Annotated in this window: 48 protein-coding genes and 8 pseudogenes (1 of these 56 running past the window's edge); 23 read left to right on the top strand and 33 right to left on the bottom strand. The window is 64.1% G+C overall.

What is annotated here, in order from left to right:
• Positions 1–114 precede the first annotated feature (114 nt).
• Genes H1B27_RS10150 through H1B27_RS10140 form a run of 3 tightly spaced genes read right to left on the bottom strand, consistent with a single transcriptional unit; the run spans position 115 to position 3214 of the window.
• Entirely contained in the window at positions 115–876 is a 762-nt protein-coding gene (locus tag H1B27_RS10150; RefSeq protein ID WP_197965974.1) for an HpcH/HpaI aldolase family protein, read from the bottom strand.
• Between the two features lie 15 nt (positions 877–891).
• Positions 892–1674, bottom strand: a complete 783-nt coding sequence (gene hpaH / locus H1B27_RS10145) for a 2-oxo-hept-4-ene-1,7-dioate hydratase (RefSeq protein ID WP_197965946.1) — start codon at positions 1672–1674, stop codon at positions 892–894.
• Positions 1675–1723: 49 nt separating this feature from the next.
• Positions 1724–3214 (bottom strand): 2-hydroxymuconic semialdehyde dehydrogenase, encoded by a 1491-nt coding sequence (locus H1B27_RS10140; RefSeq protein ID WP_197965945.1) that lies wholly within the window; start codon positions 3212–3214, stop codon positions 1724–1726.
• A gap of 846 nt (positions 3215–4060) precedes the next feature.
• Between H1B27_RS10140 and H1B27_RS10135 the strand changes: the two genes are divergently transcribed.
• Positions 4061–4789, top strand: coding sequence for a LuxR family transcriptional regulator (locus tag H1B27_RS10135; protein ID WP_197965944.1), 729 nt, complete (start codon positions 4061–4063; stop codon positions 4787–4789).
• Positions 4790–4872: 83 nt separating this feature from the next.
• Positions 4873–5412, top strand: a complete 540-nt coding sequence (locus H1B27_RS10130; protein ID WP_197965943.1) for an acyl-homoserine-lactone synthase — start codon at positions 4873–4875, stop codon at positions 5410–5412.
• Positions 5413–5455: 43 nt separating this feature from the next.
• Here H1B27_RS10130 and trbK-alt read toward each other — a convergent pair whose 3' ends face one another.
• Positions 5456–5776: a putative entry exclusion protein TrbK-alt gene (gene trbK-alt, locus H1B27_RS10125; RefSeq protein WP_311976941.1), complete on the bottom strand. Its 321-nt coding sequence runs from the start codon at positions 5774–5776 to the stop codon at positions 5456–5458.
• A 16-nt stretch (positions 5777–5792) separates the two neighbouring features.
• Between trbK-alt and H1B27_RS10120 the strand changes: the two are divergent.
• The 4 genes and pseudogenes from H1B27_RS10120 to H1B27_RS40020 all read left to right on the top strand — a co-directional run.
• A pseudogene (locus H1B27_RS10120) lies at positions 5793–6026 on the top strand (DUF3363 domain-containing protein); the annotation flags it as partial.
• A 119-nt stretch (positions 6027–6145) separates the two neighbouring features.
• Positions 6146–6493 (top strand): annotated as a pseudogene (gene trbF, locus H1B27_RS10115) (conjugal transfer protein TrbF); the annotation flags it as partial.
• On the top strand, positions 6490–7524 hold the full coding sequence (trbG, locus tag H1B27_RS10110) for a P-type conjugative transfer protein TrbG (RefSeq protein ID WP_197965941.1): 1035 nt from the start codon (positions 6490–6492) through the stop codon (positions 7522–7524). The pseudogene trbF and the gene trbG, both read left to right, overlap by 4 nt.
• A pseudogene (locus H1B27_RS40020) lies at positions 7521–7724 on the top strand (TrbI/VirB10 family protein); the annotation flags it as partial. The gene trbG and the pseudogene H1B27_RS40020, both read left to right, overlap by 4 nt.
• On the opposite strand, the pseudogene H1B27_RS10105 reads toward H1B27_RS40020, so the two are convergent.
• The 3 genes and pseudogenes from H1B27_RS10105 to H1B27_RS40015 all read right to left on the bottom strand — a co-directional run.
• A pseudogene (locus H1B27_RS10105) lies at positions 7704–8060 on the bottom strand (Arm DNA-binding domain-containing protein); the annotation flags it as partial. The pseudogenes H1B27_RS40020 and H1B27_RS10105 overlap by 21 nt on opposite strands.
• Positions 8061–8352: 292 nt before the next feature.
• Complete coding sequence (gene guaA / locus H1B27_RS10100; RefSeq protein ID WP_197965939.1) at positions 8353–9951, bottom strand: glutamine-hydrolyzing GMP synthase; 1599 nt, start codon at positions 9949–9951, stop codon at positions 8353–8355.
• A 322-nt stretch (positions 9952–10273) separates the two neighbouring features.
• Positions 10274–10552: a hypothetical protein gene (locus tag H1B27_RS40015; protein WP_246515325.1), complete on the bottom strand. Its 279-nt coding sequence runs from the start codon at positions 10550–10552 to the stop codon at positions 10274–10276.
• A gap of 206 nt (positions 10553–10758) precedes the next feature.
• On the opposite strand from H1B27_RS40015, the gene H1B27_RS40010 reads away from it, so the two are divergent.
• The 3 genes from H1B27_RS40010 to H1B27_RS10085 all read left to right on the top strand — a co-directional run bounded on the left by H1B27_RS40010 (position 10759) and on the right by H1B27_RS10085 (position 12177).
• Entirely contained in the window at positions 10759–11271 is a 513-nt protein-coding gene (locus tag H1B27_RS40010; protein ID WP_246515323.1) for an endonuclease/exonuclease/phosphatase family protein, read from the top strand.
• Positions 11272–11373: 102 nt separating this feature from the next.
• Positions 11374–11706, top strand: a complete 333-nt coding sequence (locus tag H1B27_RS10090; protein WP_197965938.1) for a DHCW motif cupin fold protein — start codon at positions 11374–11376, stop codon at positions 11704–11706.
• A 261-nt stretch (positions 11707–11967) separates the two neighbouring features.
• Entirely contained in the window at positions 11968–12177 is a 210-nt protein-coding gene (locus H1B27_RS10085) for a cold-shock protein (RefSeq protein WP_015686739.1), read from the top strand.
• Between the two features lie 215 nt (positions 12178–12392).
• Here the strand turns inward: H1B27_RS10085 and H1B27_RS10080 are convergent, their stop codons facing one another.
• Both H1B27_RS10080 and H1B27_RS10075 read right to left on the bottom strand, forming a co-directional pair.
• Positions 12393–13694, bottom strand: coding sequence for an RsmB/NOP family class I SAM-dependent RNA methyltransferase (locus H1B27_RS10080; RefSeq protein WP_197965937.1), 1302 nt, complete (start codon positions 13692–13694; stop codon positions 12393–12395).
• Between the two features lie 29 nt (positions 13695–13723).
• Positions 13724–14146, bottom strand: coding sequence for an MAPEG family protein (locus tag H1B27_RS10075; protein ID WP_197965936.1), 423 nt, complete (start codon positions 14144–14146; stop codon positions 13724–13726).
• A gap of 122 nt (positions 14147–14268) precedes the next feature.
• Between H1B27_RS10075 and H1B27_RS40980 the strand changes: the two are divergent.
• Both H1B27_RS40980 and H1B27_RS10070 read left to right on the top strand, forming a co-directional pair.
• Positions 14269–14364 (top strand): annotated as a pseudogene (locus tag H1B27_RS40980) (acriflavin resistance protein); the annotation flags it as partial.
• Positions 14365–14433: 69 nt separating this feature from the next.
• Complete coding sequence (locus H1B27_RS10070; RefSeq protein ID WP_197965935.1) at positions 14434–15276, top strand: metallophosphoesterase family protein; 843 nt, start codon at positions 14434–14436, stop codon at positions 15274–15276.
• 14 nt (positions 15277–15290) lie between these two features.
• Here the strand turns inward: H1B27_RS10070 and H1B27_RS10065 are convergent, their stop codons facing one another.
• From H1B27_RS10065 to guaB, 3 genes are all read right to left on the bottom strand, one after another.
• Positions 15291–15590, bottom strand: a complete 300-nt coding sequence (locus H1B27_RS10065) for a hypothetical protein (protein ID WP_197965934.1) — start codon at positions 15588–15590, stop codon at positions 15291–15293.
• Positions 15591–15740: 150 nt separating this feature from the next.
• A complete protein-coding gene (curA, locus tag H1B27_RS10060; protein ID WP_197965933.1) occupies positions 15741–16763 on the bottom strand; it encodes an NADPH-dependent curcumin/dihydrocurcumin reductase in 1023 nt (340 codons plus the stop codon).
• 268 nt (positions 16764–17031) lie between these two features.
• Positions 17032–18525 (bottom strand): IMP dehydrogenase, encoded by a 1494-nt coding sequence (gene guaB / locus H1B27_RS10055; protein ID WP_061876760.1) that lies wholly within the window; start codon positions 18523–18525, stop codon positions 17032–17034.
• A gap of 510 nt (positions 18526–19035) precedes the next feature.
• Between guaB and H1B27_RS10050 the strand changes: the two genes are divergently transcribed.
• A complete protein-coding gene (locus H1B27_RS10050) occupies positions 19036–20526 on the top strand; it encodes an MFS transporter (RefSeq protein WP_197965932.1) in 1491 nt (496 codons plus the stop codon).
• Positions 20527–20631: 105 nt separating this feature from the next.
• Here the strand turns inward: H1B27_RS10050 and H1B27_RS10045 are convergent, their stop codons facing one another.
• Positions 20632–21318 (bottom strand): RlmE family RNA methyltransferase, encoded by a 687-nt coding sequence (locus H1B27_RS10045; RefSeq protein ID WP_197965931.1) that lies wholly within the window; start codon positions 21316–21318, stop codon positions 20632–20634.
• A 2-nt stretch (positions 21319–21320) separates the two neighbouring features.
• Positions 21321–22406, bottom strand: a complete 1086-nt coding sequence (locus H1B27_RS10040; protein WP_197965930.1) for a Ppx/GppA phosphatase family protein — start codon at positions 22404–22406, stop codon at positions 21321–21323.
• 209 nt (positions 22407–22615) lie between these two features.
• Between H1B27_RS10040 and H1B27_RS10035 the strand changes: the two are divergent.
• Positions 22616–24711, top strand: a pseudogene (locus H1B27_RS10035) (xanthine dehydrogenase family protein molybdopterin-binding subunit).
• 170 nt (positions 24712–24881) lie between these two features.
• Here the strand turns inward: H1B27_RS10035 and H1B27_RS10030 are convergent.
• Positions 24882–25682 carry a hypothetical protein gene (locus H1B27_RS10030; RefSeq protein WP_197965929.1) on the bottom strand — a complete coding sequence of 267 codons (801 nt, stop codon included), beginning with the start codon at positions 25680–25682 and terminating at the stop codon, positions 24882–24884.
• 105 nt (positions 25683–25787) lie between these two features.
• Between H1B27_RS10030 and H1B27_RS10025 the strand changes: the two genes are divergently transcribed.
• Genes H1B27_RS10025 through H1B27_RS10015 form a run of 3 tightly spaced genes read left to right on the top strand, consistent with a single transcriptional unit; the run spans position 25788 to position 29176 of the window.
• Complete coding sequence (locus H1B27_RS10025; RefSeq protein WP_061876767.1) at positions 25788–26279, top strand: YaiI/YqxD family protein; 492 nt, start codon at positions 25788–25790, stop codon at positions 26277–26279.
• 2 nt (positions 26280–26281) lie between these two features.
• Positions 26282–28093, top strand: coding sequence for an ABC-F family ATP-binding cassette domain-containing protein (locus H1B27_RS10020; RefSeq protein ID WP_197965973.1), 1812 nt, complete (start codon positions 26282–26284; stop codon positions 28091–28093).
• Between the two features lie 3 nt (positions 28094–28096).
• The gene (locus tag H1B27_RS10015) at positions 28097–29176 is read left to right on the top strand and encodes a D-TA family PLP-dependent enzyme (RefSeq protein WP_197965928.1); all 1080 of its coding nucleotides are present in this window, start codon (positions 28097–28099) and stop codon (positions 29174–29176) included.
• A gap of 186 nt (positions 29177–29362) precedes the next feature.
• Here the strand turns inward: H1B27_RS10015 and H1B27_RS10010 are convergent, their stop codons facing one another.
• The 8 genes and pseudogenes from H1B27_RS10010 to H1B27_RS09975 all read right to left on the bottom strand — a co-directional run bounded on the left by H1B27_RS10010 (position 29363) and on the right by H1B27_RS09975 (position 39018).
• Positions 29363–30595, bottom strand: a complete 1233-nt coding sequence (locus H1B27_RS10010; RefSeq protein WP_197965927.1) for a BaiN/RdsA family NAD(P)/FAD-dependent oxidoreductase — start codon at positions 30593–30595, stop codon at positions 29363–29365.
• 153 nt (positions 30596–30748) lie between these two features.
• On the bottom strand, positions 30749–31666 hold the full coding sequence (locus tag H1B27_RS10005) for an SDR family NAD(P)-dependent oxidoreductase (RefSeq protein WP_197965926.1): 918 nt from the start codon (positions 31664–31666) through the stop codon (positions 30749–30751).
• A 220-nt stretch (positions 31667–31886) separates the two neighbouring features.
• Entirely contained in the window at positions 31887–32366 is a 480-nt protein-coding gene (locus H1B27_RS10000) for a MaoC family dehydratase (protein ID WP_197965925.1), read from the bottom strand.
• Positions 32367–32517: 151 nt separating this feature from the next.
• Positions 32518–34236, bottom strand: coding sequence for an AMP-binding protein (locus H1B27_RS09995; RefSeq protein WP_197965924.1), 1719 nt, complete (start codon positions 34234–34236; stop codon positions 32518–32520).
• Positions 34236–35138, bottom strand: a pseudogene (gene mmsB, locus H1B27_RS09990) (3-hydroxyisobutyrate dehydrogenase); the annotation flags it as partial. The gene H1B27_RS09995 and the pseudogene mmsB, both read right to left, overlap by 1 nt.
• A gap of 13 nt (positions 35139–35151) precedes the next feature.
• The gene (locus tag H1B27_RS09985) at positions 35152–36219 is read right to left on the bottom strand and encodes an enoyl-CoA hydratase/isomerase family protein (RefSeq protein WP_197965922.1); all 1068 of its coding nucleotides are present in this window, start codon (positions 36217–36219) and stop codon (positions 35152–35154) included.
• A complete protein-coding gene (locus tag H1B27_RS09980; protein ID WP_197965921.1) occupies positions 36216–37361 on the bottom strand; it encodes an isobutyryl-CoA dehydrogenase in 1146 nt (381 codons plus the stop codon). Before H1B27_RS09980 ends, H1B27_RS09985 begins: the two co-directional genes overlap by 4 nt.
• A gap of 160 nt (positions 37362–37521) precedes the next feature.
• Entirely contained in the window at positions 37522–39018 is a 1497-nt protein-coding gene (locus tag H1B27_RS09975) for a CoA-acylating methylmalonate-semialdehyde dehydrogenase (RefSeq protein WP_061026429.1), read from the bottom strand.
• Between the two features lie 101 nt (positions 39019–39119).
• Between H1B27_RS09975 and H1B27_RS09970 the strand changes: the two genes are divergently transcribed.
• Positions 39120–40028 carry a LysR family transcriptional regulator gene (locus H1B27_RS09970; protein WP_061876777.1) on the top strand — a complete coding sequence of 303 codons (909 nt, stop codon included), beginning with the start codon at positions 39120–39122 and terminating at the stop codon, positions 40026–40028.
• A gap of 112 nt (positions 40029–40140) precedes the next feature.
• On the opposite strand, the gene H1B27_RS09965 is transcribed toward H1B27_RS09970, so the two are convergent.
• Together H1B27_RS09965 and H1B27_RS09960 are read right to left on the bottom strand one after the other, a co-directional pair.
• Positions 40141–40761: a TetR/AcrR family transcriptional regulator gene (locus H1B27_RS09965; RefSeq protein ID WP_061876778.1), complete on the bottom strand. Its 621-nt coding sequence runs from the start codon at positions 40759–40761 to the stop codon at positions 40141–40143.
• 69 nt (positions 40762–40830) lie between these two features.
• A pseudogene (locus H1B27_RS09960) lies at positions 40831–41357 on the bottom strand (PaaI family thioesterase).
• A 157-nt stretch (positions 41358–41514) separates the two neighbouring features.
• On the opposite strand from H1B27_RS09960, the gene H1B27_RS09955 reads away from it, so the two are divergent.
• From H1B27_RS09955 to H1B27_RS09945, 3 genes are all read left to right on the top strand, one after another.
• Positions 41515–42285, top strand: a complete 771-nt coding sequence (locus H1B27_RS09955) for an enoyl-CoA hydratase (protein ID WP_061876780.1) — start codon at positions 41515–41517, stop codon at positions 42283–42285.
• Positions 42286–42548: 263 nt separating this feature from the next.
• Positions 42549–43745 (top strand): acetyl-CoA C-acyltransferase, encoded by a 1197-nt coding sequence (locus H1B27_RS09950; protein WP_197965920.1) that lies wholly within the window; start codon positions 42549–42551, stop codon positions 43743–43745.
• A 115-nt stretch (positions 43746–43860) separates the two neighbouring features.
• On the top strand, positions 43861–45150 hold the full coding sequence (locus H1B27_RS09945) for an MFS transporter (RefSeq protein ID WP_061876782.1): 1290 nt from the start codon (positions 43861–43863) through the stop codon (positions 45148–45150).
• A gap of 132 nt (positions 45151–45282) precedes the next feature.
• Here the strand turns inward: H1B27_RS09945 and H1B27_RS09940 are convergent, their stop codons facing one another.
• Positions 45283–45777: a hypothetical protein gene (locus tag H1B27_RS09940; protein WP_197965919.1), complete on the bottom strand. Its 495-nt coding sequence runs from the start codon at positions 45775–45777 to the stop codon at positions 45283–45285.
• A 155-nt stretch (positions 45778–45932) separates the two neighbouring features.
• Here H1B27_RS09940 and H1B27_RS09935 point away from each other — a divergent pair, with 155 nt between their 5' ends.
• The gene (locus H1B27_RS09935) at positions 45933–47402 is read left to right on the top strand and encodes an FAD-binding oxidoreductase (protein WP_197965918.1); all 1470 of its coding nucleotides are present in this window, start codon (positions 45933–45935) and stop codon (positions 47400–47402) included.
• Positions 47403–47409: 7 nt separating this feature from the next.
• On the opposite strand, the gene H1B27_RS09930 is transcribed toward H1B27_RS09935, so the two are convergent.
• From H1B27_RS09930 to H1B27_RS09900, 7 genes are all read right to left on the bottom strand, one after another.
• Positions 47410–48063, bottom strand: coding sequence for a TadE/TadG family type IV pilus assembly protein (locus H1B27_RS09930; protein WP_197965972.1), 654 nt, complete (start codon positions 48061–48063; stop codon positions 47410–47412).
• Complete coding sequence (locus tag H1B27_RS09925; RefSeq protein ID WP_197965917.1) at positions 48060–48620, bottom strand: TadE/TadG family type IV pilus assembly protein; 561 nt, start codon at positions 48618–48620, stop codon at positions 48060–48062. Before H1B27_RS09925 ends, H1B27_RS09930 begins: the two co-directional genes overlap by 4 nt.
• A gap of 10 nt (positions 48621–48630) precedes the next feature.
• Complete coding sequence (locus H1B27_RS09920) at positions 48631–50040, bottom strand: TadE/TadG family type IV pilus assembly protein (protein WP_197965916.1); 1410 nt, start codon at positions 50038–50040, stop codon at positions 48631–48633.
• 546 nt (positions 50041–50586) lie between these two features.
• Positions 50587–51180, bottom strand: a complete 594-nt coding sequence (locus H1B27_RS09915) for a hypothetical protein (RefSeq protein WP_082821892.1) — start codon at positions 51178–51180, stop codon at positions 50587–50589.
• A 250-nt stretch (positions 51181–51430) separates the two neighbouring features.
• Positions 51431–53128, bottom strand: a complete 1698-nt coding sequence (locus tag H1B27_RS09910; protein ID WP_197965915.1) for a GMC family oxidoreductase — start codon at positions 53126–53128, stop codon at positions 51431–51433.
• Between the two features lie 251 nt (positions 53129–53379).
• On the bottom strand, positions 53380–54939 hold the full coding sequence (locus tag H1B27_RS09905; RefSeq protein ID WP_061876789.1) for an acyl-CoA carboxylase subunit beta: 1560 nt from the start codon (positions 54937–54939) through the stop codon (positions 53380–53382).
• Positions 54869–55843 carry an IclR family transcriptional regulator gene (locus H1B27_RS09900; protein WP_197965914.1) on the bottom strand — a complete coding sequence of 325 codons (975 nt, stop codon included), beginning with the start codon at positions 55841–55843 and terminating at the stop codon, positions 54869–54871. The genes H1B27_RS09905 and H1B27_RS09900 overlap by 71 nt, the downstream gene beginning before the upstream one ends.
• A 95-nt stretch (positions 55844–55938) precedes the next feature.
• Between H1B27_RS09900 and H1B27_RS09895 the strand changes: the two genes are divergently transcribed.
• Together H1B27_RS09895 and H1B27_RS09890 are read left to right on the top strand one after the other, a co-directional pair.
• Positions 55939–56160: an acyl-CoA carboxylase biotin carboxyl carrier protein subunit gene (locus H1B27_RS09895; RefSeq protein ID WP_028181345.1), complete on the top strand. Its 222-nt coding sequence runs from the start codon at positions 55939–55941 to the stop codon at positions 56158–56160.
• A 166-nt stretch (positions 56161–56326) separates the two neighbouring features.
• On the top strand, positions 56327–56698 hold the 5' end (the start) of the coding sequence (locus H1B27_RS09890) for a TAXI family TRAP transporter solute-binding subunit (RefSeq protein ID WP_197965913.1). It continues 795 nt past the right edge of the window; only the first 372 of its 1167 coding nucleotides appear in the window; it begins with the start codon at positions 56327–56329; its stop codon lies beyond the right edge, outside the window.

The raw sequence follows: 56698 nt of genomic DNA, 5'->3' as shown, positions 1-56698 counted from the left end.
CACCGCGTCGCTGGAAGCCGGCAAATGATGATCAACGGGCAACCTCAACCAGCATCGGGCTGGGTTTCGTCATACGGCCGCTCGGCCTGACAGCCGGCTCCAGCTTCGACGCCGTTACTTGAACGAACGCGCCAGGTTATCGGCCCCCTTCGACAGCAGGTGCAGGTCTGATCCGACAGCAACGAAATTATAACCCCAATCAATGTACCGGCGCGCGTCGGCGTCAACGCTGGCAAGTATCCCGGCAGCTTTTCCCGCAGAGGCAATCCGTTCAACTGCGGTTTTGATCAAATGCTGCACGTCCGGATGCTGCGGATTGCCGATGTGCCCCACCGAGGCACTCAGATCCGAAGGACCGATAAAGACGCCGTCGACCCCGTCCACTGCCGCGATTTCGTCAATCTCGCTGAGCGCGACCAACGTTTCAACCTGCACCAGCACGCAGATCTGCTCGTTTGCTTCCTGCAAGTAGTTGGTGACCCGCCCGTATCGGCTCGCCCGCGCGCTTCCCGTTATTCCGCGGATTCCTGAGGGCGGATAGCGGCACGAAGCGACGGCTCGCTCTGCTTCGGCCGCATTCTGTACGAACGGGATCAGGAGAGTTTGCGCTCCGATATCAAGCAACCGCTTAATGAGAACCGCGTCGTTCCAGGCCGGCCTCACGATTGGCGTTGCAGTTCCAGGACTCATCGACCGGAGCTGATCGAGAATCCCGGGCACTTCATTTGGCGCGTGCTCGGTGTCCAGCAGCATCCAGTCATAGCCGCAGTCAGACACGACTTCCGTTGCCACGCTGCTGCAGAGACTGCACCAGAGTCCAATCTGGAGCCTTCGGGCCCCGATCGCCGCCTTGAACGCATTCTTGCCAAGGTCCATCATCTGGGCATCCCGCTATACAAACTGGACTGCGACGCCGCCAAGCGGACCGAAGTCTGCGAGAAGCGTGTCTCCCCGGTTGGCCCAGACCGGACGCGTGAACGAACCCGAGAGTACAATGTGGCCCGGCTCAAGCCCTGTCCCGAACCGGCCGAGCTTGTTGGCCAGCCACGCGATACCCATCGCAGGGTGACCGAGCACTCCGGCCGCCAACCCCGTCTCTTCGATTTCGCAATTGCGGTAGAATACCGCGCCGATCCACCGCAAATCGACATCATGAGGCCTTACCGGTCGGCCGCCCAGAACAATGCCGGCAGCGGCCCCGTTGTCCGCTACGGTGTCCGTTATCTTTCGCGGGTTCTGGACGCGCGCATCGATGACCTCAATTGCAGGTATGACGTACTCGGTCGCTCGAAGAACGTCAGGCAAACCGACACCTGGACCCTTGAGAGGACTTCCGAGAACAAATGCCAGCTCCGGTTCAACGCGCGGGACACAATAGTCCTCGTGGCTGAGCTTTGTGCCATCGGCAATCATCATATTATCCAGCAAATGGCCATAGTCCGGCTCGTCAATCTGGGATGACTGTTGCATTGCCCTGGAGGTCAGCCCGACCTTATGTCCGATGATCCGACGTCCGCTCGAGACCTTCCGACGCGTCACCTCGCTCTGAATGGCATAGGAGTCTTCGACTTCTATGCCTGGAAACGTCTTCGACAACTGGACGGCAGGTGTTCGACTTCGCTCAGCCTCGAGAAGGATATCAGCCGCTACCGCACGTTCTTGATCCGTCAACATCGTATTCTGCTCTCCTGTTACCGGTAATCCGGATCTGCTTGATCCGCTCTTATAGTTTGACACACACGTTGCGGAGCTCCGTGTAGAACTCCATCGAATGAACACCACCCTCCCGACCGATGCCGGACTGCTTGGATCCTCCAAACGGCGTTCGGAGATCCCGCAAGAACCAGCAATTCACCCAGGCGATGCCCACCTCAATTCCGGCCGCAACGCGGTGGGCTCGCGCGAGGTTCTCAGTCCAGATCGACGTCGCCAACCCGTATGGGCCGCTATTGGCCGCCGCAACGACTGCGTCCTCATGGTCGAACGGTGAAATATGGCAGCAGGGACCAAAAATCTCTTCGCGCAGCACGACGGAATCTTCCCGCAGCCCTGTCCAGATCGTTGGCTCGATGAAGAAGCCGGTGGCGAAGCGCGATGACAGGTTCGGCGTGCCACCGCCCAGGATCACGCTTGCTCCCTCGGCTTTCGCGCGCTGGTAATAAGACAAGACCTTCTCGCGGTGCGATTTGCTGATGAGCGGCCCCATCGTCGTGGTATTGTCGAATGGATCACCCATCTTGAGAGCTGCGCCAGCACTCGCAAGTCTGGCGACAAATTGATCGAAGATCGGCCGCTCGACATACACGCGCTCCGTCCCGAGGCACACCTGTCCGCAGTTCGCAAACACGGACCGGGTAACGCCCTCGACAGCACGATCCAGATTGCAATCCGCGAATACGACTGCAGCGTTCTTTCCGCCGAGTTCAAGCGACACCGGCCGAACGCCCTCTGCCGCCGCCTTCATAATCGCAACCCCCGTCTTGGTTTCCCCCGTGAAGGTAATTCCGTTAACTTCGGGGTGACGGGTCAGGTATTCACCCGCGCTATCGGGCCCGAGCCCATGGATGACATTGTAGACCCCCGGCGGCACTCCCGCTTCTTGCATCACCTCGCCGAGCAATGTAGCCGTCGTTGGCGTTTCCTCAGATGGCTTGACCACAACGGTATTTCCGCATGCAAGCGCGGGGGCGACCTTCCAGGTAAGCAGCAGGAGAGGCAGGTTCCATGGGCAGACAACAGCGATGACCCCTCTCGGTACACGGATCGAATAGTTCAGCGCGCCCGCACCATCCGGCGTCGCAGTACCGAATGACTCCGTCGACAACGTCAGAACCTGATCGGCAAAGCTGTTGAAGTTCGCCGCGCTCCGCGGAATGTCGATATGGGAGGCCAGGCTCGCCGGCTTGCCAGTGTCGAGCACTTCAGCTCTTACGAATTCGTCAAAGCGACGCAGAATGCCGTCGGCCACCTTCCGCAGGATCGATGCGCGCTCGTGATCGCTCATTCTGCGCCACGGGCCCTCAAGGGCCCGCCTCGCCGCTTTCACCGCTTCGTCCACGACACCAGCATCGGCGACGGGAACGACATTCACCAGTTCGCCGGTTGCCGGGTTGATGTTCTCCAGCGTGTGACCATCCCCCTCAACAAACCGACCGCCTATGAAATGCGAGAGCCGCCGCGTGGTGAGGACACGCCCGGAGGTTATTGTCGTCATATCACTTCCCCTCACTTACCGGTCTCCGAAGCTATGCTAATGCAAAAACGCACTTCCGTCCGCCGCGCATATTTGTCGATATATCTCATAATTTCGAAATAACAAGCTTATTCCTCTATTCCGCTTTGACCACCCGGTCCCACCATCCGATATGTCTTTTGACAATGCCGACTGGCTGACGCGATTCAGGACCCTGCGGCTGCCGGGCACGTATCGGGACCGAACGCATTGACGATCGTGATGTATTCTTCAACGATCGCGGAAAGCAGGACGGAAATGCAACACGCCGCGCGTATGGGCAGGCAGATTTCAGGATCGACCGCATTCCCATGGCCCGCGCGACGGGACGAGTCCGACCCCGATCCGCAGCCACTCCGTACATCTTCGGGCCCCAGCGCGTGAGCGGTGGGGAAACTTGAGTATTCGGCCCGTTGGGTCCCGAAGCCTCGCACAACAGAAAAGTCCCCGTCGCTCAAGTGCGAGCGACGGGGTTGGCGTACGTGCCAAGTCAGGGAGGAAACCCCAAACGGGGATAGAGCGACTGACCTCAGTCAGCCACGCGAGCCGCCCCTGAATCAGCCCCGGACTCCAGGGCGGCCAGCAGTTTCGCTATAATCAATAATTTCGAAATTATCAAGTACTTATTGTCTGGCACGGAATCGGCACCCAATAGACAAGTTTCAGAAGGACGTGCAAGGAGAAGCGAGCTACAGTTTATGTTCAGTCGATTTAACCGGGTGCTCTTACTCGCCACTCCCGCTACGCGCCTGAGACCAGTTCTGGATCTCCGGTGGTCTGAGCAGGATCGATCTGGCCCCCTGCTCCGGTCAAGCGCGCGAAGCCAACATGCATCGGACCATTAGCACGTTCATTGACCAGCTCTGGAATGCACGGACAGACGAGGATTTCGCCAACGCTATGGCTACGACGTCAAATGCTCTCGAGTTGCCATGCTTTGCCTATCTCGCCTTGCAAAAGACCCCTGACGTCAAACCACGTCTCATTTCGACATATCCGGCAAGGTGGACCGCGCACTACCTCGAGCAGAACTACGGACTGGTCGATCCGGTCGTGCTGAGAGCTCTGCAGCGATCGGAGCCGTTCCATTGGGGGATCGACGTGGCGCCAGCTTGCCGCACACCGAGGGTGCATCGGCTTTTTGAAGAGGCCGAACATTACGGGATCCGTGTCGGCTACACCGTTCCGATCCATGAACGACACCGGCCCGTCGCGGCGCTAACATTCGCTTGCGACCGGCATAGCACCCGCTTCGCCAGCCGCATCAGCTCCTGTTCTGCGGTCCTTCTGCTCATTGCCTATTACTTTCACGCTCACATCCATCGCAACATTGTCAGTGAACGATCGTTTGACGGCGTGATCTTGTCCAGAAGGGAAATCGAATGCCTGGAGTGGGCTTCGCTGGGCAAGAGCGCGTGGGAAGTCGGTGCGATCCTTGGACTGTCCCGAAACACCGTCGCCTCATATCTGGATAGTGCCAAGCGAAAATTGAAGGTGCGCACCGTGACGCAAGCAGCACTCCGCCTCGCCGCTGCAAAATCAGAAAAGCAAAATTGAGGCGATATCGCTCCTGCAACTACAGGTAATGCCTGCGCGGGCTTGTTTGCCTATGGAGGTGTTGTCACTGTCTGGAGGAGAAGATGATCCAGCTCATCACACAGCCGTGCTACGCGCAGTTTGGTCATACACTGAATTCCATGCACCGATTGCGTCATCGCGTCTTTAAAGAGCGGATGGACTGGGCGGTCGAGACGAGCGCCGGTCTCGAGATTGACCAGTTCGACGCACTCCAGCCTGCCTATCTTGCCCAACTGTCAGATCGGGGTGAAGTGCAGGGCTCGGTACGATTCCTGCCTACGCTCGGGCCCAACATGCTTCGCGACGCATTCCCAGCTCTTCTTGGCGATACCGCTGCACCCGAGAATCCATATTTGTGGGAGAGCAGCCGCTTTGCGGTCGATATACAGCCGGACGCTCCGAAAGGAAAACACGGGATCGCGCGTGCGACTTACGAGCTGTTTGCGGGCATGATCGAATTCGGCCTTTCGCGTCGTCTGACCGATATTGTTACGGTCACGGACGTCCGGATGGAGAGGATCTTGCGTCGCGCAGGCTGGCCACTCCGTCGCATTGGCATCTCGCAACGCATCGGAAAAAGCCCGAATCCGTTATCGATGTAACGGGTAAACGTCTCCAGGAATTGATCAATGATCCCGGTACCGGTCATGGTTTGCTCGCTTCAGGTGGCGCCAAGGATGGGTAGCCCTGCGGCATCCGGCTCTCGTCCTTTGGCGCAGGTGTTGGGCCGGGTACGGCATCCGGGCGGTGAGACGCAGCTGCACCGTCCTTCCTGCCAAAAAAGCGACGCCGGTTTTCGGTCCAAATCTTCTGGCAGTGCTGATAGGTTGCCGTCTCTTCCGGAGTGACCGTGCGGCAGCGGGCGAGATCAGAACGATCGACGTTCGCAGTCTGCTCCGCCTTTGGCGGCGAGGAAGTATCCTCTCCACCACGAAGCTGGATCGTGCAGGCCGCGACAGCGAACACACCGATCGACACCGCCACCGGCCTGCCTTATGTGAAGGCCGCCCCCGGGGAGCATGTAGCGGGTACGTATCGCGAGCGCCTGACGCTCGCCTCCGGACGCTTCGCCATGATCGACGACGGTCTTGGCTTCCAGCTCGTGCCCTGGTCGCGCGAGCTCGAGAAGAAGCTCGGCCAACACGTCACCGGCATCGTGAAAGACAGCGGTGGCATCGAGTGGGGCTTTGGTCGCAAGCGCGACCTGGGCCTCTAACCATCTCACCAATGCAGTTGCGGAAGGGCGTTCGGGATGTCCGGAACCAAGATCCTCTGGGGCCAGGTGATCGTTGTCGGCTTGATCGTTCTGCTGGCGATCTGGGGAGCAACCGAATGGACGGCGTGGCGGCTCTGCGCCAGAACTGGCTGCGGGCCTATGACTTTACCACCGATCGCGGGGCGGCTGCGCTCAACGATTTTGCGCGCAACAATGATCCGTTCGCCAGGCTGGGCAAGGCACAAATCTCCGTAGACGTCTCGAGCGTCATCCGCGCGTCCCCGGACAGCTTTCGGATCGCATGGGTCCAACGAACCTACGACAACGGTTCGTTGAGCTCGACCGAGCGCTGGACCGCCATTCTGACAATCGCGATTGAGACGCCGCGCGATGCCGAACGCCTGCGCAAGAACCCCCTTGGCGTCTACGTCCGCGCCATCAACTGGTCAAAGGAGTTGAGTCAATGACCAAGACGACGCACGACGCTCATCCGAAGCGTTCCATTTCGCTTCGCATCCTCGATTCAACCTGGTCAGAATTCGTGACTTCGAAGCGAGCTTTCCTGTCCGCTCTTCTGCTTTACTCGTCGGCGCTTGGTGGGTGCGCGACCTACATTCCGCCGGAGATCAGCTACGACGCCGAGGTCCCCACATTGCCCGCGCCTCCGGTGGCTCTCGACGATAGAGCGCAGTCGCTTCACGTTCCGCCACTCTGGAAACCGGCTCTCGGCGGAAAGTCGGGAGGGAAGGAAGAGCCCGAGCCGATAAGCCGGGTTGAGACGGCAAACAGCGCGGCCCGCGTCGAGCCGCGCAAGCGGGGGTATTTCAACGCGGCGCAGATCTACGCCTACAGCCCCGGGGCGCTCTATCAAGTTTACGCCGCGCCCGGTCAGATCACCGATATTGCTCTTGAGGAAGGCGAGCAATTGACGGGATCGGGTCCCGTCGCGGCCGGAGACACTGTGCGCTGGGTCGTGGGAGATACCGAGAGTGGCAATGGCGACACGCGACGGGTCCATATCCTGGTGAAGCCGACCCGCGCATCGATCGAGACGAACCTTGTCGTCAATACCGACCGGCGGACCTACCTGATCGAGCTCCGCTCCCGCGAGCGGCCCTATATGCCATCCGTCGCCTGGTACTATCCCGAGACGGTGCGCGAAAAATCGCGTTCTGTTTCTCTGAGACCGGTCATTCCGGACCCATCGCAGCGCGTCTTCCGCTACGCGATTGAGGGTGACAGCCCGCCCTGGCGGCCGGTTAACGCATATGACGACGGCAGAAAGGTCTATGTCGAATTTCCGCAAGGAATTGTTCAAGGCGAAATGCCACCACTCTTTGTCATCGGCTCAGACGGCAAGACCGGGCTCGTCAACTACCGCGCTTACGGCAATGTGTTGATCGTGGATCGACTGTTTGCAGCCGCTGAACTTCGGCTCGGTGGTGAGCATCAGCAGAAGGTCAGAATTGTCAGGACTGACGGGAGGCCTTCGTCATGACTGCCGGGAATGGAAGTGATCGAGAGCAGGCGATTCTGCCGCAGACACAGGACGAACAGTCCAGCAAGTTCCGGCTGAGAGCGGAGCAACCGCGCGTGACGCGGTTGTCGCGGAAGGTCCTGGCTGGAGGGAGTGCGGTTGCCCTGCTTGTCATCGGGGGGACCGTCTTGTGGTCGTTACAGAGCAATCGACCGCGAAGCCATCGGAGCCGCCACGAGCCACTTCTCCCCCAGCTCGCCGAAACTCCTGGCTTCAAGGAGACGCCGCTTCTCGCGCTGTTTCTCGATCGCAGGTGAACGGCCTTCACCGATGGCGCGCCTCGCATCGATGCATTTCTCACGAGCGCGAGCGAGCGACAGGCCCGTCGGGCCGTACTTCCCAAGAACCACAGTCTCGCGTCGACCATGCAGACGGTAGTCGAGCCTGAACGACAGCGTCCCGGCGGGCGAGACGACAACGTACATGCCGTCACGGTCGGTCACCTTGTACGATTTTTCCTTTGGTCTCAGTGCCTTAAGCGCAGCGTCTGTCAGCAAGGACTTCCCCTCCGGGCAAAATACCGTCAGCGATTTTTGAGCCGCGTTTGACCGGAGATTTCCTCGTTTTGCAGATACTTAGACAAAGAAAAATACCGTCAGACGCAGCATCGCGTGTGACGGTATTGATCAGGATCGATAGTTTCAATGGACGGCGACACCGTCAGGCGCCCCGTCTGTCCGGATTTATGCGTGTCGATAGTTCTCGAATGTCGATGACGAATTCGATCGTAAAATCAGTCTGTTAATTCGTGCAATTGGATAGAACGGGATAGCGCCGGCTGGGCCCGAATTATTCCCACTCAATCGTCCCGGGCGGCTTGCTGGTCACATCATAGACCACCCGGTTCACGCCCTTCACCTCGTTGATGATCCGCGTCGCGGTCTCGCCCAGAAACTTCATGTCGAACTGGTAGAAATCCGCGGTCATGCCGTCGGTCGAGGTGACGGCGCGGAGCCCAACCACGTAGTCGTAAGTGCGGCCGTCGCCCATGACGCCGACGGTCTTGACCGGGAGCAGCACGGCGAAGGCCTGCCAGATCTCGTCGTAGAGGCCGTGCTTGCGGATCTGGTCGATGTAGACGGCGTCCGCCTTGCGCAGAATGTCGAGCTTGTCCTTGGTGATGTCGCCGGGGCAGCGGATGGCGAGGCCGGGGCCCGGGAAGGGGTGACGGCCGACGAAGATTTCGGGCAGGCCCAGTTCACGGCCGAGCTTGCGCACCTCGTCCTTGAACAGCTCGCGCAGGGGCTCGACGAGCTTCATGTTCATGCGCTCGGGCAGGCCGCCGACATTGTGGTGCGACTTGATGGTGACGGAAGGTCCGCCGGTGAAGGAGACGCTCTCGATCACATCGGGATAGAGCGTGCCTTGCGCGAGGAAATCGGCGCCGCCGATCTTCTTGGCCTCAGCCTCGAACACCTCGATGAAGAGGCGGCCGATGGTCTTGCGCTTTGCTTCCGGGTCGGTGACGCCTTCGAGTTCGCCGAGGAATTGCTTGGACGCGTCCACGTGCACGAGCGGGATGTTGTAGTGGTGGCGGAACAGGTCGACCACCTGCTCGGCCTCGTTGAGGCGCATCAAGCCATGATCGACGAACACACACGTCAGCTGGTCGCCGATGGCCTCGTGAATCAGCACGGCCGCGACGGCCGAATCGACGCCGCCGGAGAGGCCACAGATCACCCTGCCCTTGCCGACCTGGGCGCGGATCTTGGCGATCTCTTCCTCGCGGAAGGCGCGCATGGTCCAGTCGCCGGTAAGGCCGGCGATCTTGCGCACGAAGTTGCGGATGAGCTTGGCGCCGTCGGGCGTGTGCACCACTTCGGGGTGGAACATCAGGCCGTAATATTTGCGCGTCTCGTCCTGGATGATCGCGAACGGCGCGTTCGGCGAGGTGCCGGCGACGGAGAAGCCGGGCGGCATCCTGGTGATGCGGTCGCCATGGCTCATCCAGACCTGGTTTTTGCTGCCTGACGACCAGACGTCCTCGAACAGCTTGCTCTCGGCCTTGACCTCGACATCGGCGCGGCCGAATTCGCGGTGATGGCCGCCCTCGACCTCGCCGCCCAGCTGCGCCGCCATGGTCATCTGGCCGTAGCAGATGCCCATCACGGGCACGCCGGAGGCGAAGATCAATTGCGGCGCGCGGGGCGAGCCGGCCTCGTGTACGGACTCTGGGCCGCCGGAGAGGATCACCGCCCTCGGCTTCATCTCCTTGAAGGCCTCTTCGGCCTTGTTGAACGGCACGATCTCGCAATAGACGCCGTCCTCGCGCACGCGGCGCGCAATCAGCTGCGTCACCTGGCTGCCGAAGTCGACGATGAGAATCTTGTCGTGCGCCGAGGCCACCGAGGGCGTCGACGCGGAGCGGTCGTTCTGTGCTGCTGTCATGGCCAGCAGATACGCTGGCAGCGGGCGCGCCGCAACCGCGCACGCCGCGCGCCCACATGCTTCTTTGGGCATGGACGAGCGGATATATGTCAGTAATATTGACCTATTATCGACCCGCTCTGACAAAGGGTCGATCAGGGAGATGCCATCTCCTGCGCGGGTGAACGAAGCGGTGCTGATCGTGCGGGGATCGGCGAACTATTTCATGGGATAACAGTCCTACGGACTCCATTGTGACAATAGGACGAAGGCCGGCGCTCCCCGGTGCCGGCTGCGACGATCCGCGCGCCTCGACCGGATGCGAGCCGTCTGGTAATCTCTACTACTGATTGAAATTCATTTTCATCCCTGGGAGATTTTCATGAAGCTTGCATCCTTCAACGTGGAAAACCTTTTCATGCGCGCGCGTGCGCTCAGTGGCCCCGGCTTTTCGGAGGAAGGCAAGACCGTCCTGAAGGCGGAGGCAGACATCAACGCCATCCTCGGCAAGCACAGGTACACCGCGAACGACAAGAAGAAGATCGTCGAACTGCTCGATACTCTCGGCCTCAAGAAATCGGACGAGAGCAAATACGCGATCCTGCGGCAGAATCGCGGCCATCTCGTCAAGCGGCCACAAGGCAAGCCGATTGACGTCGTGGCCAACGGCCGAGACGACTGGATCGGCTGGGTCGACCTCCAGCTGGAGCAGGTCAACGAAGAGGCAACACGCAATACCGCCCGGGTCATGAAGGCGATCGATGCGGACGTGCTCGGCGTCGTCGAGGCGGAAAGCCGGCCCGCCCTCGTCCGGTTCTGCAAGGACTCGTGTTCAGCCGGGATTGCGCGCAATTCGAGATTCAGACCGCAGCGGGAAGTTCGCTCGTCGTGCTCGCCAATCACTTCAAGAGCAAGGGATTCGGCTCCCCGGCGACCTCGAACGCGAAGCGGAAACGCCAGGCCGCGCGCACCGCAACCATCTATCGGCAGCTTCGCCAGAAGCACGACTTCATCGCGGTGATCGGCGACTTGAACGACACACCGGACAGCGATCCCCTCAGCCCCCTGTTTCATCAGACCGGACTGAAGGACATCAGCGAGCTCGAAGGGTTCGACGACGGCGGGCGCCCCGGCACGTTCAAGAACGGTACCGCCTCGAACAAGATCGACTACATCCTGCTATCACCGGCCCTGTTCGACAAGGCGACCGCCGGCGGCATCTTCCGCATGGGGGTCTGGGGCGGCAAGAACGGCGACCTATTCCCGCATTTTCCGGAGATCACCAGAGAGGTCGAGGCCGCGTCCGATCATGCGGCGATCTGGGCCGAACTCGACGTCTAGTCGACCGCCGCCGTGGGCGCCGGCCGGCGCCAACGGCTTGCGACCGTCGCGTTTGCGGCTATGAGGAGATCGCAACAAACCGCATCGACCGGATTCTCTCCCATGAAACTCCCCACCTCCCCCTTTACCGTCACCGACTGGAGCCGGATCGAGGCGACCACGCATCCCGGCGAGAGCGGTGAGGCCAAGTGGCGCACGCTCAATATCGGCGATCTCCGGGTGCGGATGGTGGAATATTCGCCGGGCTATCTCGCCGATCATTGGTGCGATCGCGGCCACGTGCTCTACGTGCTGCAGGGCGAGCTCGACTCCGAGCTGCGCGACGGGCGCAAATTCAAGCTGACCGCAGGCATGAGCTACCAGGTCTCGGACTTCGGCGACGCCGCACACCGGTCCTCGACGGCCACCGGCGCCACACTTTTCATCGTCGATTGAGGCGCCCCGTGACGGTTAATTTGCACCGCAAAATAGCAAAGACGGGCGACATCCCGAGCCGCGGGTGGTGCCTTGAAGTAGCCCCAAATTCTCGCTATATTGTGATCATCGATACTTGGCCGAACGACTGGGCCGCTTCGCTTCGTTACAGACGGGCGCGCACGCTTCAGATGACTTCTCCAAACATCGACTGAACAGGATCAAGGGCGCAGCGACGCGTACCGGTCCGCGTGCGTACCCTCTCTAACAAAGGAAATTCCCATGGCTATGGGCACCGTGAAGTGGTTCAACACCCAAAAGGGTTATGGTTTCATCCAGCCGGACGACGGCCAGAAGGACGTGTTCGTGCACATCAGCGCGGTCGAGCGCGCCGGCCTCTCCACCCTCAACGAGGGCCAGAAGGTCTCGTTCGACATCGTCGCCGACCGCCGCAGCGGCAAGTCCTCGGCTGACAATCTCCGCGTCGGCTAACGCCCGCGCAACGTTCTGACCACGGACGTACCGGCAGAACGCTAGAACAAGAACGCCCCGCGACCGGGATCCGGTCCGCGGGGCTTTTGTTTTGGCCCCCTGTCATTCCGGGGCGCCCGGAGGGCGAACCCGGAATCCATCGCACGGCGATTCTCTGCGGCTCCATGGATTCCGGGTGCTCGCATCGCGAGCCCCGGAATGACGGCGGGGTGCGGTCAGCCCGCCTTCCGCAGCACTGACACGAAGAACCCGTCCGTTCCCGTGCGGAGCGGCGTCATCAGCCAGCCCTCGCCCGACTGCAGCGCGGCCTCGCCAAAAGCTTCCGCCTTGTCCCAGAGCACGCTCGCGGTCTGCTCGGGCGGCACCACGCCGAACTCGGGATGGCGCGCGACGAATGCCCTCACCTGCTCGCCGTTCTCCTCCGCCAGCACCGAGCAGGTGATGTAGGCGATGCGGCCACCTGGCTTCACCAGCGGCACGGCGCGCGCGAGCACCTCGGCCTGGTCGCGCAGGCGGATCTCCAGCGCGCCGGGGCGCATGCGCCATTTGGCATCGGGGTTGCGGCGCCAAGTGCCGGTTCCTGTGCAGGGGGCGTCGATCACGACGAGGTCGGCCGAGGCGCGAATGTCCGCCAGCGGATCGGTCTCGCCCTTGGGCGTGCGAACGTCGGCATTGTGGACGCCGGCGCGCGACAGCCGCTCATGGATCGGGGCGAGCTGGCGCTTGTCGCGGTCGGTCGCGATCAGGCGACCCTTCCCCTGCATCAGGGCGGCGAGCGCCAGCGTCTTGCCGCCGGCGCCGGCGCAGAGATCGATCACCTGCTCGCCGGGCTTTGCCGCGGTAAGCTGGGCCGCCAGCTGCGATCCTTCATCCTGCACTTCAATGGCGCCCTTGATGAAATCCTCTTCCGCCTGGACGCCCGGGTTGCGCGCATCGGCTGAAAGCTCGATGCGTAGGCCCGTTGCCGACCACGGCGTCGGTTTCGCATGAAGATGAGCAAGTGCACGCAGCACCTTGTCGCGATTGGACTTTAGCGTGTTGACGCGCAAGTCCAGCGGCGCCCGGCTCGCCATCGCGGCGGCTTCCGCAGCACGGTCGTCGCCGAAGACTTTTTCAAGATGCGGATCCAGCCATTCGGGATAGTCGCCGGCCACGGCGGCAGGCGCGTCCTTCAGGGAGCGCGAGGCGAGCGCGGCCTGCTCGGCCTCGGTCAGCGGCGCCGGCGCGAACCGGCTGCCGTCGAACATCGCGGCCATGGTGGCGGTGTCCATATTGCGCTCAAGGCGGAGCATGCCGATCAGGCGCGCCCGCGCGGTATCGGAATCCATCAGGAACGCGCTCGAGGCGTAGCGGCGCAGCACGTCCCAGACGAGACCGGCGATCGCGGCGCGGTCGCCCGAGCCGGCAAAGCGGTGCGCGGTGCCCCACTCCTTCAGCGCCTTGGCCGCGGGCACGCGGTCCCTCTCGATGGTGTCGATCAGTTCGATGGCTGCGGACAGCCGGGCAGCGGGGGTCATTTGAATTCTTTCAAGCGGCGCGCAAGCGCCTAGATCAGCAGCAAGAGTTTCAGCGCGAAGTAGATCCACATCGCCAGCAGCACCAGCACGCCGGCAAGCCAGACGGTGGAGCGCCGGCCCAGATCGTTCGAGGACACGAAGATCCCGGCATGGGCAAAGCGCGCCACGACGAACACCCAGGACATCAGCACGATGAAGAGATCGGCGCGGCGCAAAGGCAATGCCAGCGCGATCAGGACGTAGAACAGCACCGGCAGCTCGAACTGGTTGCGGTAGCAATTGGCGATTTGTGTGGCGCCCTGCGGCCAGTTCGGCTCGCCCAGCGCAATGTCGCGAATCCTGGTTTCGCCGGAGACCAGCGTCTTGCGGCGCGCGACGACCATGCCGATCAGAAGCGCGAAGGTGAGAGCGACCTGCACGAACACCGGCAGCAAAACCATTTGAACGGACATCGGAACTTTCCCGAGAGGCGAAATGCCGCCGACCGTCATTAGCCGCGACTTCTGCCGCTGACAATGAACGACTTGAACCGGCGTTCCCGGCCTTGCGACCAATCATCGACAGCTAAAGCGATTTCGGCCCCTGGCATCTCGCCGATCGCATCGCCTCGCCGCTCGCCGGCCCTGTCGCCCTGCAGGACGGCTACACCATCCGCTACCGCGTGCTTTAAACTTTGTTCGTTGCGATCCATGCCCGCGCCGTCATCGTTCCGACGCGCGACGACGGGTAGGATGATCGCATGCCCGAATTTCGCCTGACCCAGATTTCCGACACCCATCTCGGCCGGCGCTTTCCCGGCCTGATCGCCAACTTCCACCGCGTCAGCGAGCACATCGACGCCGACAGGCCCGATCTCGTCGTCAACACCGGCGACGTCTCGTTCGACGGGCCGGCCGGCCACGACGACGCCGAATTCGCGAAGGGCCTGCACGACGCCCTACCCGTCGCCTGCCGCTACCTGCCCGGCAATCACGACATCGGCGACAATCCGACCGCGATCGGGCCGGCGCCGAAGCCGCCGGTCAGCCCGGTTCACCGCCGGCAATTTTGCGACATCATCGGCGAAGACCATTGGTCGTTCGACGCCGCGGGCTGGCGCTTCATCGGCCTCAACTCGCTGGTGATGAATTCGGGACTCGCCTTCGAGGCCGAGCAGTTCGACTGGCTCGCCTCCGAGCTATCGCGCGCGAACGGCAGGCCGGTCGCGCTGTTCCTGCACAAGCCGCTGTTTCTCAACCTGCCCGACGACCCCGAGACGCCGGAGACCTCGATCCGCTATGTGCCGCAGCCGGCGCGGGCGCGGCTGATCGAGATGTTCGGGACTATCGACCTGCGTCTCATCGCCAGCGGTCACGTGCACCAGCGCCGCGACTTCACCTGGCGCCGCACCCGCCACGTCTGGGCGCCGTCGGCCGGTTTCGTCATCAACGATCAGCGCCAGGACCGGATCGCGATCAAGGAAGTCGGGCTCGTCGAATACCGCTTCCAGCCCGACAGTCTCGAGGTTCGTCACGTCCGCGCAGCGGGCCAGGTGGACGTCGACATCGAGGAGCTGCTCGTCCAGATGGGCGGCGAGCATTAGCTCGCGACCGGTTCTCAGGCGACGCTCTTGAGATCCTGCTGGATCGCTGCGAGCAGGGATTGCAGAGCCTCGCTGTTCACCGGTTTGGCCGCCAGATCATTGGCGGGCGGTGGCCCTGGAGCTTGCGCAACCTTGACCGGACGCTTCGGGAATGGCGGCGGCGGCACCGGCATCGCGGCCTGCGTGAAATCGCCCTCGTCGTCGACGTGGACGAACTTGCCATGGATGACGTCGTCGCGACGGCCCATGACGAACATGGTCGCCCAATAGGCGGCGGCCAGCACAATGACGCAGAAAATACCAATCTCTAACATCGCAACACCTGAAATATGCGCGATGATTCAATGCCTTCGTCGGCCCGTCAATCGACCGGCACACCCACCTGCGGTTTTTGCGAGCAGGTGTGGCCGATCGGTGACTCTTTCTTAACCATTCCCGGCCCTTCCGGGGCCGGAAGCGGCGGCTCAGGCCTTGTCCGGCCCGACCCGCACCAGCTGCTTGCCGAAATTGGCGCCCTTCAGGAGGCCCATGAAGGCAGCCGGCGCGCTCTCCAGGCCCTCGGTCACGAACTCCTTGTACTTGACCTTGCCCTCGCGGACCCAAGTCGACATGTCGCGAAGGAAGTCGCCATGGCGGGCAGCAAAGTCGGAGACGATGAAGCCGCGGAAGGTCAGCCGCTTGGTGAGGATGTTGCGCATCATTGCGCCGGCCCATTTCGGCGGCTTGGCCTCGGTGTCGTTGTAATGGGCGATCAGGCCACAGACCGGCACGCGCGCGAACGGATTGAGCAGCGGGAACACCGCCTCGAACACGGCGCCGCCGACATTCTCGAAATAGACGTCGATGCCCTTCGGGCAGGCGAACTTCAGCTTGGCCGGAAAATCGGTTTCGCGGTGATCGAGACACTCGTCGAAGCCGAGCTCCTTCACCACATAGTCGCACTTGTCCTTGCCGCCGGCGATGCCGACCGCGCGTGCGCCCTTGATCCTGGCGATCTGGCCGACGGCCGAGCCGACCGCGCCGGAAGCACCGGCAACGACGACGGTCTCGCCGGGTTGCGGCTTGCCGATGTCGAGCAGGCCCGTGTAGGCCGTCATGCCGGGCATGCCGAGCACGCCGATCGAGGTCGAGATCGGCCCGAGCTTGGGATCGACCTTGATCAGGCCCTTGCCGTTCGAGATCGCATGCGTCTGCCAACCGGAGCGGATGCGCACGATGTCGCCGACCGCGAAATCGGGATTGTTGGAGGCCGCAACCTCGCTGACCGCCTCACCTTCCATCACCCCGCCGATTGGCACCGGTGCAGCGTAGGACGGCCCCTCGCTCATGCGCCCGCGCATATAGGGATCGAGCGACAGCCAGATCGTGCGCAACAGGACTTCGCTCGGTCCGGGCGTCGGAACGGCAAATTCCTCCAGGCGAAAATCAGACGGCTTGGGTTCGCCGGCGGGACGCGCGGCGAGAACGATGCGTTTGGCTTGGACCATGGCTTCCTCCGGATTGCTTGTCGGCGCGAGCGAAGCGGAGGGAGAGAAGCGCGTCAATATAAAAGCGATGGAGTTTGATGGCGTTTCGTCACGCGCATCCCTCCTGTCCCGGACGCGCTGCAGCGCTCTTGCGCTGCTGCGCAGAGCCGGGACCCAGATCGCGAAACGCGACCAAGCCTCGCGATGGGCCCCGGCTCTGCAGCGCACCGCTGAAGAAGCGCTGCGCTGCGTCCGGGGCACGAGCGCGGCGTCAAAGGTGAGAGTAGAACTAACCCCCGCCCGGATAGTTCGGGCTCTCGCGCGTGATCGTCACGTCGTGGACGTGGCTTTCGCGCAAGCCCGCGCCGGTGATGCGGACGAACTGGGCCTTGTCGTGCAGCTCCTTCATGTCGCGGGCGCCGACATAGCCCATCGCAGCGCGCAGGCCGCCGGCGAGCTGGTGCATGACGTGGCCGACCGCGCCCTTGTAGGGCACCTGGCCCTCGATTCCTTCAGGCACGAGCTTGAGCGTGTCCTTGATGTCCTGCTGGAAATAGCGGTCGGCCGATCCGCGCGCCATCGCGCCGACCGAGCCCATGCCGCGATAGGCCTTGTAGGAGCGGCCCTGCCACAAGAACACTTCTCCGGGCGTCTCGTCGGTGCCGGCGAGCAGCGAGCCCACCATGGCGATGTCGGCACCGGCGGCAAGCGCTTTCGCAAGGTCGCCGGAATATTTGATGCCGCCGTCGGCGATGACGGGAATGTCGGCCTTCTTCGCCGCTTCGACCGCATCCATGATCGCGGTGAGCTGGGGAACGCCGACGCCGGCGACGATGCGGGTGGTGCAGATCGAGCCCGGGCCGATGCCGACCTTGATGCAATCCGCGCCCGCGTCGATCAGCGCCTGCGCGCCTTCGGTGGTGGCGACGTTGCCGGCGACGACCTGCACCGAGTTGGACAGACGCTTGATGCGGTTCACCGCGTGCAGCACGTGACGGGAATGGCCATGCGCGGTGTCGACGACGACGAGGTCGACGCCGGCATCGATCAGGCGCTCGGTGCGCTCGAAGCCGGTGTCGCCGACGGTGGTAGCCGCGGCGACGCGCAGGCGCCCTTGCGCGTCCTTGCAGGCGAGCGGATGGGCGACCGCCTTCTCCATGTCCTTCACGGTGATGAGACCGACGCAGCGATATTGCTCGTCGACGACGAGCAGCTTCTCGATGCGGTGCTGGTGCAGCATCCGCCGGGCCTCGTCCTGGCTGACATTCTCACGGACCGTGACGAGGTTTTCGTGCGTCATCAGCTCGGAGATTTTTTGCTGGCGATTGGTCGCAAACCGCACGTCACGGTTGGTGAGAATGCCGACCAGCTTGCCGGGCGTGGACTTGCCCGCGCCGGTGACGACGGGAATGCCGGAGATGCCGTGATCGCTCATCAGCTTCAGCGCGTCGTCGAGCGTGGCGTCGGGGCTGATGGTGAGCGGGTTCACCACCATGCCGGACTCGTAGCGTTTGACCTGCCGCACCTGGGCGGCCTGCCCTTCGGGATCGAAATTGCGGTGGATGACGCCAAGGCCGCCGGCCTGCGCCATGGCGATCGCCATGCGGGCCTCGGTGACCGTGTCCATGGCGGAGGCCATGATCGGAATATTGAGCGGAATGGCGCGGGTGACGCGGGAACGGATGTCGACCTCGCCCGGCATGACATCGGACAGGCCCGGCTTCAACAGCACGTCGTCGAACGTAAGGGCTTCGCGGATGCCTTGAAGTTGCACCGTGGCCATCTGCCAACTCCTTCCTGCGGCCCTGCCGCAAATGCTTATGGATGAGCGCCGCCCTCGGCGTACCTTGCGGCATCGCCGGAGAATCGGAGCCCATCGGTGGGGTTGACGCGGGTCGATAGCACGGCCGCGTGACGAATCAAAGCAATTCGGGCCGCCGGCCAGCCATGCACAGGGGTTTTTTGGCCGATTCAGCTGGGTGGGGTCGGTACGCCGCCCCCTCCGCCGTGATTCCGGGGCGCGACGAAGTCGCGAACCCGGAATCCATCTCGCAGCGGATCTTGCGGTCCGATGGATTCTCGGGTGCGCAATTGCGCACCATAGCTCGCGCCACGGGGCGCGCCCCGGAATGACGGCGGAGCGAGAAGCGACGCCCCGAAATGACGGAGACGCAGGGTCACACCGTTGTTACGCGGGACTTAGGTGCCATGCGCCGATCCACAATGGTCTCCGCCTGGTGGCAATGATAAGCCGCAGCTCCGCCCTTCCTTCCGATTTCATTACCAATCCGTCATGGTCGACAAGCAACGCGTCATCCCGCTGATCGTGGCCACTGCTCTCTTCATGGAGAACATGGACTCGACGGTGATCGCCACCTCGCTGCCGGCGATCGCGGCCGACATCGGCACCAGCCCGCTGACGCTGAAGCTCGCGATCACCTCCTATCTGCTGTCGCTGGCGGTGTTCATTCCAGCGAGCGGCTGGACCGCCGACCGGTTCGGCGCACGCATGGTGTTCGCGATCGCGGTCGGGGTGTTCATGGTCGGCTCGGTGGGCTGCGCGCTCTCGACCTCGGTCACCGACTTCGTCTTCGCACGCATCCTGCAAGGCATGGGCGGCGCGATGATGACGCCGGTCGGGCGCCTCGTGCTGCTGCGCTCGGTCGACAAGAGTGCGCTGGTCAATGCCATGGCCTGGGTGACGGTCCCTGCCCTCATAGGCCCCGTGATCGGCCCGCCGCTCGGTGGCTTCATCACCACCTACGCGTCCTGGCACTGGATCTTCCTGATCAACATCCCGATCGGGCTGCTCGGCATCTTCATGGCGCTGCGCTTCATCGACCCGATCAAGAGCGAGGAACGCGAGCCGTTCGATCTCTACGGCATGGTGCTCGCTGGGCTGGGGCTCGCAGGCATCGCCTTCGGCCTGTCGGTTGCCGGCCTCAATCTGCTGCCGTGGAGCACCGTTGCCGCGCTGGTCGCGGGCGGCGCGATCTCGATGACGCTCTACGTCATGCATGCCCGGCGCACGGGATCGCCGGTGCTGGATTTCTCACTTCTGAAGCTGCCGACGCTGCGCGCGGCCGTGTTCGGCGGCTTCCTGTTCCGCCTCGGCATCGGCGCGCTGCCGTTCCTGCTGCCGCTCTTGATGCAAATCGGCTTCGGGCTGACGCCGTTCCATTCCGGCCTCGTCACCTTCGCCTCCTCGCTCGGCGCGATGGGCATGAAGACACTGGCCGCCCGCATCATCCGCACCTTCGGCTTCCGCAATCTGATGACGGTGAACGCGATCGTCAGCGCGTTCTTCCTCGGCGTCTGCGCGCTGTTCACGGTGGCGACGCCGCTGCTGATCATCATGGTCATCCTGGTGGTCGGCGGCTTCTTCCGCTCGCTCGAGTTCACCGCGATCAACACGGTCGCCTATGCCGAGGTCGAGACCGCGCAGATGAGCCGTGCTACCACCCTCGTCAGCGTCAACCAGCAGCTCGCGGTCTCGGCCGGCGTCGCCGTCGGCGCGGCGAGCGTGGAAACCACGATGTGGCTGCACCATGTCAGCGAGCTCAATGCCACCGTGTTCGCGCCGGCCTTCGTCGTTGTAGCGCTGACCTCTGCGGCGTCGAGCTGGTTCTTCTGGCAGATGCCCGCGGATGCCGGCCACGAGATCTCCGGCCGCAAGGCGGCGGAGATCGCGAGCCGCAAGGGCGCCGGCAAGGGCGCGGAGAAGGCTGCCGTCAAGGCGGCGAGCGAGGATACGCAGGACGTGCGGGACCAACGGCTGGGGTAGTTTCTCGCTCGTCATTGCGAGCGCAGCGAAGCAATCCAGAATGCCTCCGCGGCAACAGCCTGGATTGCTTCGTCGCTACGCTCCTCGCAATGACGGATGATGTGGCTACTGCTGTGTCCCCCCGCGAAATCCCGTCGCGAGCACGTAGCGCTCCGAGGAATCCTGCCGGCTCGCGGCGGGCTTCACATGGCGCACCGTGGCAAAGTCGCGCTTGAGCTGGGTGAGCAGCTCGGCGTCGGCGCCGCTCTGGAACGTCTTCGCGAGGAACGTGCCGCCGGGCTTGAGCACGTCGCAGGCAAACGCAGCGGCCGTCTCGACCAGGCCGACGATGCGGAGCTGGTCGGTCTTGCGGTGGCCGGTCGTGTTGGCGGCCATGTCGGACATCACGACGTCGGCCTTGCCGCCCAGCATCGCGGTGAGCTTTTCGGGGACGTCATGATCCATGAAGTCGAGCTGCGCGAAATCGACGCCGGGAATCTCGGGCATCTCCAACAGATCGATCGCGACGACCTTGCCCTTGCCTTCCGTCGATCCGACGCGCTTGGCGGCGATCTGGCTCCAGCCGCCGGGGGCCGCGCCGAGATCGACCACCGCCATGCCGGGTTTCAACAGCCGATACTTGTCATCGATCTCGAGGAGCTTGAACGCCGCGCGCGAGCGATAGCCGGCGGCCTTGGCCTTGGCGACATAGGGATCGTTGAGCTGCCGCTCCAGCCACAGCTTCGACGACAATTTGCGCTTGCCGCCGGTCTTGACCTGAACGTGCAAGCGGCCGGTGGTGTCCTTGGCCATACTCACCAGCTCCTGAGCGCGCCGTCTTCGCGCATCATCTCGACCAGCATGCCCTCGCGCAAGCCGCGGTCGGCGACACGCAGGCGCGGCAGCGGAAAGGCGCGGCGGATAGCGTCGAGAATGGCGCAGCCCGCCAGCACGAGGTCGGCGCGCTCGACGCTGATGCAGCTGTTGTTCGCGCGCTCCTCGTAGCTCATGCCGAGCAGCCTGCTGATGGTCGCGGTGATATCGGCATCGTTCATCCAGATGCTGTCGATACGGCGGCGGTCGTAGCGCGCGAGGTTGAGATGGATGCCGGCGAGCGTCGTCACCGTGCCGGACGTGCCGAGCAGGTGCATGTCGGCGAGATCGCGGCCGTACTCCTCCGCGAACGGGGCGACATGGTTTGCGACCTCCCGCTCCATCGCGGCATAGATCCCGGGCGTCACGTCGCGGCCGCCGAACTGCTCGGCGAGCGTGACCACACCGTACGGGATCGACATCCAGGCCTTGATGCGCGGCTCCGGGTTTTCCGGGTCGCGCTCGATCCGCACCAGCTCGGTCGAGCCGCCGCCGATGTCGAACAGGATCGCGCCGCGTCCTCTGGGGTCGACCAGCGGCGAACAGCCGAGCACGGCGAGAGAGGCCTCGGTCTCGCGGTCGATCACCTCGAGCTCGATGCCGGTCTCGGCCGCGACGCGGCTGCGGAACCCTTCCGCGTTCGAGGCCGCACGGCAGGCTTCGGTCGCGATCAGCCGCAGCCGCCGCGCCTTCCGCAGATTGATCTTGTCGCGGCAAATGCTGAGCGCCGCGATGGCGCGCTCGATCGCGGCCTCGCTGATGCACCCGGTCGCGGAGACGCCCTCGCCGAGCCGGATGATGCGTGAGAAGGAATCGACCACGCGAAAGCCGTCCTGGGTCGGACAGGCGATCAGCAGCCTGCAATTGTTGGTGCCGAGGTCCAGCGCCGCATAGACGCCGGTTCCCGGCCCTTGCACGCCAATGGCCGAATCGGCGGCCAACGCCACCGCCGCCATCGACCCCTCCAGCTCGCCGTGCGGCCCATGTTGGCTTACATGGCCGTCGCGGAGCCGCGTGTGGTCATTCATACAAATTGTCTTTCCGCGGCCGGTCGGGCCGGTCTGGAATTGATTTTTCGCCTGAAACATTAGCAGCGCGGCAGGCCTGCGCAACAACGCATCACATGGGACCATGCCCATTCGTGCGTTGTCGTGAACGGGGTGGTGGGTTATCTGAGGAGAGTCCGGTCTCCCGCTGCCGCGAAAATGCGCAAATGCCGGCTTTTCAGGTCAATTCCATGCAAGAACACACCAAATCGTCCACGCTCGAGAACGCTATTGCACTGCAAAAATATGGCGTCGGGCAACCGGTCCGCCGCAAGGAGGACGACACCCTGGTGCGCGGCAAGGGCCGCTACACCGACGATTTCAACCTGCCCGGCCAGGCCTATGCCGTGATCGTCCGCTCGACCCATGCCCATGGCATCATCCGCGGCATCGGCCTTGATGCCGCCAAGGCGATGCCGGGCGTGCTGGGGGTGTGGACCGGCAAGGACCTCGATGCTGCCGGTTACGGCCCCTTCACCTGCGGCCTGCCGCTGAAGAGCCGTGACGGCTCGCCCCTGCTCCAGACCAACCGCCAGCCGCTCGCGACCGACAAGGTCCGCTTCGTCGGCGATCCCGTCGCCTTCGTGGTGGCGGAGACGCTGGCGCAGGCGCGCGACGCCGCCGAGGCGGTCGAGCTCGACATCGAGCCACTGCCGGCGGTGACCGATCCCGAGGAGGCCGCCAAGCCCGGCGCGCCGCAGCTTTACGACCACATCCCTGATAACGTCGCGCTCGACTACCATTATGGCGACATGGACAAGGTCAACGCGGCCTTTGCCAGCGCCGCCCATGTCACCAAAATCGACATCGAGAACACCCGCGTCGCCGTGGTCTCGATGGAGCCGCGTGTCGGCCTTGCCTCCTACGACAAGAAGACCGAGCGCTACACGCTTCAGGTGCCGACGCAGGGTGTCGCCGGCAACCGCGCCAATCTCGCCAAGAACCTCAACGTGCCGAATGACAAGGTGCGCATCCTGACCGCCAATGTCGGCGGTTCCTTCGGCATGAAGAACATCAACTATCCCGAATACATGTGCATCCTGTATGCGGCCAAGGCGCTGGAACGTCCGGTGAAGTGGCTCGACGAGCGCTCCACCAGCTTCCTCTCCGACAGCCATGGCCGCGCGCAGAAGATCCATGCCGAGCTGGCGCTCGATGCCGAAGGGCATTTCCTCGCGGCAAAGCTTTCCGGCTACGGCAATCTCGGCGCCTACATCACCGGCGTCGCACCGGGGCCGCTCTCGCTCAACACCGGCAAGAATTTCTCCAGCGTCTATCGCACGCCGCTGATGGCGGTCGACATCAAGACGGTGCTGACCAACACCACGTTGATGGGCGCCTATCGCGGCGCCGGCCGGCCCGAGGCGAACTACTACATGGAGCGGCTGATCGACCGCGCCGCCGACGAGATGGGCATCAACCGGCTGACCTTGCGCAGGCGCAACTTCATCAAGCCGAACCAGATTCCGTTCCCGGCCTCCTCCGGCGTCACCTATGACAGCGGCGACTTCCAGGCCGTGTTCAACAAGGCGCTCGAAATCTCCGACCACGAGAATTTCGCCAAGCGCAAGAAGGAGAGCAAGAAGGCCGGCAAGCTGCGCGGCATCGCCGTCGGCTCCTATCTCGAGGTCACTGCGCCGCCGAGCCCCGAGCTCGGCAAGATCGTGTTCGACCCTGATGGCACTGTGCAGCTCATCACCGGCACGCTCGATTACGGCCAGGGCCATGCCACGCCGTTCGCGCAGGTGCTGTGCGAGCAGCTCGGCGTCCCCTTCGAGAGCGTGAAGCTCGTGCAGGGCGACAGCGACATCGTCCACACCGGCAACGGCACCGGCGGCTCGCGCTCGATCACCGCGAGCGGCCAGGCCATCGTGGGGGCCGCAAAGCTCGTCATCGAGAAGGGCAAGCGCGCCGCCGCACATATGCTGGAAGCGTCCGAGGCCGACATCGAGTTCGCCGACGGCAGCTTCACGATCGCCGGCACCGATCGCAGCATCGACATCATGGAGCTCGCCAAGAAGCTGCATGACGGCAATGTGCCCGAGGGTGTGCCTGACAGCCTCGACGTCGACCACACCAGCGAGCCGGTGGCCTCGGCGTTCCCGAACGGCTGCCACGTCGCCGAGGTCGAGATCGATCCCGACACCGGTGTGGTGCAGATTGTGCGCTACAGCGCGGTGAGGTGATCGATGCTCTCTCCGAGTACGGCATCAAGCACATCGACATGCCGCTGACCCCGGAGCGCGTGTGGCGCGCGATCCAGGAGGCGCAGGCCAAGGCGGCGTAGTTGTGTGTTCACCTCTCCCCGCTTGCGGGGAGAGGTCGAAGCCGGAGCGCAGCGAGGTTTCGGATGAGGGGGACTCTCCGCGAATCCAACTCTCACCGTCCTTGCGGAGACTCCCCCTCACCCGGCGCTTCGCGCCGACCTCTCCCCGCAAGCGGGGCGAGGTGAAGAGCCTACGCCGCCGCCTGCTCGCGCGGCTGGTAGATCGCGGTGTGCTGGCAGTGCGCGAGCGGCGTCGTGCCGTTGGCGACGACGAGCGCGTCGAATTCGACGAAGCGGTGGCCCTTCTTTTCGTAGTTCGCGATCACCCTGGCGCGCGCAGCGATCTCGTCGCCGGCGCGTGCGGCGGACAGCAGCTGCATGCGGCTGCCGACGTGAATCCAGGGCCCCAGAATGGTGTTGTCGACGAGGACACGGTTCATCACGCGCTGGATCAGTCCGGGATGGCCGATATCCTCGCGCGTGAAGATCGGGTCGGTCTCCCTGATGTCGGCGAGATAATCATTGGCGTCCTGCCCGGCCCAGCGTCGCGGCATCGTGCCCAGCCACTTGCCCAGCTCGAACGTCGCGGGACTGACCGGCTTGCGCTCGGCCACGGCAGGCACCTCCACATAGTCGCTCAACGACACCGCCGGCACCGCCGCCGGCAGCGAGGCCGTCCCGGTCGCACACAGCTCGGTGCGGCTGAACACCTCGATGGTCAGCAGGCCGTTGTGCTCGGTGGCGTCGACGTCGGCGGTCTCGCCGTCATAGACCGGCTTGATGAAGCGGGCCTCGACCAGCCCACGGGAGAGGAAATCGCGCCCCCAACGCGCGATCGGCACGTGCATCATGTAGGCGAAGACGTCGACGCCGGGGACCAGTCCGCCGGAAAAACCGAAGCGGCGCGCCACGTTGTCGTCGTGCATCTTGTTTTCGGACTGTTTGGCGGTGTTGTAGGCCTCGACGCGGTAGGTTTCGAGCCGGTTCGGCATGGGGCATCTTCCCTGTTTTCTTGTTGTTCAGGAGCGATCGTACGGCCTGAGGAACCGGGGTCAATCCCCTCGCCTTTAGGGCCCGAATGGGGTACCACGCGGCGAATGACTGACACCCCCACCCGCATCTATGTCGACGCCGACGCCTGCCCGGTGAAGGACGAGATCTACCGCGTCGCGCTCCGGCACGGCGTGCCCGTGAGCGTCGTTGCCGGCAATTTCATTCGCGTCCCGCAGGACCCCTTGATCGAGCGCATCGCCGCGGGTAGCGGCATGGACGCCGCGGACGACTGGATCGCGGAGCGCGCCAGGCCCGGCGACGTCGTCGTGACGTCGGACATTCCGCTGGCGAGCCGGTGCGTCAAGGCGGGCGCCGACGTGATCGCGCCGAACGGCAAGCCGTTCACCGAAGAGTCGATCGGAATGACGCTGGCGGTGCGCAATCTGATGACCGACCTGCGCTCGGCCGGCGAAGTCACCGGCGGCCCGCGATCGTTTGCGCCGCGCGACCGCTCCGCCTTCCTCTCAGCGCTCGACCAGACGCTGCGCCGGATCCAGCGCCGCCGCGCTGATGCGGCCGCCACCAGTCGGGGCTGATGATGGCGCCACCGCTGATCCAATTGAAAGACATCAGGCTGACCTTTGGCGGCACGCCGCTCCTGAGCGGTGTCGAGCTCAATGTCGCGCCGGGTGAACGCGTTTGCCTGATCGGCCGCAACGGCTCCGGCAAGTCGACGCTGCTCAAGATCGCCGCCGGCCTCGTCGAGCCCGATGGCGGCACGCGCTTCGTGCAGCCCGGCGCCACCGTGCGCTACCTGCCGCAGGAGCCAGACTTCGGCGACCACAAGACCACGCTTGCCTATGTCGAGTCCGGGCTCGCGCCCGGCGACGACCAGCACCAGGCGCGCTATCTGCTGGAGCAGCTCGGCCTGACGGGCGACGAGGACCCGCACAATCTCTCCGGCGGCGAAGCCCGCCGCGCGGCGCTGGCCTTTGTGCTGGCGCCCTCGCCCGACATCCTGCTGCTGGACGAGCCGACCAACCATCTCGATCTCTCCACCATCGAGTGGCTGGAAAAGGAGCTCGACAGCCGCCGCAGCGCGCTGGTGATCATCAGCCACGACCGCCGCTTCCTCACCAATCTGTCGCGCTCGACCGCCTGGCTCGACCGCGGCAGGATCAAGCAGATCGATCGCGGCTTTGCCTCGTTCGAGACCTGGCGCGACGAGGTGCTGGCGGAAGAAGAGCGCGATCAGCACAAGCTCGACCGCAAGATCGTCGACGAGGAGCACTGGCTTCGCCACGGCGTCTCCGGACGGCGCAAGCGCAACGTCAAGCGGCTCGCCAATCTGCATGCCCTACGCGATCAGCGCCGCAATTATCGCGGCACCGCCGGCAGTGCCAATCTCGCAGCCAGCGAAGCCGAGCAGTCCGGCAAGCTGGTGATCGAGGCGAAATCCATCACCAAGGCCTATGGCGAGCGCAAGATCGTCGAAAATTTCTCCACCCGCATCCAGCGCGGCGACCGTCTCGGCATCATCGGCCCGAACGGCGCCGGCAAGACCACGCTGGTCAACCTGCTCACCGGCGGCATGCAGCCTGATTCCGGCACGGTGCGGTTAGGTGCCAATCTGGAGATGGCGACGCTCGACCAGCACCGCGAAAGCCTCGATCCCAAGTCGACGCTGGCGGAAGCGCTGACCGGTGGCCGCGGCGACCACGTCATCGTGGGCGGCAAGCCGAAGCACGTCGTCGGCTACATGAAGGACTTCCTGTTCGCGCAGGAGCAGCGCGGCACGCCGCTTGAAGTGCTCTCCGGCGGCGAGCGCGGCCGCTTGATGCTGGCGCGCGCACTGGCAAAGCCGTCGAACCTGCTGGTGCTGGACGAGCCGACCAACGATCTCGATCTCGAGACGCTCGACGTGCTCGAGGAGATGCTCGGCGATTACGAAGGCACGGTGATCCTGATCAGCCACGACCGCGATTTTCTCGACCGCGTCGTCACCTCCGTGATCGCGCCCGAGGGCAACGGCAAGTGGATCGAATATGCCGGCGGCTACAGCGACATGCTGGCGCAGCGCGGCGCCGACCTGAAGCGTGAGACGGCGAAGGCGCAAGCTCCGTCGGAGAAGAAAGAGGAACGCTCCGCTGCTCCAGCTTCGGCGCCGAAGCGGAAGCTGAGCTTCAACGAGAAGCACGCGCTGGAAACGCTGCCGAAGAAGATGGAGACGCTGCAGGCAGATATTGCGAAATTGCAGCGCGTACTCGACGATCCCAATCTCTACACCAGGGATCGCAAGACATTCGACGACACCTCCGCCGCGATCGCCAAGGCGCATGACGAACTGTCCGCCGCCGAAGAGCGCTGGCTCGAACTCGAAATGCTCCGCGAAGAGATAGAACAGGCCTGAATCATGACCACATCCCTCGCCGCCAAGATCGCCCGCGAATACGGCACGCCCTGTGCCGTGATCGACATGGACAGGGTCGAGCGCAACATCGCGCGCATCCAGAAGGCCTGCGACGACGCCGGCGTCGCCAACCGCCCGCACATCAAGACGCACAAGAACCCGACCATCGCCAGGATGCAGGTCGCGGCCGGCGCCAAGGGCATCACCTGCCAGAAGCTCGGCGAGGCCGAGATCATGGCCAATGCCGGCATCGACGACATCCTGATCAGCTACAATCTGCTGGGTGAAGAGAAGATGGCCCGCCTCGGCGCGCTGCAGGCGAAGGCCAACATGACGGTGGCCGCCGACAATTCGACCGTCGTCGCCGGCCTGCCCAAGGCGGCTGCGGCGTCGGGCCGGCCCCTCTCGGTCGTGGTCGAATGCGACACGGGGCGCAAGCGCGCCGGCGTCGAGACGCCGGCCGAAGCGATTGCACTGGCGCGTGAGATCGCAGCCTCCAAGGGACTCGAGTTCGCCGGCTTCATGCTGTATCCGACCGAGACCGGCTGGGCGGATGCGCAGAGATTCTACGACGAGGCGCTGGCTGGTGTGCGCGCGCACGGGCTCGATGCCAAGATCGTCTCGACCGGCGGCACGCCGAATCTCGTCAATATCGGCAAGCTCAAGGGCGGCACCGAGCATCGCTTCGGCACCTATATCTACAACGATCGCATGCAGGTCGCCGCAGGCTCGGCGACCTGGGACGATTGCGCGCTGCACATCTATTCGACCGTGGTGAGCCGCGCCGCGCCCGAGCGCGGTATCCTCGACGCCGGCTCGAAGACGCTGACCACGGACACCGGCGGCCTCGACGGCCACGGCCTGATCCTGGAGCATCCCGAGGCCAAGATCGCGAAATTCGCCGAGGAGCACGGCTTCCTCGACCTCTCCCGCAGCAACACGCGGCCGAATGTCGGCGACGTCGTCCGCATCGTGCCGAACCATGTCTGCGTCGTCGTCAACATGATGGACGAAGTGGTGATGGTGCGCGGCGAGGAGATCATCGGCACGCTGCCGGTCGCGGCACGGGGGAAGCTGCGGTAGGGGCACAGTCGCTGGCGTCGAGCGCCCGCGCATCCTTCGAGGCTCCCAGCGCGATGCCTTGCATCGCGCCGCTCGCACCTCAGGATGACGCTCTCTCTAGACTAAGCCAGCGCAAGCTAACGCTCTTTCGTAGCCGTCACCCTGAGGTGGCCGCTTCTTCAGCGGCCCTCGAAGGGCGGCGGCGTTCTACGAACGCTTCAGCCATTCCAGCACGCCCCTGCCCGCAGCAAGCCCTGTCGCGAATGAGGCCTGCAGCAGGTAGCCGCCGGTCGGCGCTTCCCAGTCCAGCATCTCGCCGGCGGCGAACACGCCCGGCAATTTGCGAAGCATGAAATGCTGGTCGAGCTCATCGAAGGCAATCCCGCCCGCGGTCGAGATCGCCCGCTCGATCGGGGCTGTGCCGGTGAGCTGAACCGGAATGGCATTGATCAGATGCGCCAGCTCGGCCGGCGAAAACGACGCCAGCAGCCGGCCGGAGGCGATGGCCGCCTCCTGCATCAGGCCGATACCGACCGGCGACAATTGCGCCGCCTTGCGCAGGAAGTTAGCCAGCGATTGCTTGCCGCGCGTGCCCGACAGGCGCGTTGTCAGGTCGGCGACGGCAAGGTCCGGCCGCAGCGCGATCATCAGCCGCGCGTGCCCGAGATCCAGCACCGCCTCGCGCAGTTCGGCCGAGAGCGCGTAGATCGCACCGCCTTCAATGCCGCTACGCGTCATCATCGCTTCGCCGCGCACCGTGTGCGCACCAATCGTCAGCGCCACGCCCTTGAGCGGCTGGCCCTCGAAACGCTCGCGGAACACTTCCGACCATGCGACCATGAAGCCGGAATTGGCCGGCCGGAGCTTCGCGACGGCAATGCCCCTTGCGGCGAGAAGATCGACCCAGCCGCCGTCCGATCCGAGCCGCGGCCAGCTTGCGCCGCCAAGGGCGAGCACCACTGCCCCGGCCTCGATCGAGCGTTGGCCGGCGCCGGTGCGAAACAGCAACCGGCCGTGCTCGTCCCAGCCAATCCAGCGATGACGAAACGCAAACCGCACGCCGGCGGCATCGAGCCGCCGCAGCCAGGCGCGCAGCAAGGGCGAGGCCTTGAACGCTTTCGGAAACACCCGCCCGCTGGTGCCGACGAAGGTCGGCTCGCCCAGCGCCTCGCTCCAGGCGCGCAGCGCGTCGGGCGGGAACGCCGCGACCGCCGCCTCCAGCTTCGGTGCCGCCTCGCGATAGCGCGCCATGAACTGCGGCAGCGGCTCGCTGTGGGTGAGGTTGAGCCCGCCCCGGCCCGCCATCAGGAATTTGCGGCCTGCGGACGGCATCGCGTCGTAGACGGTGACGCGGGCGCCGCCCTGCGCCAGCACTTCCGCCGCCATCAGCCCGGCGGGACCGGCGCCGATGACGGCGATGTAGGTGTCGGGTGGAGTCATGGCGGGAGCTTAGGCTGAGCCGCGTGTCAAACCAAAGGTCGTCATGCCCGGGCTTGTCCCGGGCATCCACGAGTGCGATGCTGGTGGTGACAAAGACGTGGATGGCCGGGTCAAGCCCGGCCATGACGGCTGAGAGTGCGGCGATGCCCGCTCCTAAAGCTTGATCCCCGCCCGGGCCGCGGCCTGCGCGACGTATTTCTGCGTCTGCTCGAAGGCGCCTTGCAGCGCTTTCGCCTTCGACATGTCGCTGATCTCTCCGAAATGCGCGGCGACCGCATCGGGCGTCCACTCGCTCTCCGGCAGGTTGATGCCTTCGCTCTCGAGAATCTTGATCACGGCGAAGGAGCCGGCGCCGGCGCCCATGATGGTGCGGGTCGGCGCGTCCTCGCTGAGCATGTACTCGACCGCCGGCGTGATCGCGTTCGGCTTCATCAGTTGCAGCGCCTGGGGCGGCAGCAGCTCTTCGGTCATGCGGGTCGCCGCCGTGGGCGAGATGATGTTGACGCGGATGTCGTTCTTGCGGCCCTCTTCCGCCAGCACGTTCATCAGCCCGACCATGCCGGACTTCGCCGCGCCGTAATTGGCCTGGCCGAAATTGCCATAGAGGCCGGAGGACGAGGTGGTCAGCACGATGCGGCCGTAATTGCGGTCGCGCATGCCGGCCCAGGCCGCCTTGCAGCAATAAAAGGTGCCGACGAGATGCACGTCGAGCACCTTCTGGAAATCGGCGGCTTCCATCTTGCCGAACGATTTGTCGCGCAGGATGCCGGCATTGGCGCACAGGAGATCGACGCTGCCCCATTCCTTGGTGGCACGCTCGACCATGGCGGTGACCTGCTCGAAGTTCGAGACATCGGCGCCGTCGGCCATCGCGGTGCCGCCGGCCTTGCGGATCTCCTCGACCACGGATTCGGCCGGCGACAGCGAGCCGCCGGTGCCGCCACGCGCGCCGCCGAAATCGTTGACGACGACCTTGGCGCCGCGGCTGGCCAATCCCAGCGCGTGCGCCTTGCCAAGACCATTGCCCGCGCCGGTGACGATGGCGACGCGTCCGTCGAACCTGATTGCCATGGATTACGTCCTGTTCTTCCCTTCTCCCCTTGTGGGAGAAGGTGGCGCGAAGCGCCGGATGAGGGGTCTCTCTCGGCAGATGAGTTCGCGGAGAGAGACCCCTCACCCGCCTCGCTTCGTGAGGCAGCCTCCCCCACAAGGGGAGAGGGGACGCCCCGACTTTGGTCAGCTTTTGACCAGCGTTGGGTTGCCGGGTCAAGCCCGGCAACGACACGCGGCATCAGGCGAAATAGATCAACCCGAGCCAATCCGCGACCAGCGCGGGCTTGTCCTCGCCTTCGATCTCGACCGTGACGTTGGTGCGGGACTGCAACTCGTTGGGCTTGCGGAGCTTCGCTTCCGCCAGCACGAAACGGCCGCGGACGCGCTTGCCCGAGCGGACCGGCGAGATGAAGCGCAGCTTGTCGAAGCCGTAGTTCACGCCCATCGTGGTGCCCGCGATCACCGGCATCACCTCGTAGGACATGATCGACATCAGCGACATCGTCAGGAAACCGTGCGCGATGGTGCTGCCGAACGCGGTCTCTTTCTTCGCGCGTTCCGGATCGACATGGATAAACTGGTGATCCTCGATCACGTCGGCATAGGTGTCGATGCGGGGCTGGTCGATCAGGTGCCACGAGGACACGCCGATCTCCTTGCCGACCATGGCCTGATAGGCCTGAAGCGTAATCGGCGGCTTCTTCCAGACTTCGTTCATTTGGTCACTCCTGGTGCCGTCATTCCGGGGCGATGCGGAGCATCGAGCCCGGAATCCATCGCGCCGCAGAGCCTGTTGCGAAATGGATTCTCAGATGCGCAATTGCGCATCATGGCTCGCGCTTCGCGCGCCCCGGAATGACGAAATCTCACTAAGTTTCGCCGCGTGTCTTTGCCAGCTCCGGAAACTCCTCCTCGCGGAATTCCCGGCCGCGCAGCGGATCGTCGTGATCATTGTCGCGTTCCAGCCGTCGTAGCTGGACGCGACGGATTTTTCCAGAGATCGTCTTCGGCAGCTCGGTGACGATTTCGAGACGGCGAATGCGCTTGAATGGTGCGAGGCGCGCGTGAAGATGTTTGAAGATGGAGAACGCGGTCTCGGGTGAACGCTCCGCGCCCGATGTCAGCAGCACGAAGGCCTTGGGAATGGCGAGCCGGATCGGATCCGGGCTCGGCACCACCGCGGCTTCCGCGACCAGCTCGTGCTCGAGCAGCACGCTCTCGAGCTCGAATGGACTGATGCGGTAATCCGACGACTTGAACACGTCGTCGGAGCGGCCGACGAAGGTGAGATAGCCCTCGTCGTCTTCGAACACGACATCGCCGCTGCGGTAGAGCTCGCCTTCGGCGCCAGACAGTTTGCCGTCGTCGCTTTGATAGCCCTGCATCAGGCCGGCCGGGCGCTCAGTCCCGAGCACCAGCGTGACCTCGCCTTCCTTGGCCGGGTTCCCATCGGCGTCGCTGATCTGGACGCGATAACCCGGCAGCGGCCGGCCCATCGAGCCGACCTTGATCTTCTGGCCCGGCGAGTTGCCGGCGAGCGCCGTGGTTTCGGTCTGCCCGTATCCGTCACGGATGGTAAGTCCCCAGGCCGCCCGCACCTGATCGATCACCTCGGGGTTCAGCGGTTCGCCGGCGCCGCAGACCTCGCGCAAGGCCACCTTGAACGATGCAAGGTTCTCCTGGATGAACAGCCGCCATACCGTCGGCGGCGCACACAGCGTGGTGACGCCGCAGCGGCCGATGGTGGCGAGCAGCGCCTTGGCATCGAAGCGCGGCTGGTTGACCACGAATACGGTCGCGCCCGCGTTCCACGGCGCGAAGAAACAGCTCCAGGCATGCTTGGCCCAGCCGGGCGAGGAGATGTTGAGGTGAATGTCTCCGGGCTTCAGCCCGATCCAGTACATGGTGGAGAGATGGCCGACCGGATAGCTGCGCTGGCTGTGCCGCACCAGCTTTGGTTTCGCCGTCGTGCCCGAGGTGAAATAGAGCAGCATCGGGTCGTCGGCGTTGGTCGGGCCATCCGGCGTGAAGCCCTCCGGCATTCTGGCCGCCTCGTCATAGGCGAGCCAGCCGTTGGCAGCCGCGCCGACCACGATGCGAACGACATTCTCGGTCCCAAGGCTCGCGAACTTTGCGACCTGATCCTCGGCGGCCACCACCGCCTTCGCCTTGCCGCGATCGAGCCGGTCGCGCAGTTCGTCAGCGGTGAGCAGCGTCGTCGCGGGAATCACGACGACACCGAGCTTCATCGCCGCCAGCATCGTCTCCCACAGCGGAACCACGTTGCCGAGCAGCAGCAAAAGGTGGTCGCCGCGCTTCAAGCCCTGCGCGCGGAGGAAGTTGGCGACCTGGTTGGAGCGCTTCGAGAGCGCCGCGAAGGACAGTTTTGTCTGCTGGTCCTGTGCGGCATCGACAATCCAGAGCGCAGGGCGGTCCTTGCTGTCCGCACTCGCCGCCAGCTCGGCGTCGAACCAGTCGAGCGCCCAGTTGAAGGGAACCGGATCAGGCCAGCGGAATCCTTTGACCGCCGCCTCGTATTCCGTGCGGTGCTTTAGCAGAAACGCGCGCGCTTCCTGGAATGTCGTCATCAAGCTTTCCCGGCCAGACTCCTAACGTGCTTGATAATTCCGGAAAAATCCACCCCGCCCTGGCCGGCTGCGTCGAAAGACTGATAGATCTCCTGCGCATGCTTGCCGAGCGGCGTCGCCGCGCCCGCAGCCTTCGCGGCGTCCTGCGCCAGCGTCAGATCCTTCACCATCAGCGCAGAAGCAAAGCCCGGCTTGTAGTCGTTGTTCGCCGGCGAGGTCGGCACCGGCCCCGGCACCGGGCAATAGGTCGTCAGCGACCAGCATTGGCCGGACGACGTCGAGGCGACGTCGAACAGCGCCTGGTGCGAGAGCCCGAGCTTTTCACCGAGCGCGAAGGCCTCGCTCACCGCGATCATGGAAATGCCGAGGATCATGTTGTTGCAGATCTTGGCGGCCTGCCCTGCGCCGGCGCCGCCGCAATGCACGATCTTCTTGCCCATATTTTCGAGCACCGGCTTGGCCGCGGCAAATGCCTTCTCCTCGCCGCCGCACATGAAGGTGAGCGTCGCCCCCTTGGCGCCGCCGGTGCCGCCGGAGACCGGCGCGTCGACCGAGAGCACGCCGTGCTTGGCGGCCAGCGCATGAGCCTGCCGCGCGCTTTCGACGTCGATGGTGGAGCTATCGATGATCAGCGCGCCCTTGGTCATGGCTGGAACGACCTCGTTCCAGACGCCGAGCACGTGCTTGCCCGCGGGGAGCATGGTGACGACGACATCAGCGCCCTTCACCGCGGCGGGCGCGCTGTCGGCAATGCCAGCGCCGTCGGTCCTGGCCTGATTGCGGGAGGCCTCGACGAGGTCGAACGCCACCACCTTGTGGCCGGCCTTGACCAGATTGGCGGCCATCGGGCCGCCCATGTTGCCGAGACCGATGAATGCGATCGTGGCCATTGTCGTTTCCTCCGCTGTCGCGTTGTTAGTTGAACTTCAGCTCATCAGTGCCGATCTCGGCGAGATACGGCGCAAGCATCTCCGGCGTCACATCCTCGATCCGCGGCGGCGACCAGGTCGGGTTGCGGTCCTTGTCGATCACGGCCGCGCGCACGCCCTCGCGGAAATCGTCGCTGCGGAAGACCTCCAGCGCGGCGCGGTATTCGCGCACCAGACACTCTTCCAGGTTCGACGCCGTGCGCGCGAGCCGCAGCAGTTTCAGCGTCACCACCATGCCGCGCGGCGATTTTTCGTTGAGCGCCTTCAGCGTCGCCTGTGCGAATTCGGAGCCGTCACGCTTCAGCGCCGCGACGATGTCCTCCATGCGGTCGAAGCCGAACAGAGCGTCGATGGCCGCCTGCTTTGCGGTCACCGGCCCGGCCGTCTCGCCCGTCGCAAAGCCATTGATGAGCTTGCTGACGTCGGCTGCGGTCGCGCCCTGACGAAGCTTGGTCAGCGCCTCGCGCAGCTCCGGCCATTTGGCTGCCGGCACCACGGCATCCGCGAACTTGGCGTGGATGGCGTCCGGCCCATTCATGGTCTGCCCGGTCAGGCCGAAATACGTGCCGATCTCGCCGGGCGAGCGCGACAACAACCAGGTGCCGCCGACGTCGGGGAAGAAGCCGAGCCCGACTTCGGGCATCGCAAGCCTGGTGCGGTCGGTGACGACGCGGTGGCTGGCATGGCCGGAGAGGCCGACGCCGCCCCCCATGACGAGACCGTCCATGAACGCGACGTACGGCTTCGGATATTTCGCGATCCGCGCATTCATGACGTATTCCTGGCGCCAGAACCGCGCGCCGAGATCGCCGCCCTCGCGCGAACTCTCCCAGAGGCCGCGAATGTCGCCGCCGGCGCAGAGGCCCCGCTCGCCGGCGCCTTCCAGGATGATCAACCCCACTTCGGAATCGGTTTCGAACCGGTCCAGCGCCGCATCGATGCCGATGGACATCTCCAAGGTCATGGCATTGATCGCCTTCGGGCGGTTGAGCCGGATCACGCCCGCTGCGCCCTCGCGGCGAACGATGAGATCGCCCTCCTCCGCCGAACTCATCGTGCGCCCTCGATCAGTTTGCGCGCCACGATGAGCCGCATGATTTCATTGGTGCCTTCGAGGATCTGATGCACGCGCAAGTCGCGCACGATCTTCTCGATGCCATATTCGCTGAGGTAACCGTAGCCGCCGTGAAGCTGCAGCGCGTGGTTGGCGACCTCGAAGCCGACATCGGTGCCGAAACGCTTGGCCATCGCGCACAGCATGGTGGCGTCGGGGTCCTTGCGGTCCAGCGCTGCCGCGGCACGCCACAGGAAGGTGCGCGCGGCCTCGAGCTCGATCGCCATGTCGGCGAGGCGGAATTGCAGGGCCTGGAATTCGTCGAGACGCTTCCCGAACGCCTTGCGCTCCTTCATGTAGGCGCGTGCCTTGTCGAGCGCAGTTTGGGCACCACCAAGAGAACACGCCGTGATGTTGAGGCGGCCGCCGTCGAGACCAGCCATCGCGATCTTGAAGCCGACGCCCTCCTCGCTGAGCCGATTGGCGACGGGCACGCGGGCGTTTTCGAACATGACGGCGCGGGTCGGCTGTGCATTCCAGCCCATCTTGCGCTCGTTGGCGCCAAAGGAGACGCCCGGCGTCTTGCCGTCGATGACGAGGGTCGAGATGCCGCCGGGGCCATCACCGCCGGTGCGGACCATCGCGACCAGAACGTCGGTGCCGCCGGCGCCGGAGATGAACTGCTTCTGGCCGTTGAGGACGTAATGATCGCCGTCGCGCACCGCACGGGTGCGCAGCGCTGCCGCATCCGAGCCGGCGCCCGGCTCGGTCAGGCAGTAGCTGGCGATCAGTTCCATGGTGCAGAGCTTCGGCAGCCATTGATGGCGCTGGGTGTCGCTGCCGAAGGCATCGATCATCCAGCTCGCCATGTTGTGGATGGAGATGAAGGCGGAGGTGGTCGGGCAGCCCGTCGCCAGCGCCTCGAAGATCAGCGCCGCGTCGAAGCGGGTCATCGCTGAGCCGCCGACATCGTCGCGGATGTAGATGCCGCCCATGCCGAGCGTCGCGGCCTCGCGCATCACGTCGACGGGAAAATGCTTCTCCTCGTCCCAGCGCAGCGCATGCGGCGCGATCTTCTCGGCCGCAAACGCAAGCGCCATGTCGCGAACCGCGATCTGATCCTCGTTCAGAGCGAACTGCATTGCCGCCTACCCTCTTGCCCCATCGTCATTGCGAGCCACCGGGTCCGCGCGAAGCGCGGCCCGATGACAGGCTCCGCGAAGCAATCCAGGCTGCCTCCGCGGAAAGACTCTGGATTGCTTCGTCGCTACGCTCCTCGCAATGACGGGCTGGGCTACAGCCTTACTTCATCAGCGGGATCGAGAACTCCGCGCCTTCCTTGACGCCGGACGGCCAACGCGAGGTCACCGTCTTGGTCTTGGTGTAGAAGCGGATCGAGTCCGGGCCGTGCTGGTTGAGATCGCCGAAGCCCGACTTCTTCCAGCCGCCGAAGGTGTAATAGGCGATCGGAACCGGGATCGGCACGTTGATGCCGACCATACCGACGTTGACCTTGGCTGCGAAGTCGCGCGCGGCGTCGCCGTCGCGGGTGAAGATGGCAACGCCGTTGCCGTAGTCATGATCCGACGGCAGCGCCAGCGCTTCCTTGTAATCGTGCGCGCGCACCACCGAGAGCACGGGGCCGAAGATCTCTTCCTTGTAGATCCGCATGTCCTTGGTGACGTTGTCGAACAGCGAACCGCCGAGATAGAAGCCGTTCTCATAGCCCTGCATCTTGAAGCCGCGGCCGTCCACGGCGAGCGTCGCGCCTTCCTTGATGCCGATGTCGATGTAGCCTTTGACCTTTTCGACCGCCTCGCGCGTGACCAGCGGACCGTAATCGGCCGACGGATCGATCGAGGTGCCGATCTTGAGCGACTCGACGCGCGGGATCAGCTTCTCCATCAGGCGGTCGGCGGTCGACTTGCCGACGGGCACCGCGACCGAGACCGCCATGCAGCGTTCGCCGGCCGAGCCGTAGCCTGCGCCGATCAGCGCGTCGACAGCCTGGTCCATGTCGGCGTCGGGCATGATGATGGCGTGGTTCTTGGCGCCGCCGAAGCACTGGCAACGCTTGCCGGTCTGCGCGGCGCGCTCGTAGATGTACTGCGCGATCGGAGTCGAGCCGACGAAGCCGATGGCCTTGATGTCGGGATCGTCGAGGATGGCGTCGACCGCCTCCTTGTCCCCGTTGACGACGTTGAGGATGCCGGCCGGCAGGCCCGCTTCCATCATGAGCTCGGCGAGCAGCATCGGCACGCCGGGGTCGCGCTCCGACGGCTTGAGGATGAAGGCGTTGCCGCAGGCGATCGCCGGGGCGAACTTCCACATCGGGATCATCGCCGGGAAATTGAACGGCGTGATGCCCGCGACGACGCCGAGCGGCTGGCGCATCGAATAGATGTCGATGCCGGGGCCCGCCCCTTCCGTGTACTCGCCCTTCATCAGATGCGGAATGCCGCAAGCGAATTCCGCGACCTCGAGGCCGCGCTGGATGTCGCCCTTGGCGTCGGGCACGGTCTTGCCGTGCTCACGCGCGAGCAATTCGGCAAGCTTGTCGTAATCGCGCTGGACCAGCTCCACGAATTTCATCATCACGCGGGCGCGGCGCTGTGGATTGGTTGCGGCCCATTCGGGCTGTGCTGCGCGCGCGTTCTCGACGGCGGCGCGGACTTCGGCCTTGGAGGCCAGCGCGACCTTGGCCTGGACGTCACCGGTCATCGGCTCGAAAACGTCGGCAGTGCGGCCCGAGGTGCCCTTGACCTCCTTGCCACCGATGAAATGTCCGATTGAACGCATGGGATGATCTCCTTAGGCCGAGCGTGGTCGCTTTGACAAATCCTATCGACCTGCATTTTATAGGATTCAAGTCTGAGATAATGCACCATAGATGTGCGAAAATGCTGGATCAAGGCGCTATCGACTGGGACGACTTTCGCTTCGTGCTGGCCATCGTGCGGGGCGGCTCGGTCTCGGCTGCGGCAAAACAGCTCGGCGTCGACCATGCCACGGTGATCCGCCGCGTCGATCGGCTGGAAAAGCACCTTTCCGCCAAGCTGTTCGACCGGCGCAAGACCGGCTATCTCCTCACCGAGGCAGGCCAGCGCGTCGCCGACAGTGCGGAAGCGATGGAATCGACCATCGTCGCCAACCAGGAGCAGGTCGGCGGCTCGGTGGCACGGCTGACCGGCACCGTGCGGATCGGGGCACCCGACGGGTTCGGTACCGCCTTCCTGGCGCCGCGACTCGCGCCCTTTGCTGACCGCTACCCCGATCTCGATCTGCAACTTGTGGCAACCGCGCGGCTGTTCAGTCTCTCCAAGCGCGAGGCTGATATCGCCATCAGCCTGACCATGCCGAAGGAAGGCCGCATCGTCGGCCGCAAGCTGCTCGACTACCGCCTAGGGCTCTATGCCTCGCCAGCCTATCTCGACCGCTTTCCCAGGATCTCGTCACGGCAAGACCTGCCGCAGCACCGCTTCGTCGGCTACATCGAGGAGTTGCTGTTCACGCCGGAGCTCGACTATCTGCCCCAGGTGTCGCCGCGGATTTCCGCGCGTTTTCGCAGCGCCAATCTGATCGCCCAGCTCAATGCTACGCTCTCGGGCTTCGGCATTGCGGTGCTGCCGCATTTCATGGCGAGCGATCATCCGCAGCTCGTCGCAGTGCTGCCGGACGACATATCGATCATGCGGACATTCTGGATGCTGATGCACGCCGACAGCAAGGACCTCGCGCGGATCAGGGCGGTGGCGGACTACATCAGCGAGATCGTCGAGCGCGAGCGGTCGTTGTTTGCGGGACGGTAGCGCCGTTTCCGCAGGGTGAGCGAAGCGTGCCCACCATATCAGTCGCGCGAGTGGACAGATGGTGGCACGGCGCAAGAACGCCTTTGCCTACCCTACGGCTGCCGAGGTCGGCCTAACTCTGCTTCACCTTCTTCGCCGCAGGCACCTTCGGCTGGCGCTTCACGCCATCGAGCGCGCTATCCCGGCCTGCCTTCAGCACCTCGTCCGACAATTCGTTCGATCCGGCGATGCGCGCCAGCAGCATGGTGCCGGCCATCGTCGCCAGCGTCGCGATCGCCTGCTTGCGCGCGGCCTTGCGTGGCATGTTCGGGATATAGTCGGTCATCATCTCGATCATCTGGTCGAGCTTGCCGGCAAAGGCCTTGCGTGTCTTCGGGCTCTCGCGGGCGATCTCGGCGCCAAGCGCGGGGATCGAGCAGCCATGGCCGGGATTGTCGCGATGCAGCGTGGACAGATAGCTCTCCGCGACCAGCGCCAGGCGCTTTTCAGGAGCGGCCTCGCCGGTGAGCTTGCGCCAGTGCTCCATCGAGCGGTCCATGGCATAGCCAAAGGCCTCGATCACCAGGGCCTCGCGGGAATCGAAATGCGCGTAGAAGCCGCCATGAGTCAGGCCCGCCTCCTTCATGAGATCGGCGACGCCGATACCATGGGCACCCTTCTCGCGCAGCCGCACGGAGGCCTTCTTCACGATGCGGTCGTGGGTTTCCTGCTTGTGTTCCGGGGAATAGCGCATGCGGATCTCATTGGATGTCGAGAGTCATCTCATAGCACGCAAATGCCGCGATCGGTGCATTAATTCACGTTAAGTTACGCCGATCATGGAAAAGGTTGCAGTTGCATGGACCGCCAGGGCCCCCTTTCCGTCGCGGACCAAGCCCTCGGTGTAGCTGGTCTGGCGTCCCAGCTTGATCACCTTGCCTTCGGCGGAGATCAACCCGGAACGAACCGACAGCGGGCGCAGATAGGTCAGCTTCAGATCGAGGGTCACCGAGCTTTGCCCGGCCTCGAGCCGGGTCGAAATCGCACATCCCATGGCCGTATCGAGCAGCGCCGCTGCGGTCGCGCCGTGCAGGAGGCCGATGGTATTTTCGAGATCTTCGCGCGGCTCCAGTTCCATGACGATCCGGCCCGGCTCGACAACGGCCATGATGAACCCGATCAGCTTCGCAAAAGGCGGCGGCGGCAGCCGGCCGTCGCGAATGCCGAGCATGGCGTCCATGCCGGACAGGCCCATCGCCGCTTTCGCGACGGCGCCGGCACCTGCCAGTCCACCACGCGCTCCCGCCGTTGCGCCGGCGAAAACAGGGCGATTTGATCGATGTCGGTCATGGCCACCTCATTAAATGATATGTGTCATACTATGCCACGGACTTCGCGCTGGCAACTCGGTCTCATGGGCCCCGCTTGACAAGCCGGCCGTTTCGGCCCGGAAGTGATCCCGACCAGTGCGCCTCGCACGCGTCCACGAAACCTTCGAGATGCCCCGATGGAAATGCTCAACAACCACTGCGGCGTGACGCGCGACGCGCGCGGCGTCGTTCATGTCGCGATCTGCCACGCCGGCCCGCTCAACATTCTCGGTTCGCCCGTCACCGAGGCCGTGCGCGAAGGCCTCCAGCAGCTCGCCTCCGACCGCAGCATTCGGGTCGTGGTGCTGCGCGGCCAGAGCGAGAAGAGCATGATCGGCGGCGCAGACATCAAGGAGATGGCCAAGCTCGACCCAAAATCCGCCGAAGCCTTCATCAGCCGCCTGCGCGATCTCTGCGAGGCGGTGCGCCAATTCCCCGCCCCGGTGATCGCACGGATGCCCGGCTGGTGCCTCGGCGGCGGGCTCGAAGTGGCGGCGGCCTGCGACTTCCGCGTTGCCGCGCATGATGCGCATTTCGGCATGCCGGAGGTGCGCGTCGGTATCCCCTCGGTGATCCATGCCGCTCTCTTGCCGCGCCTGATCGGCTGGGCCCGCGCGCGCTGGCTGGTGATGACGGCGGAGAACATCGATGCTCCGACCGCGCTGGCCTGGGGACTGATCGACAAGGTCGCGCCGGAAGGCGAGCTCGATGCCGTGATCGAGCACACCGTGAAGGCACTGCTCGAATGCGGCCCCGAGGCGCTGCGATCGCAGAAGGCACTGTTGCGGCAATGGGAAGAACTGCCGCTGACGGAGTCGGTGAACCTGAGCGTCAAGGTGTTCGGCGAGTCGTTCCTGACAGACGAGCCGACGCGGCTCATGCAGGCATTTGTGAACCGGAAGCGGTAGGCGCACCAAAGACGGTGTCATGCCCCGCGAAGGCGGGGCATCCAGTACGCCGCGGCTTCTCGGTTCTAGCCGCACAGCCTCTGGAATACTGGGATCACTCGCCTTCGCGGGTGATGACAGCGTGCTGTGGGCAGCACCTCCTCCACTCGAACGACCAAATCTCATCTGAGCCACGACATTTTCTCATCCCTGCCGCGGTTGCATTTTTTGCGTCGCATCATATGATGACCATAATCCTACCCGTCATTGCAGGGAGTTCCGTCATGGCCGAAGCCGCCGATCCCGTCGTCATCGTCTCCGCCGCCCGCACCCCGCTCGGCCGCTTCATGGGCGAATTGTCGCCGCTGGCCGCCCACAAGCTCGGATCGCACGTGATCGGGGCGGCCCTGGAACGCGGCAAGCTCACCCCCGAGAAGGTCGACGAGGTCTTCATGGGCTGCGTGCTGCCGGCCGGACAAGGCCAGGCGCCGGCGCGCCAGGCGGCGCGTGGCGCGGGTCTGCCCGATGCCACCGGCGCCACCACGGTGAACAAGGTCTGCGGCTCCGGCATGAAGGCGACCATGCTGGCGCACGACATCATCCGCGCCGGCTCGGCCGAGATCGTGGTGTCCGGCGGCATGGAGAGCATGAGCAATGCGCCCTACCTGCTCGCGAAGGCCCGCGGCGGCTATCGCGTCGGCCACGACCGCGTCATCGACCACATGATGATGGATGGGCTCGAGGACGCCTATGAGACCGGCCGTTCCATGGGCGATTTCGGCGAGGCCACGGCGGAAACCTATCAGTTCACCCGCAAGGACCAGGATGCCTATGCCATGGAGACGCTCAGCCGCGCCCGCAAGGCGGTCGAGGGCGGCGCGTTCAAGGCCGAGATCGCGCCGATCACGCTGACGGAGAAAGCAGGTCCGCGGATCATCGCCAATGACGAACACCCGCTGAAAGTCGACCCCGCGAAGATCCCGGGCCTGAAGCCGGCGTTCCGCGCCAACGGCACCATCACGCCGGCGGCTTCCTCCGCCAATGCCGACGGCGCCGCCGCGCTGGTTCTGACGAAGCGCTCGCTGGCCGACCGGGGCGGCCTTCCTGTTCTCGCCGAGATCAAGGGCCACGCCACCCACAGCCAGGAGCCGCAATGGTTCACCACGGCGCCGATTCCGGCGATCCGCAAGCTGCTCGACAAGGTCGGCTGGGCTGCCTCCGATGTCGACCTGTTCGAGATCAACGAGGCGTTCGCCGTGGTCGCGATGGCGGCGCAGCGCGATCTCGGCATTCCCCGCGACAAGCTCAACATCAACGGCGGCGCCTGCGCGCTGGGTCATCCGATCGGCGCCACCGGCGCGCGGCTGATCGTGACGCTGCTGCATGCGCTCGAGGCGCAGAACCTCAGGCGCGGCATCGCCGCGCTCTGCATCGGCGGTGGCGAAGCCACAGCCATCGCAGTGGAGCGGCCGGCGCACTAGCCGTCTGCAATGGCCGAAATCAAGGGAAGTCTGTCATTTCAGACTTCCCTCGCCTGTGCCAGAATGTAACGATGATGCGGGTCTCCCGGAGCTCGCAAACCAAGATTGAGGCCCAATGATCTCGAACTGGCTCGCGGCAGCGCTTTCCCGCCGCAACATTCACTATGGCTGGGTGATGGTCGGCGTGACCTTCCTCGCCGCGCTGATCAGCGCCGGCACGGTCGGCGCGCCCGGCGTGTTCATCGTGCCGCTGCAGAAGGAGTTCGGCTGGAGCACGGCGGAGATCTCCTCCGCACTGTCGATCCGCTTCATCCTGTTCGGGCTGATGGCGCCGTTTGCGGCGGCCCTGCTCAACCGCTACGGCCTGCGCAACGTGACGCTGCTCGCGCAGTTGATCGTGGTCTCGGCGCTCGTGCTCTCGCTGGGCATGACCGAGGTCTGGCAGCTCATCGCGCTGTGGGGCGTGGTGATCGGGATCGGCACGGGCATGACCGCCCTGGTACTCGGCGCGACGATTGCCACGCGCTGGTTCGCAGCAAGACGCGGCCTCGTCGTCGGCATCATGACCGCGAGCGTCGCCACCGGCCAGCTCGTGTTCCTGCCGCTGCTAGCGAGCCTCACCGACCATTACGGCTGGCGGCTCGCACTCGGCTTCGTCTGCATCGCGCTCGGCGTGTCCGCGGTCGCCGTGCTGCTGGTGATGCGCGACCGGCCGAGCGACGTCGGCCTGCGCCCGTTCGGCGATGAAGGTACCGAGCCCTTGCCCGCCCCGCCGGTCAGCCACGGCACGATCACCGGCGTTGCGCTCGGCACGTTGCGCGATGCCTCGAAATCGACGGCCTTCTGGATCCTGTTCGCAACCTTCTTCGTCTGCGGCGCTTCGACCAACGGCCTCGTCCAGGTGCACCTGATCCCGATGTGCCTCGATTTCGGCATCCCGCAGGTTCAGGCGGCGAGCCTCTTGGCTGCGATGGGCATCTTCGACTTCTTCGGCACTATCATGTCGGGCTGGCTGTCGGACCGCTACGACAATCGCTGGCTCCTGTTCTGGTATTACGGCCTGCGCGGGCTCTCGCTGATCTTCCTGCCCTTCAGCGACTTCTCGTTCTACGGCCTCTCCGTCTTCGCAATGTTCTATGGTCTCGACTGGATCGCCACAGTGCCGCCGACCGTGCGGATCACCGCGCAGAAATTCGGACCGGAGCGCGCCAATCTGGTGTTCGGCTGGATCTTTGCCGGCCATCAGCTCGGCGCCGGCGCCGCCGCCTTCGGCGCCGGCCTGTCGCGCACGGTCTATGAAAGCTACCTGCCTGCGTTCTTCATTGCCGGCGCGCTCTGCGTGTTCGCCGCGCTGATCGTGCTGGCGCTGTCGCGGCAGCCCAAGCCGCAGCCCGCGATGGCGTAGTATCCGATCGTGCTGGTGACGCCGAGTACGGCGGCGTCACCAATCCGCTCGAGCCGGCTACCCCTTGAGCACCGGGCGCGCCGAGGCGGAGAGCGATGGCCGTGCATGGAAGTGACGGCACGAGGATCGGCGTCACTTCGAATCCTTGTTCAATTCGATCGCGACCTCCGACACCCAGGACCCCGGCGCCTCCATCAGGAAGGATTGATGATTGCTCTTGGTCTGGATCGTCACCAGCGCGGCCACCGTGTTTCCCTCGATTCGCGCCTCGATCAGGCCGTCCTTGTTCGTGCCGTAGACCTTGCCGCCCTGTCGATATTCGCTTTCGAACCAGTTGCCGGAAAGCTCCGTCCCGCTCTGCTCGATGTTCGCGGACAGGACCATCTTGTACGCATCGCTTGCGCAGCGCAGATCGAGTGTCAACGACCGTCCCGGCCTGGTGACGTTGTATGCCACTTTGCAGCGGACCTTCTCACGCGGACCATCCGACGGCTTCATCGTACCGATGCCCGACCATGCGCCGGCCAGGCTGTCGAACACCGGCTCTGCGCACAACGGGCTGATGCCGATAAGCACGAGGCAGGCCGCGCCGATGCCCAAGCGCGCCGCCGGAAACCTCAATATCATTCTGCCGATCCCGATTTGTAAAGTCTGGGCGCGTCCTACGCCCCAACAGCCACGGGATGTTGACGAAGCTGTTTAGAAATGTTGCAAAGATTGTCTGAACGTTGCCGGGATCGGCACATCGAGTACACGCCAAGATGTACCCCAGGGGAAACAAAATGCCGGCTCCGTCGTCCGCACCCATCATCCCGACCACTCCTGTGACCGCCGAGATGCGCGATGCGTTGCGCGCGATCGTCGGCGAGAAGGGATTTATCGAGGACGAGCATGGCAAGCAGCCGTTCGTGACGGATTGGCGTGGGTTGCTGGTCGGCGGGGCCGGCGCCGTCGTTCGTCCCGGCAGCACCGAGGAAGTGTCGAAAGTGGTCCGGCTTTGCCACGCGCACGGCATCGCGATCGTGCCGCAGGGCGGCAACACCGGCCTGATGGGTGGGGCCACGCCCTGGCCGGCACACACCGGCATTGTGCTGTCGCTCGGCCGCATGAATCGCGTGCTGGATGTCGATCCCGTCGGCTATTCGATGACGGTCGAGGCGGGCTGCGTGCTGCAGACGCTGCAGGAGACCGCCAGCAAGCACGACAGGTTCCTGCCGCTCAGCCTCGGCGCCCAGGGCTCGTGCATGATCGGCGGCAATCTCTCAACCAACGCCGGCGGCGTGCAGGTGCTGCGCTACGGCAACGCCCGCAATCTCGTGCTGGGGCTCGAAGTCGTCCTGCCCAACGGCGACGTCTGGGATGGATTGCGTGCGCTCAAGAAGGACAATACGGGTTACGACCTCAAGCACCTGTTCATGGGCGCCGAAGGCACGCTGGGCATCATCACCAAGGCCGTGCTCAAGCTGTGGCCGGCGCCGAAGGACGTCAGCACCGCGTGGCTGGCGATCCGGGATCCACGCGCGGCGCTGGAGATCCTGTCCGAAGCCCATAGCGCCTCCGAGGACAATGTCGGCTCCTGCGAGCTGATGAGCCGCGCCGCCATCGATATGGTGCTGCGCCACATTCCCGGCACCCAGGATCCGCTCAAGGCGGACACGCCATGGTATCTCCTGCTCGAATGGTCGTCTGCGCGCCCACGCCGGGATGGGACCGAGGGCATGTCCGAGAAGCTGGAGCAGTTCCTTGCCGACCAGTTCGAGGCCGGCCGCGTGCTCGATGCCGCGATCGCTCACACGGTCGGCCAGTCGCGCAACATGTGGCGGATCCGGGAGGGTGTGGCCGAGGCCTCCCGGGCCGAGGGTCCAGGGCTGAGCTACGACGTGTCGGTGGCGATCTCCAGGATACCGGACTTCATCGACAAGGGGACCAAGGCCGTGATCGACATCCTCCCGACCATCCGCCCCTACCCCCTGGGACACATCGGCGACGGCAATCTGCATTTCTCGTTCATGGGGCCGGCCGGCATGGATCAGCAGACACTGACCCAATACAAGGGCGCCATCACGCGGGCCGTGAACGACCTCATCACTTCGATGGGCGGATCGATCTCGGCGGAGCACGGCATCGGCATCGACAAGCTCGACGAGCTCAGTCACTACCGGTCGAAGACCGAGCTCGACATCATGCGCACTATCAAGCGCGCGCTCGATCCGCAGAACATCATGAACCCCGGCAAGGTGCTGCGGCTTTGACTGTCGCTCAACAGGTCTTCTTCTGCAAATGCTCGACGCAGGTGCAGGTCTTGGTCGCCGGATACTTCACGTCGTAGTAGGGGAAGCTCGATGTGGCCGGGCTGTTGGTCGAGCAGCGCGGGAACAGATAGTAGTTGTCGGACAGCTTCACGGTGCCGGCGATGGTGAAGCCGAGGTTGGGCGCATAGTCATAGGTCACCTCGCTCAGGACGAGCGAGATGTTGGCATTGGTGGTGCCGCTCGGCCCCGTGAACTTCGACAAGGTCATCGGGTCACCCTGCTTTCTCGCGCCCGTCGAGCTGGTCGACGTGCTCCATTGCACCGTCGCATTGCCGTTGCTGTCGGTCGACACGCCCGAGACGGTGATCGTCATCAAGGACGTGCTGCCGCTCTTGGTCGGATAGGGAGCCATGATGGCGCTCGCAGCCGCGAGAATGCCGTCCATCTGAGACGAGGTGACGGCCGTGTTCTGCGTGACCATGTCGGCGACACTGTGTGCGGTCGCGCTGACCTTGACGTTCATCGAAAGGCCGGTAGCGAGCTCGACGCCGCCGACATAGAGCACCAGCATGAACGGCACCACCATGGCGAACTCCGTCGCGGCGACAGCGCGGTCATCGGCCAGCAGGTGCCGGGCGCGAGATGACAGGGAGATCATCAGGGGGCTCCTGGCTCGTTCTGGAACGCGGCGGACGACATGATCAGCCGGTTGCCGTTGCTGAGGTTCGAGAGGTTGAAGCCGAGCGGCCCGAGCACGACCGGCCAGACATACATGACGCGGAGCACGACGATATCGCCGGCATCGCCGGGATCGTACTGCCAGGAATTGGTGACCTTGCCCGATCCGTCGAAGGTCAGGGTCGGCATTCCCGTGTTCGCCGACGTCCACGAGGTCGCCACCTGCATATCGATCATGATACCGCTGCAATTGAACAGGATCACGATCTGCTCGCAGACCTTCTGCTTGAAAGTCGCCTGCGTCATCTGTGCGGATTGAACCTGTCCGGTCATGACGAGGCGCGCCGACTGGCGCACGATGGTTTCGAGCGTCTGCTGGGCGAAGAAAACGAGGAACGTCTGGATCAGCGCGATGATGAGGGCGAGGAACGGCGCAGCGACCAGCGCGAATTCGACGGCCGTCGCGCCCCTCTTGTCCCGCGCGAAGGCGGCACAGCGATTGCGGCGTCTCATGGTTGTTGCATCTCCCGGCCCCGTCATGGCGCTTTCTCTACTGCACGAGACTGGCTGTGCTGGACGCGACCTTGATGAACAGGTCGGTCAGCGCATCGGAAATGTTCTTGCCGCTCTGAACACTTTTATAGAAACCAGGCGAGGCGCACGCCTGGAGGTTTTGCGCGATCTTGCCGGTTGAGGATTCAGGCTGGTTATACTTGTGGATCCAGTCCATGTACCATTTATCGGTTTTCTGGATGCCGGTATTGGGATCGGCGATGAGTTGTAGATACTCCGTGTAGAGGACGGCGATCTTGATGCCGCGGTTCTTGATGGTCGTGCACATCGTCGTGTCGAGCGGCTGCTGGCATCGATTGTTGGAGGCGAAGCTCGCGTTGGGGCAGGTCGTGGAAATCTTGTCTTCAACGCCGTCGGTGACGAGGAATACCACTTGCTGCGGCGTATCTCCCGCCGCGTTGCTCCCAAGCCCGGGCGTGGGCATGATGTCGTTGAGGCTCTTGAGCGCGCCTGCGATGTTCGTGCCATTGTCGGTCTTACAGTTGGTCTTCACAACAACGCAGTTCTGGTAGGCGACCGGCATCAGCGAGATGCTGGAAACCTTGGTTCCGGCGAGGGTCGGGGTGGTCAGCGTGGCCAGTGTGTTCAAACTCAAGTCGAACGTGTAGAGCGCCGCCTTGTAGGTGGTGTTGTTCAGCGCCGCCATGCACTGCATGACGCCCCCCGAGATGCCGGACTGCGGGCAGTTCGACCATGAATTGAGCAGCTGATTGACGGCATTTGTCACCAGATCAATCCGCAAAGTGATATTATTGTTTCGCGCGATCGCGAGGTTATCGTATTTCCCGCCGTCGTGGGCGATGTCGGTCTGATGACAAGCGAAGCCGCAATTCTGTGACGCCGTTGCCGACTGATACGCGGGGGCGGTGAACTTGATGAGATCGCTAATGTCTTTCGCGGTCGCGCCGATCCCCATGGACGGCGAGTCATCCATCAGCAGATAGAAATTCATGTTGGGCGCGCTGGACGCCCGCGCCGTGGCGGATCCATTGACCTGCCAGGTCTGCTTGCCGAGAACACCGGGGAAATTGTTGATGGACTGCGCGGTGTAGGACACCGTGATGGTTCGCGCGAGACCGGTATCAGTGACGGTGACCGTCGGCGTCGGGACCGAAGACAGGCCGGGAAGATTCGCCTTCGCCGCGAAAACGGCTTCCGCGGTCGCCTTGACCACGGCCGTGTCACTCTGCACCAGCATCGCCGGCCGCACGGCTGCGATCGCGGCGGCGTCGGCGGCGGCGTTCAACTGCTCGCGCTTGCGCAAGGCCAGTGTGTAGTCGAGCGTCATGCCCAAAAGAAAGATGATCGGAACCATCGTGAGCGCGAAGATGATGGCGACGTTGGCCTTCCGATCACTCCCGAAACGGAGCACTGCGCGGCGGAGCATGACCTACATCCTGATTGCCGTCGTTACGGCAAAAAACTTCCCTGAAATCTCGTGATGGGAGAGGCCGCAGCATTGCTGCGATCACCCCCACATCGCAGGCTGCAATATGCTTTTGGCCTTCTTAATCAAGACTTACGGGCGATCGACAAACATGGACCGCAACAAAGTGCGATATATCGTATTGAGAAAGCATCATTAACGTCGCTTAAACGCGATCGCAGAGATCGACGGTTAACGGAATCATGCGCAAGGTGCCGGCGGGTACACGACGTGCACCGGCAGACGAAGAGCGCGTCAGGCGCGCCTGGCGCGGACGGCGGCTCAAACAAGACCCCCGAAAACGCCCCCATGAACTGCAAAAAACGCCCTGATTGCCGGGCTTTCCGGGCCAAGAATGCGCACCATCAAGCGGGCGCTCGATCCGAGAGAACATCATGAATCCCGGCAAGGGTGCTCGGCCCGGCGCCAACAATTGGTCCAGCGTGGGAGGGTCGCAAAGATGTTGCGACCCGTCCGTGGTCTTGTCGAGCGTGGCGTTAGCTGTCCTCAAGCCACCGAACCGCCACGGGGATTGACGATCGTATACCCCCGCAATGAACGTGCGTGGATTCGCGTCGCGCGCCCGCCCGAGTTGGCGTCATAGGCCATCCAGACGTCGCCCCCGAGGTGCTGCTCCAGGACGAAAACGTGTCCTCGTCGTGCAGCAACCATTCCTGGTGCGGGTGATGTCCGCGGAAAGCGCAGCCAGTTGGCCGCAAGATTCAATTCCGGCACAATCCGGCCAAACACGCGCAGCGCAGCGCCACAGCCGCAGAAGGACGAAGGACAACCGGCCGGACGGCCACCGACAATGCGAGCGCTGGAGACACCGGAGACGGTCGCCGACGTGGCGGTGCCCCCCGCATCAGTTACCGTCAGTTGCGTCGAGCGGTAGGCTTGCAGCGAGGACCTGGAAACCGGTGAAGATCTGGAAGCTGACAAGGATCGCGAAGTCCGCTCGCGTCGCGTCTGCGAATACGAGAAGTCGCAGGGCATGGTGACATTGCATTCAGGAGCTTGATGAAAGCGATAAGGCCGTGCTTCCGATGCGACAGAACCAAGGACAATGAAGAGGCACGCAGAAAATACTTGCTTGAACATTGCAGGACTCCAAATGAGAAACCCTGCCCCGGATCATGAGAAACAAATACAGTTTGGCTGAAATGGGACTAAAGGCCGGCTGAAAACCGACTGCATTACGCGACACGGCCGGCAATCGTCATAGCCTACACGTAGCGACCGAGATGATTAACTCGCGGCGCACGAATGCCCGCTCAGCGCGTCAAGCCTGCGGCATGCAATCAAGTCAGATTCGCATTTGGAGCGTTGCGAGGGCAGACCTCGCTGCCGCTCACTGCATCATCGCGGCCGCGATCTTCTCCGCCGACATCAGGACCGGGAAGTTGGTATTGGCGCACGGCACCACCGGGAAGATCGAGGCGTCGACGACGCGCAGGCCCTGGATGCCCTTGACGCGGCCCTGACTGTCGACCACCGCCATGGGATCGTCGGCCCGGCCCATGCGGCACGAGCAGGAGGCGTGCCACACGCCGATCGTCGCCTTGCGCACGAAGGCTTCCAGCGCCTCGTCGTCGTTCATCACCTGGTCGAAGGTGAAGCCCTCGACCACGAAATTGTCGATCATGTAGTGACGCAGCGCAGCCGGCCCGTCCATCAAGGCTGCGGCGATCGTGGTGAGGATTCTGTTCCTGGTGTTGACCACGCCGATCTTGCGGACGCGGTCGGTATAGGCGGCGGGGAACGGCTTGTCCGTCACCTTCCTGACGACGTCGCTCATCTGCACCGCCGCCATCTTGCGGAAGCCGCTCATCAGGCGATCGAGGTCGCGCCGGTCGGACAGCAGGTTGAACTCGACGATCGGCTCTGCCGAGGGATCGCGCGAGGCGAGCTTGACCTGTCCGGTCTCGGAATAGGTCTTGTTGACGAAGGTCAGGAGCGAGCCGATCTGTGCGCCGACGGCGTGCCAGGCCGATTTGCTGATGACCACGACGAACATGTCACCCTTCGGCACATCAGGCAGCCCGGACGAGTAGCGCAGGCCGAGCTGCATGTGGCGCCGGGTGTGCCCGTTCATGCGGGCGCCGCGGCGGACAAAGGACGACAGCGAGATCGAGGGATGATCCATCAGGCGCTGGCCGACGCCCGGCAAGCCCATCAGCACAGGAATGCCCATGTCCTTGAGGTGGCCGACCGGTCCGATACCCGCGCGGAGCAGATGCGCCGGCGAATGGATCGCGCCGCTGGAGAGAATGATCTCGCGTCCGCGGAATTCCTGCTCGCGTCCGTCAACCGTCGCCTTCACGCCGACGCAGCGCGTGCCTTCGAACAGCAGCTCTTTGACTTGCGTGTTGGTGGAGATCGTGAGGTTGGTACGTTTGCGGGTGTCGCGGTCGAGATAGCCCATCGCGGCCGAGACGCGCTGCTCGGCCTGGTTGGAATGCGTCACCGGAAAATAGCCGTCGACGAACTCGCCATTCTGGTCGGGCACGAATTGATGCCCGGCCTGCTGGAAGGCTTGCGCGAAGGCCTGCGAGTGCCGCGTCCAATGCTCCTGCGGGATGCGGCGCACCGGAATCCGGCCGTCCTTGCCGTGATACGGTCCGTCGAAGTCGAGATCGCGCTCGACCTTCTTGAAGAAGGGCAGCACATCGGCCCACGACCACCCCTCGGCGCCCCGCGCCTCCCATTCATCGTAATCGGTCGGCGCGCCGCGATTGGCCATCTGCCCGTTGATCGACGAGCCGCCGCCCAGCACGCGCGCCTGTTCGTATTTGCGTAAGGGGGGACGCGATTCGTTTGGATTGTTGTGACTGACGACCTGCGTCGTGACCTTGAGCTCGGTCCAGTGAAAGCGGGGATCGAAATAGGCCGTGCCGGGATAGCTGTCCCTGATCTCGGCCGGTTCATTGCCCGGTGGTGTGTCCTGCCCGGCCTCGCACAGCAGGACCTTGTTGGCGCTTCTAGCGGAGAGCCGGTGGGCCAGCACGGACCCCGCCGAGCCGCCGCCCACGATGATGAAGTCGTACACGATTGGCGTTTCCTGTTGTTCTTGTTGGCGGAGCTTAGCTCGTTATTGTTTTGTCGTGGAAGTGTCTTAGATGCTGTCGGTGCCGCGCCTCGTGTCCCGGACGCGCTGCAACGCTTCAAGCGTTGCGGCGCTGAGCCGGGACCCAGGAGGCTCCGAGTTCGCGTTGAGATGGTCCCCGGCTCTGCAGCGCACCGCTGAAGGAGCGGCGCGCTGCGTCCGGGGCACGAGCATCATGTCCTGGCACGAGGATGCTACGGCCGGATCGAAAAGTTCTCCGGCGGCCCCGGCTTGCGCAAGGGCTCCGCCAGCCGGGCGAACTCGCACAGCAGCGACCGCGTCTTCCTGGGATCGATGATCTCCTCGACCCAGAATTTCTCGGCCGAGCGGAACGGCGAGCGCAGCCTGTTGAGGCGCTCCTCGATCTCCTTCAGCTTGCCCGCCTTGTCTTCCGCCGCATCGATGTCGGCACGGTAGGCGGCTTCGATGCCGCCTTCGAGCGGGAGCGAGCCCCAATAGGCCGACGGCCAGGCATAGCGGATCGAGAAGCGGTCGGCGGGTTGATGCACGACGCCGGCGACGCCGAAGGCGTTGCGCAGGATCACGGTGCACCAGGGCACCGTGGTCTGGTTGACCGCGGCCATGGCGCGCACGCCGTGGCGGATGGTGGCCGCCTTCTCGGCATCGAGACCGATCATGAAGCCGGGGCAATCCATGAGATAGACGACCGGCAGATGGAAGGTTTCGGCAAAGTCGACCCAGCGCACCACTTTCTGGCAGGCATCCGCGGTCCAGGAGCCGCCATAATGAAAGCTGTCGCTGGCCAGCAGGAGCACCGCCCTGCCCTCGAGCCGAGCGAGGCCGACAATGATCGGCTTGCCGAAATTCCTGGCAACCTCGAAGAACGAGCCCCTGTCGACGACGGACTCGATGATCGGTCGCATCTTGTAGACCTGCTTGCGGTTGCGCGGCACCGCATTCATCAGCGCCTCGTCGCCGCGCTCCGGATCGTCGGTGCAGGGCAATGTCGGCGGCAGCTCGTAGACCGATGACGGCAGATAGGAGAGGAAACGCCGCGCGCAGGCAAAGGCCTCCTCCTCGGTGTCGACGGCGTGATCGACCGCGCCGGCGCGGGTCTGAATGTCAGCGCCGCCGAGCTCCTCCTTCGTCAGGTCCTGCCCCAGCGCCTTCACCACCGGCGGCCCGGCGACGAACATCGCGGACTTCCGGGTCATGATGGAATAGTGGCTGGCGGCAAGACGCGCCGCACCCAGGCCCGCCACCGAGCCGAGGCCGAGTGCGACCACAGGCACGCGCGACAGATTTTCCGTCGTGAAACGATACCAGCGCGTGCCGCCGATGCCGCCGGGCAGGTTCGCCGCCCCCTTGGTCTCGATGGTCTTGACCGAGCCACCGCCGCCGGAGCCCTCGATGATGCGGACGATGGGCAGACGGAAATCGTGCGCCATCTCCTCCGCCATCAGCGGCTTGGCGGAGATCGATGCATCGGCCGAGCCGCCGCGCACCGTGAAATCGTCGCCGACCACGACGACGGTGCGGCCGTCGACGCGCCCGCGGCCGAACACGCAGTTGGCCGGCGTCAGTTTCTGCAGCTCGCCGCTGGAATCGTACTCACCGATGCCGGAGACGGCACCGATCTCGTGAAAGCTGCCTTTGTCGATCAGCTTGTCGATACGCTCCCGAACAGTCAGCCGGCCCTGGTCATGCTGTCGCTTGACCTTGTCAACGCCGCCCATCTCCCGCGCGAAGGCTTCGCGCCGGGCGAGCTCGTCGAGTTCCGGCTTCCAGTTCATTCACTCCCTCCGAATTGATCGGCTTGTTATTGTTGTGCACGGCCATGGCGACCGGTTTACGCGAGATACGGTTGCTGAAGGCGTCGCCCTCCGCGCCTTCCATCAGGCTGCCGAGCGAGCGGCCAAGCTGCAGCATCAGCGGGGCGACTTCGGCATGCAGACGCTGCTCGTCATACATCGCAGCCAAGAGGCCGATCGTGATGACGACGAAGGTCTGGTATTGCGGCGACCAGATCGGTACCGCGAGGCCGTTGATGTGCGGGCTCCAGAGGCCGCAGGCCACGACATAGCCACGCTCGCGCAACGACTGCCTGTTGGCCTCGATGCGAGGCTTGAGGATCTTCGCAGCCTCGGGCGCTTCGCGCTCCATCTCAGCGATGAAGGCGTCGCCGACTTCCGGCGATAGTGCCGCCGTGTAGGCCGCGCCTGCTGCGGTCGAGGCCATCGCGATGCGGCTGCCGGTGCCCTCGTGCAAGCCGAGTGCAGAGGGCGAGCGCGCGAACTGGAGATAGACGAGATGGAAGCGATCGGGGACGACGAAGCCGACGGTGCCCGGCAATTGCTCGGCCACTTCCTGCAGTCGCTGCCGGATCATGCTGCGCAGCTGTGCACCCTTCATCATCGAGGCGCTCATCGCCACCGCGCTCGGGCCGATGCGATATTTCTGATCGCGCGGCAGATAGACGAGCTGGCCCATGCGGGTCAGCGTGTGCGTGAGCCGCGATACCGTCGAGCGCGGCAGACCGCAGCGGTTCGAAATCTCGAGATTGCCGAGCCTCGCCTCGTGGCCCTCGAAGCATCGCAACACGTCGAACGCGCGCGAGACCACCTGGATGACATCACCCTCACCGGCATCGCCAGCGAGCGCACCTTGCCTACTCAACCGCTCCGAACGTCGTCCCATGATCCCTACCGTTATGTTCCGCTGTGCGGAATTAAATTCCACTTGCAGACGACGCTACCTCAGGCATTTTGCGACGACAACAAAAAGGCGATGGCATGCCAGAAATTAAGATCGTCACGGAGATCGCGGGACGCGTCTGCGCAACTCCCGTGCAAGTTGGAGGAACCGTCGCGGATGGCGATGACGTTGTAGTTGTCGAAGCAATGAAGATGGAAATTCCGGTGCCCTCGCCCGCGAGCGGCACAATCACATCGCTTCTGGTGAAGCTCGACGACGTCGTTGCCGAGGGACAGGCGATCGCGATCGTCGCGAACTGACTGTATTCTTCGCGGTTTCCGCGACAATCTGTCAGGCTCATTCCCGAATGCTCGGTACGGCGTTGCCATCGCTTGATCGCGGTGACATGATCTGTTGCAAACAAAACGTTGTTTCAAACAAAGAAAGAAAATCCTCGCAAGCAAGCGAGGATCATTGGAGGGAAACATGCTTCGTGGGCTGCTCGTGCTCGCGCCTGCCTTGGTGGCGGGCATTTCTTTTGCGTCTACACGCTATTCGTTCGCCGAAGACATCAAGCTGCCGGCGACATTGACCTTCACGGCCTATGACACCGGAACCGCCGGCTTCAACATCGCGGTCGGAGTCGGCAAGATGATGAAGGACAAGTACGGCACCGATGTGCGCGTGCTTCCCGCAGGCAACGATGTCGCCCGCCTCGCGCCGTTGCGCGCCAAGCGCGCGGCCTCATCGGCGATGGGATCGGGCACCTACTTCGCGCAGGAAGGTGTGTTCGAGTTCGGCTCGAAGGAATGGGGGCCGCAACCGCTGCAGACCCTGCTCTCGACCGTCGACTGCAAC

Origin of the sequence: Bradyrhizobium diversitatis, from assembly GCF_016031635.1 — a bacterium.
In the GTDB taxonomy this organism is placed as follows: domain Bacteria; phylum Pseudomonadota; class Alphaproteobacteria; order Rhizobiales; family Xanthobacteraceae; genus Bradyrhizobium; species Bradyrhizobium diversitatis.
The sequence above is the reverse complement of the archived record's forward strand: the minus strand, read 5'-3'. Positions and strand labels throughout refer to the sequence as shown.

Bases quoted from the DNA above. Each gene is read 5' to 3' on its own strand.
- H1B27_RS10015 (WP_197965928.1), top strand. From the start codon at position 28,097: ATGACCACATCCCTCGCCGCCAAGATCGCCCGCGAATACGGCACGCCC.
- trbG (WP_197965941.1), top strand. From the start codon at position 6,490: ATGACCAAGACGACGCACGACGCTCATCCGAAGCGTTCCATTTCGCTT.
- H1B27_RS09915 (WP_082821892.1), bottom strand. From the start codon at position 51,180: ATGTTCAAGCAAGTATTTTCTGCGTGCCTCTTCATTGTCCTTGGTTCT.
- H1B27_RS10025 (WP_061876767.1), top strand. From the start codon at position 25,788: ATGACTGACACCCCCACCCGCATCTATGTCGACGCCGACGCCTGCCCG.
- H1B27_RS09950 (WP_197965920.1), top strand. From the start codon at position 42,549: ATGGCCGAAGCCGCCGATCCCGTCGTCATCGTCTCCGCCGCCCGCACC.
- H1B27_RS09995 (WP_197965924.1), bottom strand. From the start codon at position 34,236: ATGACGACATTCCAGGAAGCGCGCGCGTTTCTGCTAAAGCACCGCACG.
- H1B27_RS10130 (WP_197965943.1), top strand. From the start codon at position 4,873: ATGATCCAGCTCATCACACAGCCGTGCTACGCGCAGTTTGGTCATACA.
- H1B27_RS10000 (WP_197965925.1), bottom strand. From the start codon at position 32,366: ATGAACGAAGTCTGGAAGAAGCCGCCGATTACGCTTCAGGCCTATCAG.
- H1B27_RS10065 (WP_197965934.1), bottom strand. From the start codon at position 15,590: ATGTTAGAGATTGGTATTTTCTGCGTCATTGTGCTGGCCGCCGCCTAT.
- H1B27_RS09965 (WP_061876778.1), bottom strand. From the start codon at position 40,761: ATGCGCTATTCCCCGGAACACAAGCAGGAAACCCACGACCGCATCGTG.
- H1B27_RS40015 (WP_246515325.1), bottom strand. From the start codon at position 10,552: ATGGCCGCGATTCTGCCGCAGGATCGCGTATTTGCTCTCGTCCGATTT.
- H1B27_RS10050 (WP_197965932.1), top strand. From the start codon at position 19,036: ATGGTCGACAAGCAACGCGTCATCCCGCTGATCGTGGCCACTGCTCTC.
- H1B27_RS09985 (WP_197965922.1), bottom strand. From the start codon at position 36,219: ATGAGTTCGGCGGAGGAGGGCGATCTCATCGTTCGCCGCGAGGGCGCA.
- H1B27_RS10070 (WP_197965935.1), top strand. From the start codon at position 14,434: ATGCCCGAATTTCGCCTGACCCAGATTTCCGACACCCATCTCGGCCGG.
- H1B27_RS10005 (WP_197965926.1), bottom strand. From the start codon at position 31,666: ATGGCAATCAGGTTCGACGGACGCGTCGCCATCGTCACCGGCGCGGGC.
- H1B27_RS09980 (WP_197965921.1), bottom strand. From the start codon at position 37,361: ATGCAGTTCGCTCTGAACGAGGATCAGATCGCGGTTCGCGACATGGCG.
- H1B27_RS09900 (WP_197965914.1), bottom strand. From the start codon at position 55,843: ATGGGACGACGTTCGGAGCGGTTGAGTAGGCAAGGTGCGCTCGCTGGC.
- guaA (WP_197965939.1), bottom strand. From the start codon at position 9,951: ATGACAGCAGCACAGAACGACCGCTCCGCGTCGACGCCCTCGGTGGCC.
- H1B27_RS09920 (WP_197965916.1), bottom strand. From the start codon at position 50,040: ATGCTCCGCCGCGCAGTGCTCCGTTTCGGGAGTGATCGGAAGGCCAAC.
- H1B27_RS09975 (WP_061026429.1), bottom strand. From the start codon at position 39,018: ATGCGTTCAATCGGACATTTCATCGGTGGCAAGGAGGTCAAGGGCACC.
- H1B27_RS09970 (WP_061876777.1), top strand. From the start codon at position 39,120: ATGCTGGATCAAGGCGCTATCGACTGGGACGACTTTCGCTTCGTGCTG.
- H1B27_RS10080 (WP_197965937.1), bottom strand. From the start codon at position 13,694: ATGACCCCCGCTGCCCGGCTGTCCGCAGCCATCGAACTGATCGACACC.
- guaB (WP_061876760.1), bottom strand. From the start codon at position 18,525: ATGGCCACGGTGCAACTTCAAGGCATCCGCGAAGCCCTTACGTTCGAC.
- H1B27_RS09925 (WP_197965917.1), bottom strand. From the start codon at position 48,620: ATGACGGGGCCGGGAGATGCAACAACCATGAGACGCCGCAATCGCTGT.
- H1B27_RS10085 (WP_015686739.1), top strand. From the start codon at position 11,968: ATGGCTATGGGCACCGTGAAGTGGTTCAACACCCAAAAGGGTTATGGT.
- H1B27_RS09955 (WP_061876780.1), top strand. From the start codon at position 41,515: ATGGAAATGCTCAACAACCACTGCGGCGTGACGCGCGACGCGCGCGGC.
- H1B27_RS10135 (WP_197965944.1), top strand. From the start codon at position 4,061: ATGCATCGGACCATTAGCACGTTCATTGACCAGCTCTGGAATGCACGG.
- H1B27_RS10010 (WP_197965927.1), bottom strand. From the start codon at position 30,595: ATGACTCCACCCGACACCTACATCGCCGTCATCGGCGCCGGTCCCGCC.
- H1B27_RS10090 (WP_197965938.1), top strand. From the start codon at position 11,374: ATGAAACTCCCCACCTCCCCCTTTACCGTCACCGACTGGAGCCGGATC.
- H1B27_RS10040 (WP_197965930.1), bottom strand. From the start codon at position 22,406: ATGAATGACCACACGCGGCTCCGCGACGGCCATGTAAGCCAACATGGG.
- H1B27_RS09905 (WP_061876789.1), bottom strand. From the start codon at position 54,939: ATGAACTGGAAGCCGGAACTCGACGAGCTCGCCCGGCGCGAAGCCTTC.
- curA (WP_197965933.1), bottom strand. From the start codon at position 16,763: ATGGTCCAAGCCAAACGCATCGTTCTCGCCGCGCGTCCCGCCGGCGAA.
- H1B27_RS10045 (WP_197965931.1), bottom strand. From the start codon at position 21,318: ATGGCCAAGGACACCACCGGCCGCTTGCACGTTCAGGTCAAGACCGGC.
- H1B27_RS10075 (WP_197965936.1), bottom strand. From the start codon at position 14,146: ATGTCCGTTCAAATGGTTTTGCTGCCGGTGTTCGTGCAGGTCGCTCTC.
- H1B27_RS09940 (WP_197965919.1), bottom strand. From the start codon at position 45,777: ATGATATTGAGGTTTCCGGCGGCGCGCTTGGGCATCGGCGCGGCCTGC.
- H1B27_RS10030 (WP_197965929.1), bottom strand. From the start codon at position 25,682: ATGCCGAACCGGCTCGAAACCTACCGCGTCGAGGCCTACAACACCGCC.
- H1B27_RS10140 (WP_197965945.1), bottom strand. From the start codon at position 3,214: ATGACGACAATAACCTCCGGGCGTGTCCTCACCACGCGGCGGCTCTCG.
- H1B27_RS09945 (WP_061876782.1), top strand. From the start codon at position 43,861: ATGATCTCGAACTGGCTCGCGGCAGCGCTTTCCCGCCGCAACATTCAC.
- H1B27_RS10020 (WP_197965973.1), top strand. From the start codon at position 26,282: ATGGCGCCACCGCTGATCCAATTGAAAGACATCAGGCTGACCTTTGGC.
- H1B27_RS09935 (WP_197965918.1), top strand. From the start codon at position 45,933: ATGCCGGCTCCGTCGTCCGCACCCATCATCCCGACCACTCCTGTGACC.
- H1B27_RS10150 (WP_197965974.1), bottom strand. From the start codon at position 876: ATGGACCTTGGCAAGAATGCGTTCAAGGCGGCGATCGGGGCCCGAAGG.
- hpaH (WP_197965946.1), bottom strand. From the start codon at position 1,674: ATGTTGACGGATCAAGAACGTGCGGTAGCGGCTGATATCCTTCTCGAG.
- H1B27_RS09895 (WP_028181345.1), top strand. From the start codon at position 55,939: ATGCCAGAAATTAAGATCGTCACGGAGATCGCGGGACGCGTCTGCGCA.